This window comes from Brevibacillus nigriterrae, assembly GCF_049846925.1.
In the GTDB taxonomy this organism is placed as follows: Bacteria; Bacillota; Bacilli; order Brevibacillales; family Brevibacillaceae; genus Brevibacillus_H.
On the sequence record NZ_JBNCMT010000005.1, the window covers coordinates 117,873 to 175,543 of the forward strand.

Below are 57,671 nucleotides of genomic sequence, written 5' to 3' on the forward strand. Positions count from 1 at the left end.
ACAGCCTGTGTTACCGCCACCACTACTGGATTGCCCGCTTCATCCTTTGCAGTAAGTGCTGCTTCCAATTCAGCAGTAGTTGCTCCAGCAACAGTAATTCTCACATTCCCTATTTCTGATTCCTCACTTACATTCGTAATGGAAATCACCGGTTCGGGAACGGATTCCCAGCTTACGATCATATCCTCATTTTCGATTGCCTCGAATCCATCGGCTAAAAGAATGTTGTAATTCAAACCAGTGTTTGCATTTTCGATTACAGCAATATAGGTGTCCACAATTGGTTGTGAATTATCATCGAGAGCTTGAGTCACTGTAACAACAGCAGGTTGTGATTGTCCATTTACATCTACATATGTGGCTGAGAGGGCACCTTCCAATGCTTCTGCAGTAGTATCTGTTGCAACTATCTTAAATTCTCCTACTGTCTCTTCTTCGGTAACACTCTCAATTACCACTACTTCTTCCGGCGCTTCCCAGCTAAATTCAATTTCATCTTCTTCAGAAAACGTCAGTGTATAGACAACATCAGCTGCTGCATTCTCGATAGTTACATCATACACTTCAGGCAGAGGTAGACCATCCTCATCGACTGCTTGGGTAATCGAAAACTCTGCTTCCTTCTCCGTTTGATCAGAATCTGTGAACGTGACAGCTAGGCCATCTTGTAAAGCTTCTATGCTTATTCCCTCTGTGTAAATTTTGAGCTTTCCAATTTGCTCACCAATTTTCACATTGTGTATTACTCCAGCTTGCTCAGATGACCAGCTTACTCCCAGATCTACTCCTTGCAATGCTTCAAACCCTTCTGATAAGACCAGCATATACTCGACATCTTGAGTTGGATTCTTTATAGCAACTGAATACCTATTTTCAATCGGTTGCCCACTTTCATCAGTAACCTGACTTACAGTAGCTGGGGCTTTTTGGAGAACATTTTCTGCATCAATATATTCCACAGATAGTGCACCAGCCAAATCTTCTGCAGTAGTCCCTTCTGCCATAACTATGATTACCCCTACTATTTGAGTCGGATAAACATTGGTAATTGGTATTGCTCCTTCTGAGAAATCTTCCCAGCTTACGTTTAGATTTACATCCTTCAGGGCGACTATTTCATCAGCCAATACTAGCGTATACTCGACACCTCGAATGGCTCCCACAATGGTTACATCGTAGCTATTTTCAACTGGCTGTTGGTTTTCATCAACCTTTTGGGTAACAATCACTTCTGCTGTTTTTTCAACACCATCTGTATCCTTGTATTTTGCAGATAAGGCGTTTTGCATCACGTCTAACGTTGTTTCATGAACGTCAATCCATAATTTCCCTGGATCAGGATACTTCATTACACTAGTAACATATCCCGGTGGTACAACTCCTATTTCTACTACTTCTCTTCCTGGAATGATGTTTTCAAAGGAGTTATTATCACGCAGCCATGTTTTTACAACTGCTGGCGTGCCACTTTTTACAGAAATACCATCGCCTTCTACTTCAGTCGGTAAATTACGAGGATCACTAATGGTATTTCCATATATATTACCCTCGTTAATAACAGATTCCTTATCCAAGTAGATGGCATGCATTAAATGTACGAATCTATTTCTTTCTGCTTTTACCTCTGTTGCTCCCTCGGTTACAATCCCTGCGTATCCTCCACTAAATGTCGAATCCTCTACTTTAAAAGAAGTTCCTGTACTGCCTGCTGTATCGACTATACCAATTGAAGTTTTTCCTAGGATGTTGACAAAGCTGCATTCACGAATGATGATAGATGTCCCACCTTCAATCTTTATTCCGTATTTCCAATCAGGATTCTCAAATAAGGAAGGACCTAATGAAACTTTACTGATCAGTACATTATTACCATTTACGTGAAGTCCTGTATTTAATCTGATATTTTTGAACACTACATCATCTGAATAAATCTGATGGTATCCAGAAGATTTTAGTGTATAAGACATTCCATCAATTGTGATTTTTCTATTTATTGTAAGTGGTTCCTGTAGCTCAATATTCTGTGTCAACTCAATAGCCCTGATTTCGAGATTGTTTAATGCATGTAGAAGTTCTTCTTCATTACCTACTTCAACAGCGGAAATCATTAATTGTTCCGGTATTTCTATAAATACATCCTCTTCAGGCCTATTTCCCTGTGGGTCAAAAAGAAGTGCTCGCGGTATGGTCATGCATTGGCCAGGTTCAATTGTGGCACCTGCTCCCAAGACAATTTCCATTTCACGATTACTCTTCCAAGTGACTACTGCCGGTGTTTCAACGGCTCCTAGTTTCCGTGCATTCGCCAACTCAGACGCTACGGCTGATTGTGATTCTTCGGAAACATCTTCTGAAAAAGTTAAGCTAATCTTGTCACCTGGATTCAGTCGATCATTTCCATCGTTATCATAGGCAGCAACCCTACTGACATACGGAGCATCCATATCATTTACTGCATCTTGCAACTCATTGATTTCTTTAATCGATATAGACTCACCGTTATCACTGACATCCATTTCGAACGCATTCCAATATAACTCATCGCCACTACCAACCGGGACTACCATCTCTTTAATTGGATTTAGGTCATTTCCTCTAAACACCTTAATTTTTGCGCCGGAGTTCCTCAGCGTCGTTGCCTCTGGATCCACTGATTGTGAGAAGTTATGGACATAGAACTTGTAAGTCCCATTTACCAGTTTTCGGATGGTTGTCGTCTCTGGACCATATGATCTCGTATCATCCCAATCTAAATCAGCATAAATGACATCCCCGTATCTATATGTTTTGTCACCGTACCAGGTATGAAACTCGCCGAAATGATCTGCCGATGGTCCCACTAGGTGGGAATCGATATCAAGTGGGAGCTCATCCCAACTTAACATGATCTTCACTTCATTGGATGCAGCCCCTCGAATGGCTGTCCCATTTTGATCTTTATTAAAAATATCAGATGGAGCTACTGCCACCATATAGGAAGTGATGTATCCATTTTTCACAAACTCTCCTGTATAGGTGCCTGGGGCAAGGTTTATGGAATAGAAACCATATCTATCTGTCGTAGCCTCTCCGACGATTTCCCCTGACGTTGAGCCAGCTCCTTCTCTAAACTTAACAGTTATTCCTGCGACACCAATTGCCGATACATCGGTAATTCTTCCTGAGAATCCATTCTTCAATATAACTGCAGATTCTACCTTATTCCCCCTTACCTTCTGTGATTCCGCTTTGGGGGTAATTGATACATTCAGTTCTTTGTCAATATTATCGGTTAGAGGGATTGGGTTATAGGTAAAACGGTTGCGACTGGAATCATACTCCAGGTTAGTAAGGGTGAACGGCTCTCCTCCCAAGGTAGCCTCAATATCAAAGTCTGCTATTGTTTCTCCGGTTACAATACGATCAAACTCCACATCAATGCTTGACTGGGTTGCATGTATCTCTGTTAACGTAGCATCTAGATTATTCGAAATATCGTCGTTATAATCTTCGCCATCAATTTCAACACTATCTACCCCATTATCCAAAACGACGTTCTGTGGCATGGTAGACAGTGTTGATCCGTTCGCATTAATCTCTGCCGTATCAATCCGACCAGGGCCAAGAATGGCAGCGGCTGCATTTAATATTAAGGTTGCAATGTCTGTTTCGGCAGCAAGATCAATTCGAATATTCGTTGAACGAGAATTGACTGTATCAAAATCTCCCATTAATTCGACTTTCGCATTCGGATCAATCGCTTGAAGGCTTTCCTTTATTGTAATGTTCTCAAATCCAGTACTACCTTCTGAAAGTCCCTGTTCCTGAATCTTAACGGTAGATTCTAGTTGTACCTCTGTTACCCGGGTTGAACCACTGGCAACAATACGAATGGCTCCATTGTTTTTATTTACAATGACCGTTAAGAGAACCGTGTTATTGAAGTGAATACTGTTGGCGCCGCCACCTTTTACAATGGTATTGCCCCGTACTTCAACACCATCAAGAGTCACGTCCCCTTCACCGATGTCTTCACTTAACAAAAGATTTCCGGTAATTATCGTATTGCGTAATGTAACATTTGGACTACTAATCACTACGTTTCCGGAAATAGTTTGTTTGGAAGAAGAAGACGACGGCCCGTAGGTTCCTGCCTCCAAAAAGTAACTACATCGCTAAAATCAATGACAAGATTGCTTTTTGATGAATTGGTAACCCCTGCAGCATTCCCTGACGTGAAGGCTGCATTCAGGAATTGAATAGCAACATTGGACGCATCATTAGCATTAGCGTGATTATCCGCTTTACCCGTAAAGCCGATTGTCACTTGCGTCGAATTGATTCTCGTAACAACCAGTGTTAACCCAGCAGGAACATTGGTTGCATTATAATGTACACCTGCCACGAACGGACCGGATACAAAATTGTTGCTTCCAGTTAAAGTAACCAACTTCGTTGTTGAAACGGAACCATCATTGTTGGCAGATTCTTTAAAATCACCGTTTGCATAGGTAAGAGAAGGAGCTTCCGGTAAATTCGGAGGTATAATTACAACAGGGTCTGTAAAGTTAATTGTAAAGGAAGGAGTAATAATATCCTTTGTAGCCCCAATGATCATTCCTTTTCCAACAGTAATCGTCACATCTTTTTTACTATCTGCCACAGTATGTTTTACGGCTTTCCCGGTAAAAGAGATTGTCAGTTTCGTATCACTATCTCGCTTTACTTCATAACCTAATCCCTCTGGTAGGCTACTGATCTTAATATCGTTTACAGTAAGATCTGGAGCAAACTTTCCATTTTTCAAGGTAACTACTTGCGCCCCGTTAATGCTGCCGTCATTGGCGGCTGTTTCATTCAGCGAGAGATTTCCAAGTTCCAGCGAAGGTTCAGGAATCGAAATGACAGTAACTTCAAACGTTGCTGTTACTTTATCGATAGTGGCAGAAATAACTGCTTTTCCTTCCTTTTTGGCTGTAACTTTACCAGTGCTATCTACAGTGGCTATTGCCTTGTTTTCCGATTTCCACGTGATTTTTTTGCCAGTTATGTATTTTCCATCTTTATCTTTCGCAATCGCAGCCAGTACAAGCTTGGCATCATCAATAGAGTTTAGGGTCAAGTTCGCATCGTTCGCATTGTTGACGATTTCTACTTTATCAACAACAGCGTCCTTTGCAGCAATATAAAACGCTTTTGCCGTTTTCTTTGAACCCTTGTAGTTGACGGAAATTGCTACTTTTTGCTCTTTTTTCTGTGATGTGATTGGTTTGAAAGTAAACACTGCAGTCTTTTTGGCCTTATCCCACGTAAAAGAGCTAACCTTTAGCGCTTCTTCTTTTTTCTCATCAATTTTTTTGGTAAAACCGAAGTCTTCTAATATAGGATCTTTTTCGGGAGCCTTTGTTAATTTAACAGAAATGGTCCCGTTTGTAGTTGTAATTGTACTTATTCTGGCTTCTTTTGTTTGATTTGACTCTACGTCAGCATTTTCTACTGTAGAAACGTTTTTCGAAGTTGCGAATAATGTCGGATTTTTCGTCTCAGCAAATGCTCCATTAACCAACGAAAGAACTAAACTGGTTGAAAGAATGGCTGATACAATTTTTTTACTCGTATTCCTCTTTCCCATAATCTCCTCCTATTTTCCTATTAAAACCGTAATAATTTTACAAAAAATATGATTACTGCTAATTACTAGTAAATAATACCATGTTGTCGAATAATAATTCAGTACTTATGTCACAAAATATAAAAATTTGTAAAAAGTACATATTCATAGTAAAAAAGACACTCTCCCCCAACCGTTGGGAAGGTGTCACCATTCCATAAATCTATTCAGTATTTCTGCTTAACCCGCCATGGAATAACCCATCTATATGCCTTTATATCTATCTACCTCCTACGAATCTTTTATCATTACAATTTTATTTTAGATAAGTATCAATTCGCTCTTTATAAATCCGTTGGATAATAACCGTGATTTAAGTTAAAGTAGACAATGGGAAGCTCTTTGAATCAGTACATAATGAAAGAAGGTATAAAATGGGCAAAGTTGTTGTCATTGGTGCTGGCCAATGGGGGAAAAATTTGGTGAAATCATTTGATGAGCTTGGAGCTTTAGCAGGTGTTGCAGAAGCCAGTTCAGTCCTTAGGAATTCTCTTGCTGAGCAGTATACCCATATTCCATTCTTTGAGGATTATCGAGAGGCACTTTCGATTGCCGATGCATTTGTTATAGCCACTCCCGCCCACACGCATGCACCCATTGCCAAAGAACTGATATTAGCTGGAAAGGACGTATTCGTTGAGAAGCCGATTACTCTATCAGTAAATGATGCAGAAGAACTAATCATTTTAGCGGAAACTAACAAGTGCATTTTAATGGTAGGTCACTTACTGTTACATCAACCTGCTATACATAAGATTAAAGAAATCATTGAAAGCGGAAAAATTGGCTCCCTCAAGAGCTTGCATCAAGAAAGGTTAAAGTTAGGTAGGGTACGTTCTGTTGAGAATGTCTTCTGGAGTTTTGGTGTTCATGACCTCGCTGTTTTCCTATACTTAGTCGGAGAACCACCTAAACAAATAACTGTAGCAGGACAAGCTATTCTTCAAAATGGAATAGAAGATGACGTTTATGTACATTTAGGATTTGAAAATGACATTACTGCACATTTACATACTTCTTGGTTATGGCCACAAATGAAACGTGGGCTAACTGTTATCGGGACAGAGGGTATGATTGTTTATGATGAGGAAACACAAGCTGTTACTTTACATCAAAAACGTATTTCAGAAAGCCTAGCTAATATTGATGAAGGAACGATTGAAGTATGTAAGGGGTCTGATCGCCCTCTTACTTTAGAATGCAAACACTTTTTAGAATGCATAGAGAGCAGACAAACTCCTTTATCTGATGGAAATAACGGATTAGAAGTTGTAAGGATCTTAGAGCAAGTTACTAAGTTGATGAAGGGTGAGCATTAATGGGTTATTATGTACATGAATCTTCTTTTGTTGATGAAGGAGCTCAGATTGGAACAGGAACAAAGATTTGGCATTTTTCTCATGTCATGAGCAAGTCTATCATTGGAGAAAATTGCAGCCTTGGACAAAATGTATTTATTGCGAACAATGTTCGTATTGGAAATAATGTAAAGATCCAAAACAATGTGTCTGTATATGAGGGAGTTATTTTAGAGGATGATGTCTTCTGTGGACCGAGTTGTGTATTCACTAATGTAAAGACTCCTCGTTCAGCATTCCCGAGAAACACTAGTAACGATTATGCGATTACGACTTTAAAGCGTGGAGCCTCATTAGGTGCTAATTCAACTGTTGTATGTGGTGTTACTATTCACGAATGGGCATTCGTAGCTGCTGGAGCTGTAGTAACGAAGGATATTCCTGCTCATGCCCTTGTTGCAGGTGTACCTGCAAGGAGAATTGGTTGGGTTTGCGAATGTGGAGAAACATTATCCTTTACGAATAATAGCGCAACATGTAAGTGTGGCAAAAACTATCAACAAATTGGTACAGACAGTATTTTGCTGTCAAAATAAAAAAAATTATTAAAAAGAAGGGGCACTAAAAATGAATATTCCTATTCTTGATTTATCACCTGAAATAGATTCATTATGGGATGAATTGATGCCAGCAATTCAAAATGTACTTCGCTCCGGTCAATTTATTATGGGACCTAATGTAAAAACCTTCGAGAAAGAAGTTGCAAACTATCTAGGAGTCAAACATGCGATTGGCCTTAATTCAGGAACCGATGCATTATTCATTGGACTAAAAGCTGTTGGTGTTGAACCAGGTGATGAAGTTATAACAACACCTTTTACTTTTTTTGCTACTGCTGAAGCCATTAGTCATCTTGGCGCTACACCTGTCTTTGTAGACGTTAATGAAAAAACATACAACCTCGACGTGGAGCAAGTAGAAAAGGCAATTACCTCTCGAACGAAAGCAATTATTCCTGTCCATCTATTTGGCCAGTCAGTTGATATGGATGAATTGCTTGCAGTGGCAAACAGACACAATATAAAAATAGTAGAAGATGTTGCCCAAGGTTTTGGTGGAGATTATAAAGGGAAAAAACTTGGAACGTTGGGGGATGTAGGTTGTTTCTCATTCTTCCCTTCTAAAAATCTGGGAGCATATGGTGATGGGGGTCTTCTAGTTACGAATGATGATCACATTGCACAGGTAAGTAGTATGCTACGCTCACATGGATCCAAGAAGAAGTATTATAATGAATTGGTCGGTTACAACTCTCGACTTGATGAAATTCAAGGTGCTATTCTGCGAGTGAAGCTTCCTCATATAGACCAATGGAATGATGGACGGAGGAAAGTAGCTCAGGTTTATAGAGAGCTGTTGAGTAATATTCCAGGTATCGTCCTGCCTTATGAAACTGACGATCGAAAACATGTATATCACCAGTACACCATTCGAGTTTTGGGTGGAAAAAGAGATGAAGTACAACAGAAACTTGCTGAAATGGGTATCAATACAATGATTTATTATCCAGTACCTGTTCATCGTCTCCCAGTCTATGAATCTCAACAAGTATCTATGCCAATCTCTGAAAAATTAGCATCAGAAGTATTGAGTCTGCCAATATGGCCAACTATGGAACGGGAAAAACAAGAAAGTGTAGCAGATTGCCTTAAAGCTACTTTGTTGTAAACAAAACACAAATAAGATCCGTTAAAAAAAGACGCCTGGGATGATCCAGGCGTCTTAATCTTTTACTTCCTCTTGAAGGTATTAATTGCTAATCCGTATAGGATATGAGCTGCATATCGAGCGTAAAAAACCTGATCTTGCGAAAAAGATGCTGGCCATATGTGTAATTGAGATAGAGGGCCATATGTCTTAATTATTTCTTCATGCGTATTTTTAATCCTCACACCATCCCCATACCTTGCATAAACAGCAAGCATCATCCCTGGCCCCCATAATATCCCGGGTCTTACATTATATGATTCCATAGTCCCCGTATATTTTTGGTCCATTGGATAATCAAATATCTTTCCGTCTTTCCAAAACGAATCCAATGATTTTAATGCTTGTTCAGTAGTCCAAGTAATCTTTATTGGGCCTCCAGAATCTCGATATAATTCCATTCCCCAAAGGATATATGCGTGATGAACCAAATCATTTGGTTCATTTTGATTAAATACATTTGGTAATGCAATGTAATTCCAATACGGCAGCCCATTTCTAGATATCATTTTGTCCACAATTGATTTTGCTGCGGAATCCACTCTGGTTTTGATAAAAGATACCTCTTTAGCATCAAAGATATCCCTATGCTCTTTTAGCACACGTGAGAGCATCCCTAAAAACATAGCAGATACATTAGGACAAAAATGCGCATCTTCTACTCTAGGGCTATACCAAAAAAATCCGTGCCCATCAGGAGTTTCACTCCAAGCTTTATTACTCCATTGAATACTAATAGTCTTTAACGATTTCTTTATTTCCGATTGCTCTTCAGCATTCCAGAAGGAAGGAATTGATAACGCATCTAATAAACCCTGCATTACAATTGCCGTTGTAATCGTGTAAGGATGATTTTCTGGATTTACAGAACCATCACCAAACGCGTCCCAAGCCTGCGGGAGCCCCCATCCCAAGAAACCATCTTGATCTAAGTCAATATTTTGGAGTAACCATTTAGTAGATGCCTTAATCCTTACCTTACTATCCTCATTTGGAGATACCATATAATGTAATGATTCAGAGGATAGCAAAAGCCCATAAGTCATAGGTTGTTCTGAAATTCCCGGAAAAGATGGTTCATACCCTTCTCCTTGTTTATTTACTGGAAACTCATTAAGTAGAGTAATGTAATCAGACACATATGAATCATTCGAATTGTAACCACTTTGAACAGAATTTGAATATTGGACCGGGTATCCCACTAAAGTAAAACATATTAACAATTTGCCAATAATACCCAATTAGCATCCTCCTTTCAGTGGTGGTTTATTATTTCAGTTCACGAACAAGCATTCGATTAAATTGCAAAGAGTTAATGAAGTTTTGTTGGCTTTGCTTTCCATTAACAATACCCTTCATCGTGTCGATATTACCCACTGCTTCATAAGCTGCAGCCTGAACAGCTAACGAATCAGAATAAAACTTAGAATTAGCACTAACTCTTTCCAGAAATTTAATTGACTTTTCATATTCTCCTTTAACAAGTAAGGCTTGCGCTACACTAATATATGTATCATCATACAATTCAGTTGGCCGTCGATTTGAAAACCAGAATTGTTTCACAGGTTCAAATACTTTTTCATAGTTCGTATAAATTTGTAAACTCTCTTCGGCTAATTTTTTAGCTTTTTCTCTTTCAACTTCCTTGTTTTGAATGGACTGTTGGATTCTAGCAATTTTCGTTTTAATTAATGCATCGTAAAGATCCACGTTAAACCTATCAAAAGATAATGCTTTCGTTAATAGTTCATCAGTAGTTTTTCCCTCACCTACTTGAAGCAGTATACTTGCTATCTTGTAATAATTTTGTGCATTATGAGGTTCTAATCTGATTACTCTATCGGTGGTTAATTTTAGTTTTTCATATTCTTCTTTCGACTTGGTTTGTTTATAAGAGAGCATATAAACAGAAGCCAAATTAATTAACGAATCAGTTAAATATGGATTATACTTTGTTGCAGTCTCTAATTTCGATCTCGCTTCCGCTATAGCCTTCTCTTGGGTTATCGTATCTAACGTATATTGGCTCATTAAAAACCGGAAGTTATATATGGTAGACAATGAGATACAAAGCAATAAAACAAAATAAATGCTTCGTTGAAACACCTGTTTATTTATAATTGAAACATTACGAAGCATGGAAAATGAATATGGCGTCAGTTGAACTCCCATACCAAATAACCAGAAAATAATAAGCCAAACTGTTCCATATGAGAAATCAAAATCGATTATCGAATGAATAAAGAAAAGCGCCAATGGCGGAATTGTAGCTAAGGATAACAAAGATTTATCTTCATTCTCATTGTTTCTCACATTTTTAGCTATTTGTATAATGAATAACACTAAGACTAAAATTAGGCTAATTGCACCTACAAATCCGATATCCAATAATATACCTAAATAGCCATTATGAACTTCTGTGCTCCAATAAGCCAATTGTTGGTATTGTGTAAAAATCACTTTCCAACCATTTCCCCCATATCCCAATATAGGAGAGTCTTTAAGCATCTCAAAAGCATCTTTGGTGAATGTAAATCTACCCAATACACTATATTCATCAAAATTAGTAGCTGTTAATCTTTGCTGAAAAGATATTGGCAGTAGTCGATATATTAGACCTTGTTTTACCATATCTAAAACAAGCAATAAGAAGGAAGCAATTATACCTACAGGTAAAATCAACTTGTACCTTTTCCTACTAACCATTTTTATTTTGTTTCCGTATTTAGTAAATATCACATGTGTTATAGCTATTAATCCAGTAACAATTAGAGATATTAATAGTAGAGTAACAACTTCCACATATGAAAAATTATTTATTTCTAAAGGAGTGTGTAACTGAGAAAAAACAATGATTCCACCAATTAGTGAATAAATCAAATATAGGGTGTAGGTTATTTGTTGATCCAGGCGTAAGAGAATTAAGCCGATAAACCAAGCAAGCGGAAACATCAAAAGTGTTCCTCGAGAATAGGAAGCAAATAAAATTGTCGAAAAAGCTGTTAACGGCAAGCTATAAAAAATGACTTTTTTTATCGTAAGCTTATTGCTACTCAACATAACAAGTGCAAATAACCAAAATGAACATAGGACTGCTGCGAGAGTATTCGGGTATTGAAAAACACCTGAAAGTCTATTATCCAAGACCACATCTTTATAATCGATTACTCCCCATAAACCTGCAAAAGAAAAACCAGCAATCATTATCCCTAAAACATAAAAAACATAAGGCAAAAATGTCTCCAACCGTTTTTCTTGTCTAATAAATAAGATCAATAAAAAGAAAACGGAAAATGATACCCATCGAAAAGTTGCCTGTAGAGCACTATAAGGAGATTCTGATATAAAAAAAGAGCACAAGTAAAAGAATGGGATAATCAATACAAGTAAGTAAGAGTTCATGTATTGACGAAGCAAATCAGTTTTCTTGTAGAATGAAATTAACAATGTGAGAAAAGCTACAAACAAAAGAGAATTAATTAAATACAAATCTTCGTTAAAAAATAATCCCCGTTTGAACGGGGTTAGTAGAAAAATAAGGGTAACTAGTGAAAAAATAGCCCATTTATACATTGTAGTCCTCCAAGCCAATATTACTATTAATTCTACTTATCTTATTGGTTCGAGTATGTGGCTTTTTGTATGCTGAACGTTGCTCGAAACTTCACCAAAAAGCAGAACCCGTAATTCATCTGTAAGTTCGCTATTCTCTGCTTTTTTCGTAAGAAGATCTAATCGTTTCAACGTAAATGCCAACTCTTCTACTGAGATATTTGAAGGTTTTCCAATAAAAATTCGATCATGCTTCGTTGCAGCCGTACCTTCTTCATCAGTTAGTAACTCTTCATATAATTTTTCACCCGGACGAATTCCTGAGTAAACAATATGTATGTCTTTATCTGGTTCAAATCCAGATAATTTTATTAAATCGCGTGCAAGTTGATCAATTTTAACAGGTTGTCCCATGTCCAGTACAAACACTTCCCCACCACTTGCAATCGCACCCGCTTGAATGACAAGCTGGACTGCTTCAGGAATGGTCATAAAATATCTGACCATTTCAGGATGTGTCACTGTAACAGGTCCACCTAACTCAATTTGTTTTTTAAAATGGGGAATCACGCTACCTCTACTTCCCAGAACGTTACCAAAACGAACGGCTGCAAACTTTGTAGTTGAGCTTCGGTTAAGTCCTAGCACAATTGATTCTGCCATTCTCTTTGTTGCGCCCATGACACTTGTTGGGTTGACTGCTTTGTCTGTAGAAATAAGTACAAATCGTTTGGTATTATACCTCGCAGCCATTTCCGCCACATTTTTTGTACCAAACACATTATTTTTTATTGCTTCTTTTGGATTCTTTTCCATAAGTGGCACATGTTTATGTGCTGCAGCATGAAATACTACTTCTGGGAGGTAAGTTTCAAATATCTCTTCTATTCTCTTGCGATCCTGAATATCGGCAATTAATGTTTCATAATGTAAAGAAGGAACAAGTCGTTTTAATTCATTTTCTATCACGAAGATACTATTTTCACCATGTCCTAAAAGTAAAAGTTTTTTCGGTTTAAACGGTGCAATTTGTCGACAAAGTTCTGAACCGATAGAACCTCCAGCACCAGTGACAAGGATTGTTTTACCAGTGATATATCCTGTAATTTCTTCCATGTCTACTTCAACAGGATCTCTGCCTAGCAAGTCTTCCACATGAACATCTCTTATCGAGTTTATGGTAACCTTGCCTTGGATAACATCACTCACCAGAGGCAATAGTTTAATGTGTGCACTTGTCCTTTTACAAATTTCAATCAGTTTTGCCGTTTGTTCTCGGGATATTGATGGTATAGCAATGATAATGGTTGCTATCTCATATTTTTCTACCACAGCTTCAATATCTTTTCTTGTTCCAACCACTGGCAAACCTGCTATTTCAAGTTTTAACTTGGAAGGATCATCATCTATAAATGCAATTGGATAAATATCTGCGTCCATAGTATGCTTTAATTCACGAGCTACAAGAGCGCCAGCTTTACCGGCACCAACAATTATTGCTCTTCCGTGATGTGGTTTAATCTTAATATAATTGTCTCTCCAAACTCTCCAAATGAACCTAGATCCACCAATACTTAAGATAATGGTCATCCATGTTATCGGAAAAATAGATCGTGGAATAATAACGCTAACACCAAAAACTTTAAGAAAATAATACAAAAACACATCTAGTCCTATTGAAACTGTTACTGCTTTAACAATTGAAATAAGCTCTCCTACACTTGCATACTGCCAAACTCGCAAATATAGTTTAGTCATATAAAACAATATTAGTGTTGTAAACCAAACCAGTCCGACTGTATAAGGAATGCTATGTATATGCTCTACTGGAATGTTCCCATCAAATCGAAGGAAGTAGCTCATTGCTGTAGCAGCAATAATAATTATTGTGTCAAAAACAAAAAATAAGAAAAGTCTATATTTATACGACAATAATCTTACCTCCTTTTCTCAATTTCTAGTGTACCTTATCTGCAGAATCTAAGTCCACATAAATATCCCACCAATTGACAGTAATCGACATGGTTATTTAATAAAAAAAGACGTATAATGAAGTCCGATCTTGCATGATATCATTACACGTCTAGAATTTATTCAGCTTTTATGAGGTTTTCAAGCCTGTAGTATAATAGGGATTTTTCGATGGTGCTTAAATTGCTTCGTAACTCTTCACTTATTGGAATTGATGCTTCTATCCATTGATTAACTACCTGTGTAGTAACATCACCAATGTTTCTGATTTTCTTTTTATTCACTGTATTAAAATCCACTTTTATTGTTGCATTGGTTCTGGTTTGATATTTAAAGTTGATAGTAATTGTTGGATCTGATAATAATTTTCTCAATTTTTCAACTGGAAAAGAAACTTGTATTGGAATAACTTCATTATTCACAAATGCAAGTTGATCAGACTGTAAATCTGAACTAATTATGACTCCCTCAGAATTCTTGAGATAAAAATCTTTGATCTTCAATTGCTCCAAAAGTTCTTTTTCAATCGTTAGGTAGAATTGGATGGAGGCACTATGATAGCTTCCGTATTTTTTCCATTTTTCAAAATAACTCTTGAAAAATGGATCATGAGTAATATTATACAGTGCTGCTAGTTGAATTAGGTGGACATCATGATAATCTCCAGCAAAACGCTTAATGAAATAATTTGAACTAACCGAAAATGTATCCGTTTTTTCTTTCATCGAAGCATTATTTGATAATTTCCCGAGAGGGTACCCCATTGCATTAAAGATGGAGAACCAAATTGGATTATTATTTGAATCAATATAAGTCACTGAGACCTTTAATGTTTCATCTTCTTTTACTTGAAAATTTTTGCTTAAAAACAAGCTTAGCCAAGCACCTTCCCAAGTATTTCCTGCAATGTTATCTAATTTTGCGAGCCTCGTATACTCATTTGAAAACTCTTTTACCTCTCCCCATCCCTGATATGTTTCAGATTTGACAATTGGATCATCTTTATGAGGTATACGGAAAAGTTGTTTCTTCCATGTCTTGCTACCCTCAAGATTAAATTTACCTAAATTAGTAGTCTTTTTGTTATCATAAATCAATTGTATTTGATCATTCGGAGTGGCATCAAAAAATTCTACCTCTAAGAAAAGCTCTTCACTATCTTGCAAATGACCTATATTCTTCTCATCAATTGTAAGATAAAAATACCCAACTCCTTTATGATCTACCAGATAGTTTCTTACTATCTTTGATTCCAACTGATAGGTCGGTCCCCAACTGTATGACCATTTTGGCGGAGCAGCAATTGATGATCTATCGTTCTCTTCATTCATGTTTATTCTTGCCAACTCAGTATTTTGGTTATTCACAATACGAATACTCTGAATCGGTAGTGTTTGTCCTGGTATTTTATTATCTGAATGAATGAAAAAGTTTTTTCTTTCTTCTGTACCAGGTTTCAATGCTGTCAAATCACCATTCATATTTAGCATATTATAACTGATACTCTGCCCAATACTATTCTCGATTTTTATATCCTTCACATATAATTCGGTATTCTGCTTACTCGCCAAAAAATAAAAATAATGTTTATCATTCTTAGTGGATCTCTGGTCATATGCAGACCAGTTGCCAACATCGTAATTTGGCAGATTTGACTTTAAAGAGTTAATTCCTTTTTGCCATAAGGATAGTGCCATTTTGTCTTGTGTAACTCGATAATAATCCCATATGCCAAACAATGCATAAATGTAACCGTTTAAGACATGTGTTGTATTTTCTTGAGGGTATTCCTCAATCCAAAAATCTTGGTTATTATCATAAAACAAATTTTGAGTACCCTGATCCTTAACATAAAAAGCTTTCAAAGCCTTTTCTGCAGTTTCTAAATATTTCTTTTCATTTGTCAGCAAATATGCTCTAACTAAAACTGAAATACCTTGACCTTGAGCCATCCCACTAACCCAAGGAGCCTTTATTAATGTCTCTCCATCCAGGAAATCAAAAGAATAATACCAAACACCTACTCCACTTGGTAGAACTACTATTTCATCAACAAAGTAGTTTGCACTTCTAATTATTCGATCGTAGTCTTCTTGGCGTTTGTTGGTAATATACTTCTCGAAAGCTGTTAACCCAAATATCGCCACCTTCACCGGATGGGAATATACTTTGTCCCTAACTTGATACACCGGTAACCCTGTCTCTGGATAATCTATATTTTGCAAAGTAAAATCCTCGTAATACTTATAACTATTAAGTACTGAATCGCTAAAACCATTATCTTGAATGTTGTTTGAAGCATTAGCTCGTAGCGAAACAGTAGGGAATAGTAAACAGATTATTATAGTGCATGTTATCATCACTCGCCAACTCAAAGATGTTTGCACCCTCTCTCGAATAATTTTATTGCTCATTATTCATTTTTTGATATACTTCGCGATAGACCGAAGCTCCAGGTGTAACGTAATCAGGAGGCCAAGTACGCATTTTTCCAGCTACGTTAAAAAATTGATCAACATTTTCGAAAAAATAATATATGTCAGTAGGCTTATATTTACCCTCTATTAAAGCGTCAGCCACTCTTTTTGTGAATCCTCCCAATTCTTTTGGTTCCGGTCTTGAAGCAGAAATCACAATATCTTTGATTTTTATCGGTTTTCCAGACAATATTTCGTTATAACTAGCTTTGGCAATAAGCCCAATTGTAGGATCCAATAACAACGAAATTCCTGTTGTTTTATCAACAGTAATTAATTGTGCATGGTCACCAACAGCTCCACCGTACCATCCGACAAAGTTAAAAGGAATATTTTTTGAGGTGAAAGGATCAAATTTGGCAAGTTGTAACGCTGCAAGAGCGTAGTTATCACAATCCAGTACTGGTTCTTTGAGTATTTTGTCAAGTTTGGTAGCATCACTAAAACCATATGGAGCAAGTTCATAAGATACTAAAGTAGAAAACACATGAAAAAGTTGTCTATCATCTATTTCTTTGAATTCAGTACCTAATGCTGTTCTTAACTCAGTTTTGGATAATTCGAAAGCTTTTACTATGAAACCAGGTTCCTTTTTTATTTCTGAAATTATATTTTGCGTCAAAGTAGAAAGGGTTATTCTTCTTACTTCTTGATTAACAGACGAGTTGTTTTCAAATACACTTATTTTTATATCTGTAGCAAACAATTCCCGAAAAAATGCTAGTGGGACATAGGGAATCTTCCCAATTTTTTGGGGAGGAGCATTTACAACAATGAATCGATCATTAACTTTAATTCTGTTATTACCAATTTCGGCTGTTATGCTGACATTATCTTTTTTCAATTGAAATATTCCTTTTTCCTCATCCCACATCAATTCGTACCCTAGTTCTTTTGTAAGAGAAGGAAGTGGATAATACTCAACTTCAGCAGTCATACTTCCGCTCAATTCAGTCACTGCTTTTTTCTCTTCAGCTGCTACATTATTTCCTGAAATACTTGCAATAATAATACTTAGACTAAGTGTTATATATAGAATAAAACGATCCATATCATGTTACTCCTCTGCTTGTACCATCCGTCTTATTTTAATATTTTTGCTATAGTCATTAGAATAATATGAATATCCTTTGTAATTGTTGCATTTTCTGCATATTGAAGATTCAGATCAAGTTTGTCAGGCATAACACGGTCAATATAAAATTGTTCTGCATTAGCTGCTTGTGCTAAGATAATACTTTCATCACTATATTTTATGGAAGCAAGATCAGTGATGCCAGGTTTTACTTTCAGCACTTTTTTTTGTTTTTCACTATACTTTTTTACATAATAAGGAACCTCAGGTCTCGGTCCTACCAAACTCATTTCTCCACGCAAAACATTAAATAACTGTGGTAATTCGTCAAGTTTATATTTCCTCAGAAAATAACCACAATTTGTTATCCGTGGATCCCTCCCAACAGTAATTTGTTTCCCTTTTTTTTCTGCATCTACAACCATTGTTCGGAATTTTAAAATGTCAAATAGTACTCCATGTTGCCCGACTCGTTTTTGCCTAAAGAAAATGGGTCCCTTAGAATCTACCTTTATCCAAATAGAGATAAAGAGAATAATTGGACTTATTAAAATTAATCCGAAGAATGATGAAACTATATCAAATATTCTTTTTATTAGCTTATCTCTCCATTTCATGAAATTCACCTTCTGTTTTCATTTAGGATAGATAAAACATTTTCAATTACGTAATTTACTTGATCTTCAGTCATTCCCGGATAGAGGGGTAACGAAATTGCACTTTCAAAAGCCTTCTGTGCCATTGGGTATTCAGTAATATTATAGCCACGATCCCGATAATAAGGGTGCATCGGAACTGGAATAAAATGAACGCTTGTTCCTATCCCTTTTTCCTTTAACAGTTCAATCATTGTGCTTCGATCAATACGTAATTGCGCTTCATTCAATCGAATTACATACAAATGCCATGCATGCCTATGATTATCTGAATCATACGGTAAAAGTAATTCATCAGAATTCTTAAATGCCTCATTGTACATGTACGCATATTTCTCACGAAGACTTTGCATTTCTTCTATTTTTTTAAGTTGCACAAGGCCAAAAGCAGCTTGAATGTCAGTCATATTATATTTGTATCCAGGATAATTCACTTCATAAAACCAAGACCCTTTGCTAGAATAACGATTCCAAGCATTTTTACTCATGCCATGAAGTCCAAGAACGCGGATCTTGTCAGCAATTTCTTCATCACTTGTAGTAACCATGCCCCCTTCTCCCGTTGAGAGATTTTTGGTTGCATAAAAACTAAAACAAGTGACATCACTTATACTGCCAATTGGTCTTCCCTTGTATGTTGTATGAACAGCATGTGCAGCATCTTCAATCACTTTAAGATTATAGATGCGAGCTAATTCAAGGATTTTCTCCATTTCACAAGGATACCCTGCAAAATGAACTGGAATGATAGCCTTAGTATTTGGGGTAATTGCCTGTTCTATTTTTTCAGGATCTAAATTCATAGTAACGGGGTCGATATCAACAAAAACAGGCTTTGCACCACAATGAATAATTGTATTAGCTGTTGCAACAAATGTATAAGGAGAGGTAATTACTTCATCACCTTGGCCAATTCCTAAAGCTAATTGAGCAAGATGCAAACCAGCGGTACATGAGTTAAGTCCAACAGCAAATGGAGCATCTACATATTTTGCAAATTCACTTTCAAACTCTACAGTTTTAGGACCACGACTAAGCCAATTAGACTTAATTGCTGATATTACCTCTGAAATCTCTTGGTCATCGATATACGGAAGAGCATATGGGATATTCATGTTATTCCCCCTAATTGACAATGTAAGCTTACTTAGTTTTTTTAATCCAACATAACACATGGGTCCGGAGAAAAGGCAGAGTATTAAATACGCTGTATAGTGCCGGATGTATTCTTGTGACCTTTCTACTAATGAAAGGTGCTAAAGTTACTCTCCAAAATTCAATTTCCCCTTCAGGGAACAGTTGTTTGATTTCTTTAATTGAAATGCCTTTAACATCAGGATTTTTGGGGTTATTGTAAATGAAATCGTACCATAATATTCCCCCTCCTGGCTTCGTAAGGTTCCACATTCGTTCTGCTAACTGTCTTTTGAATTGATAATCAAGAATAGAAGTAAATACTGTAGATTGATAGACAATATCAAAATATTCATCTGGAAGGTTTAATTGCGATGCGTCTCCAACAAGAATTTGTGTTGATGGTGGTAAGATTTTCCGAGCGTATTCAGCACGCTCCTCTAATAACTCATTTCCAACCAAATTTTCAGGGAGAAAACCTAATTTAAGAAACAACAATAAGTTTGTACCCGATCCGCACCCAATCTCCAGAACTTTTTGACTGTTAGTATCTGCAAAACTATTCTCTCCAAGGATTTTGATAATTTTTTGTTCTTTTTCTTGGACATTCATATAAACAGACGGATTCAACGGATTGTACAGCAAATGTGATTGATTCAATTTTCTACGGGAGTATCTATTGCGAATTTTTTCTAATTCGTCCATATTCGATTCCTCATAAGTTATTAATTTCTTCAATAAATTTTTCTGCAAGTATCTGATAATTATGTTGCTTTAAAACAAACTGTTTCCCATTGATTCCAAGCTGTTTTCTATCACCATCACTCATTTGTAGCAAGGTTTTAATTGCATTGGCAATTTCCTCAGCGTTTTCGGGAGAAACGGATATTCCACATCCACTCTCTCTCACCAAATCATTGCCTGCGTCGATGGCTTGAATGACTGGTTTTGCAGCCATCATATAGTCCATTAATTTATTGGGACTAATCCCAAATCTGAACAAAGGCTCACTTTTAAGTCCTATATACAGCGTGTCCATTTCCGAAAGAAGCCGGGGAACTAGTTTTTTTGGTACCGGTGGTAAAAAGTAAACTTGATTCAATTCTAGTTCTTTAGCCTTTTCTATTAAATTGTTTTTCTCTGGACCTTGTCCAATAAATATATATGCTACTGGTAGATTTTTAATACATTCTGCAGCCTCAACCAATGAATGCAAAGCATTAGCTAAACCATGAGCGCCAGCATATCCTACAATAAATTTTCCTTGCTCTTTTAGTTTAGCTATTAATTCATGGTGTTCCGTTCCCAAAATATCTTCACTATTATTCCATTCATCAATATCCACACCATTTGGAATATAGACGAATTTTTCCGGTTTCATCCCATGTTCGATCATGTGATTCTTTGCCATTGGAAGTAGGGAAACCACTTTATCCGCATGCTTGTAAGCAAAATTTTCAGCGAGTTGCAGTGTAAAAATAAATGGGTGCCAAGGTGACATGCCACCCAGTTCGATTGGAGAAAGTGGCCACAAATCATGTACTTCAAAGATTAGTTTTGCACCTGTTTTTTTAGAAAAGAAATAGGCTGGATAAATGTCTAATGGATACGTTGATGAGGCAATTACAACTTCAGGATTATTTCCATTAAAAATGGATTTCATATTCTTAAATAAACTTATCACAAATGAAAACATGTTTATTGCTCGTTTTACTCCATTTCCCTCATAAGGTGGCGTTTTTAGCCAAATATAACGTATCCCTTCAATCCATTCTTCAGTTACCGGTCCTATAACATCAGGCTTTACACTTCTTACGTGTGATTCAGAAGAAGCTACAATGGTTACTGTATGTCCATTTTTAACCCAATCACGTGCAAAGTAATATGGCCGGTACTCCATCCCATGTCTGGCTGAACCTGCGTAATGATTAATTAGTAAGATATTCATGAAACACCTCATTACTCTCACAACAATAATAATTCTTTATTCCATAAACCAGGTTTTTAAGTGTTCGACAATATGTAGGGCAGCGTTCCCATCACCATATATTCCATCGTTGCTTTCAATTTGTCTTTCTTGTTTTATTAGTAATTGTAGATTTTGATTTACTGGATCGACTAATTGGTTCCACCCACACTCCACTGTTTCAACCCATTCTGTTTCATTTCTAAGCGTAAAACATGGTACTTTGGCAAAATACGCTTCTTTTTGAACTCCACCAGAATCGGTAATGATTGTTCTAGCATTCTTCTCCAATAACAACATTTCCAGATAGGAAACGGGATCAATTAGCTTAATATGGGGGCAATTCATTACATCATCCAGTAATCCGTTTACAGCTAACGATTTTTTTGTACGTGGATGCAATGGCCAAATCAGTACTTCACCTAACTCTTTAAAAGCTTTCACTAAAGCAGCAAGTCTTGTTGGATCATCGGTATTTTCAGCTCTGTGAACAGTTACCAGATGATACTGTTTACTTTCAATGCCGTACTGTCCTAATTGATATTTCTGTTCCGCTCTTTCCCAATAGTACTGTACTGCATCGTACATAACGTCTCCAACTACAAATACATTAGCTTCAATACCTTCTCGTTTTAAGTTGTCTTGGGCAATTTTAGTAGGCGCATACAATATTGTAGAGACATGGTCTGTCATGACACGATTAATTTCTTCAGGCATTTTTTTATTATAGCTTCTAAGTCCTGCTTCAATATGAATAAGGGGAATTTGCAATTTACTAGCTACAATTGCTCCCGATAAGGTAGAGTTGGTATCACCGTATACTAAAATCGCATCCGGTGCTTCTTTTAATACAATCTCTTCTAATCGAATGATCATTGATCCAGTCTGATATCCATGGGACCCTGAACCAATTCCTAATGTATAATCTGGTTTAGGAATTTCCAACTCATCAAAAAAAACACCAGCCATATTGTAATCATAGTGCTGCCCGGTATCTACTAATACTTCATTAAATTCATTCCGTAACTTCCTAGAAACAGCTGCAACCTTAACAAGCTGTGGACGTGTCCCTATTACAGTAAGAATCTTCTTTTTCAAAGAAAGGTCACCTCATTTTAGTATCATCCTATATATTTTTCATATCTTCTTAACCATATTTCCAATGCTAGTGGATTAAAGATATCTCTAAACCAAACGGTTCCTTTCTCGGCTGACTCAGTGCAATATAGTTCATATTTCTTAATCATTTTTTCTCTGTTAACTAGCTTATGTTTAAATATCAGACTATCTTCTGAGAAGCAGTCCAACACCTTTTCCTTTAGTTCATTTCGTAGCCATTCACTTTGTGGATTTACAAAACCTTGCTTATCTTTTCTCCAGATAATCTCCTTTGGCATATAAGGCTCCATTGCCTTTCGGAAAATATATTTGGTCCACCCATCATGCAGTTTTTGCTCAACAGGCACATTAATGAGTAGCTCTATCAAGCGATAATCAAGAAATGGAACACGAACTTCTCTTGACCATGCCATAGACATTCGATCCTCATAATGTGTGAGAACAGGTACTGAGAATCGGTTCAAGTCCAGAATTTGTCTTTCTCTGACTCCCCCATTTTGAGGAAGTCCAACTGAGATGGGAGAAAATTGTGAAAGTGCTTCTCCTCTTATATCAATCTCAGTTGAGTTGAACCTTGTCGGTAAATATCGCTTAGCCTCAGAGAAAGAAAACTGATTAAGGATCGTTCCCTGTTTCCAGAATGAATATAGTGCTTTTGTTCCTTTTACTATTGAACCATTTCTAAACATGCTTTGGACGTAAAAACCTAGGTATTTTTTATAACCACATAACAGCTCGTCTGCACCCTGCCCGCTTAATATTACGGTAATCCCTAATTCCTTAGCCTTTTTCATCAGCAAATAGTGTGCCACATTGGCAAAACTACCAACTGGTTCATCATTAAACCAGCAAACCTGATCCAAATAATCTAACGCTTGGTCCGGTGTAAAATCTAAAACTACCTTATGAACTGATCGATTAAGATAAGAAGCCATTGTATCAATAAATGGGGTTTCATCAAACTGACTGTTATTACTTACTGCAGAGAGCAGATTTAATTCTGCGTCTTTACCAAGAATGTGGTTCATTGCAGTAGCAATAGCAGATGAGTCCACACCACCTGAAAGAAGCACACCTACAGGTACATCACTTCTTAATCGTAGACGAACTGCATCAAAAAACAAGACTCGTATTTGTTCGATTAGCTCATCTTCTGTTCTGGGTGCGATAAATGAAGAGGGAACGGTCCAAAAGTTTTTAATTGCTAAATTTATACCCTGTTCGCCAAGGTCAATACTACAATAATGCCCTGCTGGAATTTTCTTAATATCATGGAAAAACGTTTCATTAGAAGCCTCTAAAAGTGACTGAATCAAGTATTCGCCTACTAGTTGATGGTTCAACCTACTTTTTTGGGGCTTCATACCCAAAATTGTCTTCATTTCCGAAGCGAAGTATAGATTATCTTCCTGTTGGCAAATATACAATGGCTTTACTCCAGCGCGATCTCGAGCTAGTACAAGACGATTTTTTTGTAAGTCTAACCAGGCAAATGCCCACATCCCATTAAACTTTGCTAGAGCTTGTTCAATTCCCCATTGATGAAGAGCTGCCAAGATCACTTCCGTATCTGAATCACCATAAAACGAGTGACCAAGTGCTTCAAGTTCATGACGTATCTCTTTATAGTTGTAGATTTCTCCATTATAAATAATACTGCTGCCATCCTTATATCTCATAGGCTGGTTCCCTGCTTCACTCAGGTCAAGAATAGATAGTCTTTGGTGACCTAATCCAATCCTCCAACAGTTTTTTTCATGAACTTCCCAGGCTCTTGAATCGGGTCCGCGATGTTGCTGGATTTGCTCAGCTCTCTTCATATATTCATCTATCTGGTAATCGTATTTCTTATGGGAAAGAACACCCGAAATTCCGCACATTTTATTACACCAACTCCTTATACAATTGAACCAAATTCTTTTGTTCTGTTTCCCAATTATATCGATTCTCTATCGCTCTTCTACCCTTTAATCCCATTTCTTTCGATTTCTCAGGATGCTCCATAATCCAGTTTATCGCATCGGCAATTTCCCTTGGATTCAACGGGTCAACACATATTCCGCACTGATTTCCTTCAATTATTTCTCGCCATAATGGAAAATTTGAAGCGATAACTGGTAGACCTGCTGACATATATTCAAACATCTTGTTGGGCTGAGCGTTAATATGATTCTCTTCCGGATGAAATATTACGAGACCAGCTCGAGACTTATTAAACAAATCGGATACTTCGTTACGGTGTAACTGGCCAAGCTCTTTCACTTGAGACCACCCATCCAAATGAATCGCTTTTTGATAATCAGCCTCTGATGAGAATAAGCCTCCAATGGCCAATTGAGCATTTGTCTGCCCAATTGCCCTCACCATTTCATGAACGCCTCTTATTTCGTTAATCCCACCTACATAGCAAACAATATTTTCTTTTTCTGCCCAATTGACAGTTGGCAGATTAAACTCCTCCAAAAACGGATAATTGTTTATATTAACTGACTTTGCGCCAATTCTGAGAAACCGCTCCTGAATATAGGGGGTTGCGGTTACTATTGTGTCAAAGCGGCGTGCTGCAAAGTCTTCCAACACTTCAAATGTATTTGCAATGATCGAGCGGACATACTTAGGTATCCAGGTTTTACTTAATATATCGCGCGGAACATCCTCATGGGCATCATATATTACCTTTTTCCCTTTTGACTTTAATAGAAGGCCAACAGGAATCAGTTCAGGATCGTGGAAATGGTACACGTCTGAATTTAATTCTAGTGCTACTTCATATACTTTCTTTACAACTTTCGTCATTCGTTCCAATCTTCCATTTGCTTTTGAAATTGAGATGATATTCACACCCGAATGAAGACCATTATGCTGCTGATCTGCCACTACATAGTTAACCTCAAAGCCAGCATTAGCTAAAGACTTGCATTCTTTTAAGAAAATACGAATATCGAAAGTTGTATGTACAGAAGATAGATGTGTTACCTTTACATTTCTCATCTATAAATCACCTTTTTTAGGAACGAAGTAAACTACCAGTAGAGTCAAAGCGATACCATGTGTGATTAAGCAAGTTAACAAAGATGCGTTTGATAGTGAAAAAGCAGGGACAGCCAGTAAAAGACTAGTTATATAAAAATCTCTCTCTTGAGAAAGGCTATCATATAACCAAAGAATAATGGCCAGTATGATTGTAAATAGCAATATACCAATAAACCCAAAATTGGCGAATGCATCCGCCCATATGTTTGCATTTGCAGAGGTTGCTGGGTTACCAAAATACACTTTACCAATTAAATTTGATGGTTCCAAATTGTATTGATATGAAATGAACCGTTTAAAAATACTGTAACCTAGGTACGCTTTGTCATTCTCTGAAAAATACTCTATATAATAACCAGTTAATAAACCCGGCATCATAATCAATCTTTGAATAAATAACAACGCTTGTACGCTAATTAGTGAAAAAAATCCACTTACTAGAACAAATGAAGTTATCCCTCCAACCATTAAATAACCGGCATACTTTCCTCTATTTATCAATACAATTATGAAGGCTACAATTAATACAGTCGAAAATAATATACTTTTAAACCCTGTTATTGAGTAAATTAACAATTGAGCAAATACACCAATCAAAAACGGAGTAATTTTTTTCTCAAATAAACCACTAATGATTAAAAGTGGATTAATGACGTTGCCCTGCCAGATGATAACATACGCAATGAGTCCACCACCTGAAGCAGCTAAAGCCTCTTTATATGCCGAACGAATTGTGTACACTTGTTCTAATGAAACGATATTGAGTTTTAAACCAAAAATGGAAATTATATATCCCATAAATATTGCTGCTACAGTATATATGAGAGTCCAATATTGTTTTTTACCTATCAGTATTCGAGGTACTTTTAAAACTGGTAATTGGTAGATAAGAGATAACAATAAAATTGAAAGAAATAATATTAATTGTATAAACAGGAAGTTAATCATTTCTGTTTCAGCAATATAATAAGGTATGATTGCCGAAGGAACGTAGACGATCACAAAAAGAAACCAATAGACTATTTGAGAAGGCCTTGTCAATCGTATCGGCATCCACAGCCCGGGGATTACTACAAGTATAAAAGAAATTAAAATCCATCCTATACTTGGATGATTATTTACAAAGCCAAGATATGCGTAAGTTGGTGAGATAATTAGTATGTATGTCAATTGAAGTGTCACGTAATAAAATGAAATAGCGAGCATCAAGAGTAGTTTCATTCTCATTACAGCGGTATTCATAGCTCGCTCCTTTCAATAGTTGATTTTCTGTGTAAATATTATGGATTCGCTGTTTCTACCGATATACCAGCAATTCTAAATAGCATGATGATATTAACCAAATAAATAACAAAACCACTGCAAGCCATTAGCGAAAATGCATATATATATTCCTGAAAAAGAAATAAACCCAAAACAAGGGATAACACCTGTGACACCATAAATACTGCATTAAATTTCACTTCATAATCCATTCTCCGCTTTACCATAAGTAATGTACTTTGACATGAGAAAATGAACCGTACGATAAAGAAAGGGATCATTATTTTTACAATTACCCCTGCCTCCAGCCAACTTTCTCCAAAAACCAATACAAACAAATCCTCTGCAAAAATAAATAGGATTGTCAAAGGTATACTTATTATAACAGTCAGTATTTTTGTCGTCTTCTTTACTAATTCCAGCAGTTTTTTTTCCTTTTCTGCGATAAGTGCTTTTTCATAAAATACTTGAGAAACAGATGTTCCGATTATAGACATTGGCGAACTTAGCACCCGTACCGTAAGTGAATACCAGCCAAGAATAGCGGATCCATAGAACAAACTAATCAATAATAATGGCAATTGGCTGGCAGTTGTATTAAACATTATTCCAATCGAGCTTTTTTTGGGGAAATCAATATAACGAAGTGCATTATACTTTATTTTTTCTCTCGTAATTTTTACTAACTTTTTGCGATCTTCACTCCACAATCTTATGATGATAGAGAGAATTGCTACAAACTGGCCCAGAACCGTACCGAAAATTAATCCACCCGGTTTAATATTCATGTATCCTAAGCCAACGTTCGAAATTGCAGTCGTTGCAGTTTGATTTACCTTATTTTTGGCTAACATGGAATAATTCTTTTTACGATTTAACCAATAAGTAATCGTCTGATATGTTCCAGTAAGAAACACTGAAATTGGAACAAAATATAGCCAACTTGAAATGGTTTCACCGATCAATAAAGATAACAAATCAAAGAATACCCAAATCAGCAAAACTAAAACTAAACTATAAAGACCAGCTATTATGATTGACAAACCAACCAAGTTTACGGCATCGTCTTCCTCTTCTGGAAGCATAATAGCTAGTTCATATCGTGCCGTTGAGATTACGACAAGTAATGAAGTTATCGAAGAATATAACGCAAATACCCCAAAGTCATCTGGGGTATAAATTCTTGTAAGCAGCGGGGATATTCCAATGGGGATAGCCTGGGCTATGGTAGTCCCGGTCATAAGTGTGAGGACATTTCGGACGAAATGCCCTTTTGCTAACCTGTTTTTTAATAACGCCAACACTTGTTGCATCCCTCATTTGTTTTGGAATATCCCTACTCATGCATTTATAGCAAGTGATAAATTCCTTTGCAGGTTTTACCCTTCATTGCATTTCTAGTATCAAAGAGCACCTTTGCCTTTTGCCCAATTAAGTTATAATCAAAGCTGGAATGATCAGTTGTAATTACTACCAGATCTGCATTTTCAAGTTGTTCTTCTGAAAAATCAACGGATTCATACTGGCGATCTCTATATTTAAACGAATTAACCATCGGGTCACTATACACTACCACTGCACCTTTTCGTTCAAGCAGCTCAATGATTTGCAATACAGGAGACTCACGATAATCATCAATATCTTTCTTGTAGGCTACCCCCAGTAAATAGATTTCAGATCCCTTAATTGGTTTGCCTTCCTCATTCAATATATTTGCAATTCGCTCAACAACAAATTCTGGCATACTGTTGTTAATTTCTCCGGCAACCTCAATTAGTCTTGTATGATAGTTATACTCACGTGCTTTCCATGTTAAATACCATGGATCAATAGGGATACAATGCCCCCCCAATCCGGGACCAGGATAAAATGCCATAAATCCATACGGCTTTGTCTTAGCAGCGTCAATAACTTCCCACACATTTATTCCCATGCGGTTACATAAAAGTGCCATTTCATTTGCCAAAGCAATATTAATATTACGGAAGGTATTTTCGAGGATCTTTTCCATTTCCGCAACAGCCGGACTAGAAACGCGATGAATACTTCCTTCGAGTACTTCTTCATAAAGTGTAGCAGCTACTTCTGCACAATCATGAGTTACTCCTCCAACAACTTTAGGAGTGTTTTTTGTATTGTAATACTTATTGCCTGGATCAACACGTTCAGGCGAATATGCAAGGAAAAAGTCCACTCCACACTTTAACCCCGATTGTTCTAATATGGGCTTTACAACTTCCTCAGTAGTACCTGGATAAGTTGTACTTTCTAATACAACTAATATCCCTGGTCGAATATGTCTTGCTATTTCTTCCGAAGATGCTTCTACATAACTGATGTCTGGCTGCTGATAAAGATCTAGAGGGGTAGGAACACATATTGCCACAACATCAACATCGTTTAAGTAGCTATAATCAGTCGTTGCCTGAATCCTGCCATTTCCAATTAATTCCTTCAGTTCAGAATCAACTACATCGCCAATGTAATTAATTCCTTGGTTTACCATATCTACACGATTTTGTTGAACATCAAAACCAATGACTTCAAATCCAGCCTTCGCCTTTTCTACAGCTAAAGGTAAACCAACATAGCCAAGTCCAATTACACCGAGTCTGGCAGTTCTGTTTTTAATTTTATCTATTAATAGATTCGAACGATTCAAAGTTGATTTCATCATTATTCTCCCCTAAATATGTCAGGTATGGGCAATTATAATCCTAGTTTATTTAGCAATGTATTTTAAGAAATAACGTTTTATAAATAGATAAGCCAGCAGGAGTATCAGCGTTAAAAAGTATGACACAACCGTGTTTAATCCGATATGTTTCGACAAAGCTCTCTCTGGAACACTTGGTTTGTCAATGATATAAGCATCTTCCAAAGATTGTAATTGCAATTGAACATCCTTTATCGTTGTAGCTAAAGCTCGGACCATATTTTCATCTTTCACGAGATAATCAAGAATTCGTACTCGCATCATTTCTCTTTCTACACTATTAATAGCCGTGTTTGATTCAATCTGCTTTAATGTTTCCTTGTTTCGATTAATATTTGCTAACGTTTGATCATACTGAGTTTGATACGTAACCAATAGTTGCTGAATTAACGTTTGCTTCTCTTTAAAAGATGAATTTGCCTTTTCAAGATATACTGACAATAAAGATTCTGTTATTTGATGTGCAATTGAAGGATCTTTATACTTAACTGACAATTCCATTATTGTATCGCTTTTTAATGTTACAGCTTTCTGAAACTCTTCAATATTAGCGAAATCTAATGAGTATTTTGCCATTAATGGTTGTAAAGTATCTTCACTTATTAACATCTCTTTTACAATGGTTGGGTTATTTAATTGTTGAATATCAGATTTTACTAAACTGAATTTTGTTTTTGAAACGTAGGTATTCGGCAAAAGATATGTAATTAACAGCGTTACCAATGCTAGAACAATTGGGACAACAATAAGTACTTTCCGGTTTTCTTTTGAAAGCATGTATCTAATAAGCTCGTCTAGCTTTATATAATCGAATGTATCTCTATTTTCTGCTCTCATTTTATCCTCTCTCTTCCATTAACAAATCATAAACAATTGTAACATAGAATATAAATTGATTATTTGACTTTTTATTGTAAACTCTTGTCTTATCTACTAGTCTAACACCAGAACTACACCAATGTTTGCAAAAAAAAAACCGGTCTACCCGGCAAAATAAATCAAAAAAATTTTACAAAGTACATTAGTATTTTACAATGTCTATTTAGATATTCCTTGATAAATCTGCCTTATCTCTTCTTTAACATTTAAACCATCAGGTGCTGTCTCTAAATATATTTTAAGATATTTTGCTGCTTCTGCCTTTTTATTCAATTGAAGATAACTTAAGCCAACGAATCGACTAGCATCAAAGTATACTACATCACTAGCCATACCTTCGAGTGTTGTTATACAATCTTGATATTTTTGTTGAATATAAAGAACCATACCCTTTTTCATAATAAGTTCTTGATATTCAGCGTGTTTTGATAAACCTTCATTAATTACTTCTTCTGCCTTACTTATATTTTGCTGAACTAATAGTATTGCGGCTGCATTGTTATATGCTTCTTTTAAACTGCTGTCTTTTTTAGAAGCTGTCAAGTAATATTCCAGTGCCTTATCTAAGTTTTCCTGCTTCCTATAAATATTTCCTATGTAGTAGTGATAAGCACCATTTTCCGGCTCTTTTACTAAGGCATCTTCTAATAGCTTTTGAGCATCACCAAGATTTCCCTGATTAATTAAAGTCGTAGCATTGTTAACAACTTCACTTGTTTCGTTCACTTTAACATCTGTTTGGACAGAAGTAGTATCCGGATTTTTTTCTCCCGAACATCCTATTGTAAATAATAATATAGTAGCAGCAATTAAAATACCTACATAATTATTAAACATATTCTTCCCCCAAGTCTTTCAACAAAAAATTCAGCATATGAAAACATTACTATTCTAACATACTTCTTGATTAATGAGGCAAATAAAAGCAATTTTTTATTTTTAATTTCCGTTTAGGTGTTGAGTTTTTGATGGATAATAATATACCACTTCAAAATAAAAATAGACCTTTGACTGTAAAAGTCAAAGGTCTATTTAAATCATTCGCTAGAATAAATTAGCTAACTCTACAATCTTATCTGTTAGAGAAAGATTCCAATTTATTACCATTAGCATCTGTAATACCAGCAGTGTTGCTGTAGTTAACTTTTGTTACTCCAGCTGCAAAACCAGTACCAGTGATTGTTACAACTCTAGCACCACTGTAAACTGCGCGAGTTACAGTTGTAGCACCAGTCAAGGAGAATCCGTTCAAGGAAGTTGCACCAGATGCAAATGTGTTTGGATCAAGATCTTCACTGAATGTTACAGTGATTTGTGTTGCATTGTCCACAACCACACCAGCTACGGATGGAGCTACTTTGTCAGCAACTACAGTTCCGTCAGCAGCAGGAGAAACAACTGTGTTCGCAATTCCAGTACCGAACTCAGCTTTGATTCCTGTAGCGTTGTTGAAGTGAACTTCAATGTCATTTCCAGCACTCAACGCATCTGGGCTAAGGTTAGCGCTCAAACGAAGTGTTACTACAGAGTTGCCAGTAATAGCATCTTTACCAACAGACTCAACAGTTACACCAGCAAGAGGTGCCAAAAGATCAGCTGCTGTACCATCAACTACGTAGATACCTTGAGCAGATGCAGAAGATAGAACTTCGTTGAAAGTCAATTTGATTTGGTTAGCAGAAGTCAATTGTGCAGAAGCTAATGTTGGAGCTGCTTCAGCTACAAGATCCATACCAGTATAAGTTTTTGTGAAGCCAGTCAAAACGTTACCAGTTGTATCTTTAACTGGACCGATAACAACTGTGTCAGTGTTATCAATAGTATCAGTAGTTGAAAGTGTGATGATCGCAGATTTTTTGTCTTCAGATACTGTGATTGTATCAGAAGCTCCAAGAGCACGTAATCCTAGACCATTTGTATTAACTTGGTAGTTTGCTTTGTTAGTGATTGAACCGTCTCCGGAAGTAGCCATTTCTTCGTCAAATGTAACTTTAATCTTCTTAGTGTTATCGCTGAAGATTGCAGTTGCATTAGCTGTTGGGCGAATTGTATCACCTACTGCTACTGCCAATGAAGCAGTATCAAGAACGTTTCCAGTTACGGAACGGTCTTTGATATTTTTCACTTGGAGAGTATAGTTGCCACTCAATGGGGCAGCAAATGTCAAATCTACTGTTTTGTTATCAGCACCCAAGATTGCAGTTGCTGGGTTAACAGTTACTGCACCTTTAGTAAGTGCGTAGTTAGCTTGTGCATTTGCAGTAGCGGTTGTAACAGCTTCACTGTATACCACTTTCAATGTAGTGTTATTTACTACAGTCAAGGAAGAAACAACCGGTTTAGCTGTATCTTGAGTTACAGCCATAGTTAATTGAACAGGAGCAAGAGCATTGTTAGAAGAATCTACGATTTTCGCTCCCAAATCACTTGTGTAACCAATGTAAAGTGGTACATTTCCAGCTGGGAATGGCTTATCAGAGAAATCTAATGTCCATTCAGTGTTATCAGCGTTTGGAGTCGCAAATAAAGGATCGTTACCAAGGTGTTGGTAAGTAGAGCTGTTATAAGAGTGACGGAAGTATACGTTAGCTCCATTAACACCAGTTACTGGCTCGCTGAATTTCAAAGTTACAGAAGTCTCAGTTGCAGTTTTAACAGCTACTGTTGGTACAGTTGCGTCAGTTGCTGCATTGAAAGTAGCGTCAGCTTTTAACACTTCATAACCAGCGTAGTCAGAAAGGTCAGAAGCTACAGTTGGGTTAACTGTTACAGTGTGGGAACCTACAGAGAAAGGAACACCAACTGTTACATCAACATATCCGCCAACAGTGTTAGCAACTGCGTTTGTTACTACGTAGTTACCATTATCAACTGAGAAGTTGTCTGCTACTAACAAGCCGTTAGCGTCTTTAACTGGTTCGCTCAAGAATACACGAACTACAGAAGGACCAACTTGTTGTGCTTTAACTACAGTTGGAACTGTAGCGTCTGTGAATGTTACTGACTTCGTAGTATCAGCAACTTCAGTACCTTTTGCATCTTTAACATCTTTAACAGTTACATCAAGTTTCGCTGATTGAGTTGCAGCAGCATTGAAAGTCAAGCGAACTGTTTTTTGGTCTTCTAACAATGTAGCATCTTGAACAGTAAGACCACCTGTAATTGTGTAGTTGTTTGTATCTGCAGCTGTAGTTGCATCCAAAGCGTTGTTGAATTTAACATCAGCTTGGATAAGGTTGATCGCATCTACGCTTTCAACAGTCAATGCAGCAGGTGCTTCAATTTTGAAGTCGCCTTCAGTTGCTTCGGACTCATCCTCACCGCTGATAGCTACTACTTCGTATTTCCAATCGCCTTCAGCCAAATCACCAGATGTGAATGTGAATGCGCCTTCTTCATCCAAATCAACTTGACCTTCAGAAGCTGTGTGCTCATAAGTTTTGCCATCTTTGTCGATGAGAGTTACACGAACATCATCAGCGTTTTCAACAGTACCAGAGATAGTTACTACTTTACCTTCAACTTCTTCTGCTACGTCGCCAACTACTGGCCCATCAACTTCACCAGTTCCTGGAGTTACAGTTTCATCAGTGTCTTCGCCGTCTTCGCCAACTACTGTGAACTCATCAGATACATCTTCACCGAAGAAGTCAGCAACGTTGTCGTCATTGATTTCTTCAAGAGCTGCTTCCCAGTCATCATTTTCGATGATGCCTTGCAATGTGATCGCAGTACCTTCTTCAGTAACGTATACCAATTCAGATGGCTCTACGTTTTCAAGTTGAGCAGCGAAAGCATCGATGAAAGCATCATTGATGAAGTTTTCCATTTTGTAATATTTGTCAACATCTCCGCCAAGGTATACACCAGCAGATGGTGCAGCAAAAGCGGAAGTAGCCATGCTAGAAACAACAGCTGCGGATAAAACTGAAAGAACTACTTTCTTATTTTTCACGTACTACCCCTCCAACTAAATGATAGGAATCTTTGTCTGCAGAGATTATCTCTACATTGTGGAAAGAGAGTCTTTATTCACACAGTTGTAATTAAAGAAAATCTCTTGTTATTCTTAAAACTTACATCAAAACGGGATTGATGGGTACCTTTTTTATGTAGGCAATCAGAGGACAAACGCCCTCTGATTACCACTATATCGAGATCCCAGATCAATCTTACTAGCTAGAAGCGAGGAGTGCTACTTATTTTACTGTAACTTCTTCAGTAACTGTATCTTCACCAGCAGTTGCAGTTACTTCGAAAGTTTCTTGACCAGGTTTACCAGTAAATACAGCTTTGAAAGTATCGCCGTCCATAGTTACTGTGAGGTTATCTACATCTTCACCATCAACTGTGATTTCAGCTTCTTCGTTGCTTACTGTACCAGTGATTGTGTAACGGGAAAGTGCAGCGAATACTACTTTTTCTTCTGCAGCCAAGCCGGAAAGCTCAAGATCGTCTGGGTTTTCCCCGCCACCTTGGCCCCATTTATCGTTTTGGCTCAAGAAGTTAGTCATGTCGTAGTTCCAATCTTCTACAGTGTCTTCATCAGTGATGTAAACAACGTAGTCGATTGCTTTACCGTCATCATCAGTGTCGATAAGAACTACATAGTCACCTTCAGATACGCCGGAGTTAGTTCCGAGGTCTGGTTGGTTGAAGTATACAGTGCTGCTTGTAGTAAAGTAGTGAAGCTCACCTTTACCATCTTTAGTTTTCATTGTGATGTCACGACCATCAACATCGTCTACAAGAGCTGTAGTGATGCTATCGATATCATCGGAGTTGTTAAGAGCTTTGTTGATTTCAACTTCTTCAGTTGTATCTTCTTTAGAGTTAACAACACGAACTGTGTCTTTTACGATGATTTCGTTGTCGGAGTTCACTTCGTAACGGATTGTATCGAAACGACCGAACTTAGTTCCTACAGTACCATCGAGTTTGAAGTTCTTCACAGAACCATCTTTGGTTACTACGTTCACATAGTCATCTCCACCACGAGTAGAGAATGTGTCAACCACACCGAACTCACCTTGAGAAGCGATAGACTTGTCACCGCTGATTACATACATGTAATCAACTTCACCGTTTTTGGTGTGAACAAGTACTTCATAATCGTCTTCTGCGATGTCTTTGAATTTCGCAACATCAAGATCTTTGTACTCGTTACGGTTTCCAGCTTTCTCAACTGCACCAGTCATATCGAATACAACTGCATCTTCAGCTACATCATAGGAATCGCCGTCGATTTCGATAACGTTATCGTCTTCATCAGCTGCTTTATCCCAGTTAGCAGCAGAGATTTTCACGAGGTCAGAAGAATCAACGAGTTCAACTTCTTTAACATCGCCATCTGCATCAAGTTCGTACTCAACTACTACTGGCTTACCTTTAGCAACTTTGAATGCTGCAATGATTGCATCATGGTTGTCTTCAAGGTCTTTACCTTGGAATTCACCAGCGAAATCTTCAGCATCTTTCACTTCAAGAGTAGCTTTGGAATCTTTTTCGTTGAATACAGATACGCTGTATTGATCTTTACCTTCATCATAGAAGATGTCTTTAGCAAGAACAGCAGTTACACGGCGTTCTTTGATTGTAGAAGTTGTTTCGATGTGGCGAACGCGTCCAGTTGTATCAAGGTAGATCTTAACATTGAGGCCATCGAGGTCTTCGAATTTATCTGTTTCTTCATTGCCCCATTTTTCGATTGTTTTGTTCTTGTCATCGGAGAAAGTAGTTGCACGAAGACGGTAGTTTTTGTCACCGATCTTCAAGAAGTAGTTACCTACACCATTGTTTTTACGGTAGATAACGTCATCTACTTTACCTTCTACTACTGTAGCATTAGCAACGATGATTTTGTGATCTTTGTCGCCATCTGCATAGTACATGGAGAATACGTCCATCTCTTTCAAGTCAGCCAATTTAGCTGGCAAACCGTTACGGAATACGATGAAGTCTTTGCCTTCTTCGTCACCTTTAAGATCTACATCATCACCATGAAGAACTTCGATTTTTTGTTTGTCAAGGTTGATAGACTTGATAACTTCAGAACCGTATTTCAGGTCTGCAGCTTTACCATTGTCAGCAGAACGGTCGTCAACTACTGACATGTAAGCGATATCGCCGTCATCGTTAAGAACGATTTTTACTTTGTAAGCGTCGATAGACTCATCAGAGATACCGATAGCTTTGAAAGCTTTATCCCATTGATCTGCATAACGCTTGTAGTTGTAAGTGATTTTGAAGTCTTTAGCAAAACCATAAGTTTTTTCGTTACCAAGCTTCACTTCGAAGTTGGAAAGAGTGTTCATTCCATCCAATTCTTTGTCAAGTTTGATTACTTTGTTGTTGTAGTAGAAAGTATCGAGTGTATCGTTGATAACTTCTTCATCTTCGGAATTTTCCATCCAAACTACAACATCTTCACGATCGTCTTTAACCCACACTTGTACGTGTTGGCCACCGAATTCGTTAGCGTTGATACCGTCAGCAACTTTGTAAGTGCCTTTGATACCTTTAGTTTCTTTACCGCCAAGGAAAGTAACTTCGTTAGCTTTCAAAGTTCCAAGACCAGTTACTGGTACGTTAGAAACGAAAGGAAGCTCGTTGTCGCTGTCGTCGTTCAACCAATCCATGTCTACTACTTCAACGTTCAAGTATTCAGTCAAGAGGTTTTCGCCATCAGCTTTGTGGTATCCAACGTCACCGCTACCATACTCATCTTGTTTCATCAAATCGATGTTCAAGGAGTTGTCGAGCATCATGAAGATGTCGCCACGAGTAGCTGGTTTGTTAGGATCGATTTTAACACCTTTGGAAATTCCAAGCTCAGCAGCTTTTGCGATGTAGTTGTTAGGCCATACACCTTTAACTGTTACATCATAACCAAGTGCACGAACGATCATAGCTACTGCTTCAGCATATGTTACGTTGTTGTTAGCACCGAAAGTGTTGTTAGGGTAACCTTTGATCAATTCTTGACCAGCAGCTACGTTAACCCAACCAGAGAACCAGTCAGCAGATTTAACATCTGCAAAACGTTGTTCGTTTTGAGCGAGTGCTACGCCAGAAGCGAGACCACGAGCACGTACTACCAATGTAGCGAATTGTGCGCGAGTTACGTTTTTATCTACCGCGTAGTCACCATTACCCATACCTTCTACCAAACCAAGAGCAGCAAGGCGTTTTACTACTTTATCAAGAGCTGGATCGATTTGTGGAGCTGTTGTTGTTGCTGCTTCTTCTGCACCTACTACCATAGGAGCTACTGTCAATGCAAGTGCACTTGCTAATACGCTGTTAACAACCTTTTTCATAATCTTAGGTTCTCCTCCTCTAGTATAACTTAATTGATCTTGGGGAAAATTATTTTTAGATGTATCTTTCTTTTTAAAGCCCGAATCCTGCAAGCGCGTTTCACCTCCCTTCGCAGGCTCACGGTTCTACATGTTCTGAGCAATTTCTCTACGATTTTTGTAAATGTGTAAAATGCACAATCACTAGTGTACCATAGTTAGTAGACTTCGTGAATGACTTTTTACACCATTCCCCGTATTTGTTGTGACATTCTATTAAACGCTTCAATCCGTCAAAAGTTGCGGTGCCTCGAAAAAAAACTTAAAAAACTTTTTCGTGAGCCGCAACCGCTTTTGTGTAGCGGTTTGTTGCGTCTCATAATTCGTATTATAGGGCGTTGTCACAAATAAGTCATTCGCAACCTTTTTCCAATTCCGATGCTTTATGCCTAGTCGCATTTTGTCGAAATTGCTAGTTGCTAGATTCTCGTGATGTGCGCTCACAATTTGTATTATAGGTTGCCGTCACAGATTAGTCATTCGCAACCTTTTACCAGTTGAGCCATTATTAGTTGCCCAGCGCTGTGTCAAAATTAATGGCTGCCAAGTTGTAGTTGTGCAAAGCTTGCTGGTACTGTTTTTCCTGACCAGAGAGCTCTTCTTCGGCCGTAATTACTTCCAAAGCAGTTGCCAAGCCATTCTCAAAGCGAAGGTTAGTCAATCGATAGTTTTCGGTTGCTGCATCATTTGCTTTTTTGTAAGCATCAATTGCCGTTTTTGCTGCTTGCAGGTTGAAGTATGCTTCTGCTACTTCGATCTCAACGGAACGTTTCTGGTCTTCTAAATTGATTTTTGCTTTCTCTACACTATTGAGAGTCATCTCACCTTGATATGTTATGACGGAAGAATACTTTTTAATCATCTCAATATTCAATTCTGCCACTTTTATTTCTTCTTCACTTTGAAAAATTTCCGGACGTTGTTTCACAGCCAATTGGCGAGCTTCATCTAATGTAAGAACATTTGCTTTTACTTGAAGGTCATCATCTGCAAGAGTCCACTTGCTATCGATGTCCACACCCAGGAACTCATTCAGTTTCATTCGATAGACTTCTACATCAGATTGTGATACTGCAAGTGCTGCTTGTGCACGAGCCAGGCCTGCCTCTGCTTGCAATACGTCAGTTTTGGCTCTTGTGCCTACATCAAATGCTGCTTTAGCCACTTTCAATTGTGTTTCAGCACGTTTGTAGCTTTGTTTCTTCAGTGTTAACTCAGATTCTGCATGGAGCAGATCGTAATATGCTTTTTGCGCACCCAGTTTGATTTTGGATTCGGTAGATTTGAGAAACAGCTTATTCACTTTCTTAGCCGATTCCGCTTTGGCGGTATTGACGTACTTCGCGTTTGCTGTTTCGAGGTTATCGATAAAGTCAGAAGGGATGTCTTTTACCTTTGAGCTAACCAAACGTGAATTAAGGTCAGCAGAGCTCACGTCAATTTTGAGCGAGCGAAGTTGGCTATTGGTCTGAAGAGCCTGCTCAACTGCTTTTGCAATCGTTAGCTCTTGTGCTGGAGCTGTAGCTGGCGCAGTAGCTGCTGGTGTAACTGGAGTTGCAGGGGTTGTAGCTGGTGTTTGCGCCATTACCGCTGTAGAAGAAGCTACTATTGATGTAGCAAGAGTCAGCGCAAGTAATGTTTTGCGAGAATACGGAAAATTCATACTGTTCACTCCTTTAAAATAAGAATCTTGTTAAAAAGTAGCGTTATTGCCACTAATCACTATAACATAGCTGACGAAAAGCTTCCAATGCGGTCCTTTTCTATACATCTGTACAGACCGCCGAAAACATACCTACAAGAGTATTACGTTCATTAGACGTGTTGAATTTCAGTTCGGTTGCATCTTGTCATAAAAGTGGCTATGCTTCTATTTGAGGTGATGATCGGATGCTTGCACAATACAAAACAGTTGCTGGTTACGGGGAAGACGAAATTATTATTGAACGCTCCCGCTTTATCGGATATTGCACAAGGGCAACAACAGAAGAAGAAGCTGTTTCTTTCATTAATACTATAAAGAAGAAACACTGGGATGCTACTCATAATTGTTCTGCTTTCGTCATCGGGGAGAATGATCAAATCCAACGATCTTCTGATGACGGTGAACCAAGTGGAACGGCAGGGAAGCCGATCCTCGAATGCATCAAAAAGAACGGGGTCAAAGATACGGTTATCGTCGTTACCCGCTATTTCGGTGGTATCAAGCTGGGCGCTGGCGGCTTGGTTCGAGCGTATACACAGGGAACCGTCGTTGGGTTGAAAGCTGCCGGGATCGTCGCTCATGTCTTGCATCAAGACATTACCGTAGCGGTGGATTACCATTGGTGGGGCAAAGTCGAAAATGAATTGCGACTTGGGCAACACCGTGTAGCCGATACGGTTTATACGGATAAGGTTGCTGTTACGGTCCAGATTCCTAACGGGGAAGAGGATGCTTTCGTGGAGAGATTCACGGATCTGACGAACGGACAGGCGGAGATCGTCCTTGGAGAGAAAAAGTATGTCGAGCTGCCAATTAATGCAGTTGGGGATGACGAATAGGAGAAGTAATTGAATACAGTCATGGAAAAGGAAGAAGCCTTCCCGGCGAGTGTGGTACTCGGGGAAGGCTTCTTTGTGTTTAATTCGTCTTTATTTAGCGAACTGCCTGAATTGCTGGTAGTGTTTTGAGATCTTTCATGATGTTTGCCATGATGATCGAAGCATCACCACGAAGCAGATATGCGCTTGGCTCAAAGATGTATCCCTTTTTCGGATCTTTCTCATCGATTGGCGAACCATTTACATATTTTTTCTTGGCGATAGCGAGAACTGCTGCCCGGCTGTAAGAAGAGATCAGGTTGTAATCCTTGAACAGCTTTTGCAGATCCTTGGTTACTTTCGCAGGGTCCGTATCTTGCTTGAACTGGAGAGCACGAGAAAGAATGACGGATGCATCTTCACGGGTGATTGGCTTATCCGGCTCGAACACTCGAGGTGTTGTTCCACGGAGAATACCCATGTTGGCTGCTGTTTCGATGTAGCGGTAGTCGTATAAGCTATCTGCTGTATACGCCAGTGGTACGTCGTCAAAGTTTAAATGATCTGGATCAAAGTTTAACGGTACTTGAAGTGCTCGAACAATCATTGCTGCAAACTCACCACGAGTAATGTTTGAATCTACACCGAACTCATTATCCCTTTTCGGTTTCAAGATTCCTTTTACATAAATGGCTTCTGTATGGTTTCGTGCATATGAATGCTGAGAAATATCGTTAAACGAGTTAGACATCTTGGCTACCATATAGTAACCAAATCGATCAAAGTTAGCAGTTACTTGTCTCTTTTGCGGATCTACAACTCCCCCGACATTGGTCCAAGTCTTCTCATCCGGATCAAAACGGAATACTGTAATCCACATTGAAGCATCTGCTACGACGCTCTTATCGTAGTTCAATTTTATTTTTCCACGTTGAGTTGGTACAACCATCAAATCATCTTGGCGTTTGTTGAAGTTTGGCAAGTCAGAAGATGGTAGTTGATGAGGTAAAAAGCCTTCTTTCACGTCATCGTAGTTTTCCGTATCGTCATCATCAGCCAGTCCACCGTCAACCCAGTACATCGGACTGATTAAAATAAAGTGCTGACGGTCAAAGGATGCCTGTAGCAATTGCTTGCCTAAGCTTACGTCTGTTCGGAAGCTGGAAGGCACTTTCTGATAATCATAACGGTCGACTACCCCATCATCTGGGTTTGCTATACCAAATAACAGAGAATGGTCTGCGTATACCTGAGTCTTATATTTATTTGGACTCTTCGGATCCATGCGGCGCAAATACGTATCTTTCGGGAAGGTCACCTGAACTGCCCCGCTGAATACGGAGTGTGAAGCTTTCATTGGCTCCATCCATTGAGCTCCCGGAATATTGTCTTGCGCATACATGATGTCAAACTGACCAGTAGTTTTCTCTGTGCCTTTAGTAATTGTGAATTTGATCGTGTTCTTTTTGTTTGGCTTGAGATTCATAATAACGGCTTTGAATACGTCTTTATACTCTTTGTCACCATCATTATCTTCGTCAAAGTCAATTTGCTTTGCCTGCACTTTATCAACTAATACAGAATCAGCGCCCTTGGCTTCGATTACTACTTCTAGGTAGTTACGATTGATTGATCCAGCTAGTTCTTGCTTCGTTGGACGAAGGATCGTGTAAGGCATGACTTTGGAAGAAATCTCAAGGTTTTTCGCTGCATACGGACCAGAGAAACCTGCGTTGTAAACTCGAATGGAATATACAAGCTCTGTGCCATCTTTCGGCATTTCCTGATTCGAAATTACAAATTCGAAATTCTGTGTACTTCTTACATACTTCACAGCTAGTCCAGATGGTGTAATATTTGAGCCGCTGTTATACGTGTTACCTGCGTCATCGGCAAATCGTTTGGTTAAGTCCCATGTCCAGACTAAACCGTCGTTTCGTTTAATTTCTAAAATATAATTCGATGCTAACGGTGTAGTACCAGAAAGCAGAGTAGATAACTTGCTTTCAATGACGGAACGATTCGTTCCTAAGTCCAGGAAGTCGAAAGAACCATAAACATTCAACTTTTTCTCTTCTGTTGAGTAAATTCCGTCAGCTCCCGGGAAGCGTTTGGCATCCTTTTTAGGGAGATTAAACTCGACTGGATATGGATAGATATCCTTGTCCTTAGCCGGCAGCTCAGGAATGTTGGTGGAACTGATTCGGATCACCAGTTCTTTTTTGTAGATATCTTTATCCTGAGAGTTTGGACCATTTGATTTGTAGAGGAAAACGATTTTATTCTCCCCTGCTTTCAGTTGATCATAAATGGTTTCAAAGGATGTTTTGGATTCATCTACAATAAAACGATTTGGTTTGGTTACACTTTCTTGTTGCAGGGCAACTTCAAAGTTATTCACATACAGATACAGTTTTTGATTCACGTCACCCATGGTAAATACAGCAGGATCTTTCAAATCAACGTTGCGAAGATCCCCTCGTAATTTACCCAATGCCCTCACAACAATGTCGTTAATTAAAACAGTCTTAGCTTCCGTAGTATCACGATTGATCACTTGTCCATCGTACATCGTGTCAAAGTTTACATACGCACCAGATACATAATTGATGGTACGTTCAATTGTGTAGGATCCCGTCGTGCTTCCATTTTTATAGGTAAACGTGAATTTCAAGGTCTGTGTACCGCTAAATGGAAGCTCCTTGAGCATGAGCACAATTCGTTTGACATCGTCTTTACGGTTGTCACCTGTAACGTCTTTTGATGAATTGTAAACATCATATGCTGCTTTTGCATCACCATGAGCCGAACCGGTCGCATAAGATTGCAGATACTTAATAACATTGGAAGAGCTAGGTGAACTAGAGTTATAACTCGTTAAATCAACAGTTTCACCACTTGGGCTGGTTGATGTAATTTGAATATCAAAGTTGTTTGGTGGATCAGTAGCCAAAGGTGTAGGAGTTGCCCCCTGGTTTTTGGAAACATCTGTATACAGATCTCCTTGACCAGAATTAAGGTCATCTTTTGATGGATCAATTACCTGATATTCAATCGCAAAAGGTGTGTTGTAAATGGTTGTATTATCAGTTAGCTTTGAAAACTTAGATGAAGAAGAAGATGCTCCCATATTTAGCAGATCAGCTTGTGTAATCGTACTTCCTACCTGGGGCTTAGCCAGGAAGTTAATATCGAACAATGATGGTCTGTTCGGCAACTCCAAGCTATAGCTCAGCTCTCCTTCTTGCGTCCCTTGATAATCCGCTGGTGACAGGGTGGTATTAATTGCACTTACTTCAACAAGATACTTGGTGTTAAAGTCTCTTGCAATGGATGGAAGGAAACCACCTGGTGTAACCGTATCAGGGTTATAAGATTCAAACTGGAATACATAATATGGTTCTGATTCTTTATAGCTCTCGCCTTTGATCACTCTCAATTTGACATGATCCAATGTGACAAGGACATTACGTGTAGTTGCATCTCGGAAAAGAAGCTTTGCTTCGTAATTAGGTACAACACCATTATCATCAATAGCCTCAAAATTTGCGTCTAACACTGAACCAATAAGGTTATTAACGTCTGGTTTTGGAGAACGAGAGTCCCCGTCGAAAGTATTCCCTACCAGTACCATCGCATATCGGGTATCTGTGCCCCCCAATGCTCCAGTAACCGGCAAGTTATTTACTGGCATCGTTGCGCCACTGGTTGTCATTGGGTATAAACCGTTCAATGAAATATAGCCATAGTCTTCAAAGAATGGATCACCCTTGGTTTCAATTCTTACCTTCATCATTGGATTATTCCCTGGGTTGCCAGGCCAGCTCAAACTGGTTTGTAATCCAAGTTGAGAGAGAGTCGCTCGATAACCATTTGCACTGGTTGAACCATATTTACCCTCTACAACGATGTTACTAGTTACACTGCTTGGAGATCTTCTTAAATCGCCTTTTGGATCTTGGAAGTAAACCTCAACTGTTTCCTCTTCATCTACTTTATAAGTGCCAAGACTGTTGGCTACAATCGTAGACTTGATAATAGATGGCTGTGTACTGTCAAATGAACCAGCAACGAAGTAGCCCAGATTGCCTGGCATAAAGCTCACATTTCCTGTTGGTGTGCTAAGGCTGCCTGGTGCGCCTAGACCGAGTTGCCCTTTGACAGTTACAGGTTTTCCTCCGCTATTTACGATTGGGGAGAAGGTAGAGGCTGCAAGAAGCTTTCTCACAGTCATACCATCTTTAATTAATGCATTCGGTGGTGCAATTAAATTTACCATCGATGTTGTAGTAGTTACCTCTTCTGTTGCAATTGCATAAAAGGTGCTTGCACCATCCGATATCTGAATCAGTTCATTTCGTTTTACTTTATTTGTTGAGGTGAAATTTGCTGATTCAATTTTTAATCTGATTTTCCCATCCATTCCGACGCGTTGATCAGTATCAACAACAACCGGTACAGCTGCAGGAGTGTAGATAAAATGATCAGGTGCGGCTATAGCCAGCTTTTTAACCACTGTATCATTGGAAAGTACTTTTCCAGAAAGGCCGATCACCGGAAGCATCGACACTGATGTATTCGTTGTCGAATCACCCAATTGGCTATTCGTTACTCCATCAGCGGAGGCATATGGTAATCCAGAAATAACATACTCACCACCAATTTCCAGCAAATGACCAGAAGAGATGGTATCTGCATTAAAACGCACAACATTACCTTCACTTCCAACGTTTAGGGAAAGTCTAGCATTCGCTTGTGTAACCGTACCGTTGAAAGTGGAATTAATTTTCTGAACGCCAATTGTGCGTCCCGTATCATCGCCTAACGATTCTGCACCAGCTTTAGGAGTGTAGGAAATCTTAAATAAATCATCTCCTAAAGTAAAGGTTGTACCCAATGGAGCATACACCTTCAATGAACTTCCTGTAGGTGAAGGAGTCTGAGCAATAATCGCATAGGTAGAACCGAATTTTACGAGATCACCTGCAGCCAGACCAAGTGTTGACGCGATTGGCGTACCATCTTGGCGTCGCATGACAACTGTATAAGAGTTATCTGCATTTATTGACGTTGGAGCAACGGAGATCTCAACTTGACTTGTTGGAACACCCGCAGCATCTAATACACCAGTTGCTGTTTCGTTTGCCCATAATTTTGCATCTACGATACGGGCATTCTCTGCAACTGTAGTATCAGGCATACCCACAACATGAATTTGTTCACGTTTCATTGATGGGTTTAGTATGGTTGCTTCTCCATATAATGCCCATCGTTTATTGGAATTTGCATTCGTAACTGCATCAAAACTACTCGCATCAATACCAGAACCAACTAATAGAACATCACCTCTGGCTAATGGTGATTCATCACTGCGAATTACCAGTTCATCGTAACCTGTAGGATTTTCATCAAGAGTCAAAGCAGCACCAATACCTGGTGATCCATCTTGAGCTGCAAGATTCTGTTTGAACAACACAAACGGTTTGTTTACTGTTGTGCTGCTTGGTGTTAATGATGTGTTTGACCAAGCACTACGGAATTTTTGAACATCGGCAGAGCCAAGGGTAATTGTAAATACTTTACTTGTCGCATCCCATTCACCATAGGACTGGTTACTGTTCGAAGGATCCTTTGTATCCAATGCAGGAATCTCTATCACTTTACCAGTCACTGAGCCAGGGTTTTCATTTTTTACATAATAGAAACGCATCATCTTGTTGATATCTTCAGCAGTATAATTACTACCATTGTTATCAACAGCTTTATTGAACTCAATTACAATTTGCTCTTTTTCATCTACATCATTTGTGATTGTTCCAGATGCAACGAAATCCTTCGCCTTCATATAAATGGCGTTCACACGAAGGGGAACCTGGTCTGCACTGTAATTGTTTGGCACGATTACGCGACCTTGTAGTTTTACTTTGTCACGGTTGTCAACTGTAGCCATTCCAATAGGGCCCTTGAAAACATTAAATGGAGAATAATTACGCATTGACTGTGATTTTGTCTCACCGGGATCAACCGTATTATTATCAATCACACCGTCACCGTTGTTATCATACATCAATGTCAATTCTTCATTGTAGAAGGTAATATCTCCGTTGTAATAAACCAAATCACGATAGGTTTCTGAATATTGGTCATCATTTTGCAAGATAAATTGCAAACGATTTTTCCCTTGAACCAAGTTCAATCCAGAAGTGATAAAACTGGAATCCGTCGAAGAAACAGAAACTGTAATCCCTGATCTGTTTCCAGTAGTAACATCAATAACGTTAACTGTTACTTGATTAACGTTTGGCGCTGTACCTTTGATAAAGATTGTTCCTCTAGCAATATGGCTAACATAGTCAGGTGTTACAATCGTATCCGACTTGTCCCTGATTCTAAGCTCTTTGCCACTTGTTCCACCAAAAATCGTTAAATTACTCAATGTAGGAGCATCTATATAACTTACATAGATTGTTTGGGTTATTGTTGCTCCACCACTGTTACCAGTGAATGTGATACGGTTTAAACCGGCAAACAGTCTTAAACCCACAATCGTCATCTTGGAACCATTGACCAAAATACCAGCTCTTGTACTAGAAGTCGACTGATCGACACGTGGCGGATTTACATTCGCGTCAACAATTTGCTCAACTGTATAGTTGATACTAGCACCGTCAACATTGTTGAGCGTTGCATCCATATCAACCTTGGAGCTGTTATGCTCATAAGGATTGGTTAGTGTTGAGTTGTTCAATTGTTGGTTGTCGAAATCAATATAGTTCTCGGCGTACGCTATCCCCATAGGAAACGAAGTGACGAGAGTGCCAACCACCATTACGAAGGCTAGCATCACCATTAACGCTTTTCTAACCATGTTTCCCCTCCTAAAATATTTTCTGTGTCAATTTGACAAATTACACGTTCTCTTTTTCTGTTATCGGCAAAACATTGCATCGGTGTTAGTACAAGCTCGACTTGAACTGACAATTTTTTCGGGGAAAACACAGCATTTCCCAACAAAAAAAGCCACTTTCAGATTCGAAGTGGCTTTCTTACGTCTGGTTGGTTGGGCGCTTCAACAGTCTCCTAGTTGCTTCTACGTGCTGTGTTGTACTTCACCTTGATGCGGCGGTAGGTATTAATGACGGGACGATGCTTTCTCCCGATTAAACCAATGACCTCACTAACCATATGAATGACGAAGAGTAGAACACTTAGAATAACGATGGACAGGATTACAGTTTCATTCGCCTTCGTCAGGAGAATAGCAGTCAGCCCAAAGAAAATGCTAATGCTGTAGATTACCAGGACTGCTGTGCGGTGAGACAAACCAATTTTCAACAAGCAGTGGTGAAGATGCCCCTTATCTGGTGCAGAAATTGGCGTTTTGTTGATAATACGGCGAATAATCGCAAAAAATGTATCCCACAGCGGCACACCAAGAACGACAATTGGAATAATAAACGAAACGAACAGTGCTTCTTTAAAGCCCATGACAGATAATGCTGCCAAATTGAACCCGAGGAATAACGCACCTGTGTCGCCCATGAAAATGCGTGCAGGGTGAAAGTTGAAATATAAGAATCCAAGCGTTGCACCCAATAGTACAAAGCAGTACATGGCTACCGTGTAATCTTGCTTAATCAATGCCATAACCGCCATCGTAGCTGTTGCAATAGCAGATACACCAGCAGACAAGCCATCCAGCCCATCAATCAGGTTGACAGCATTGGTCACCCCGACGATCCAGAACATGGTGATCGGAATCGCCAGTAAGGCAAGCCATCCATGTGAAAAGTCAAGACTTCCACCAAACGGCAGATTAACAACTCCAATTTTTAAGCCAAACGGGATTGCTACAAGTGCTGTCCCGATCAATTGACCAATCAATTTCCACTTTGGCGAAAGTTGTAGTTTATCGTCTAACATCCCGACAATTAATACAATGGTTCCACCAAAGAAAATACCAAGCATTTCTGTTTTATTGAGATATGGAACAAACAAGAAAAACGACACCACATAGCCGATATAAATGGCCAATCCACCCATGCGTGGCATGATTCTCGTATGTACCTTACGATGATCCGGGGAATCTACTGCGCCTATTTTTTCGGCCAATCGCTTCACAAACGGTGTTGCTATGAACGCGATGACCATCGCAGTTAAGAGTCCAAGGATAAATTTAACCACCATTCCGGTTCCCCTCTCTCTATTCCCTCCCGAGCTTTCGCTGGCAGGCAGTGACCCTACAAACGTTTTTGTCTAAAGACTGCAAGAATAAACCGAGGTATAGCTAACTGTCTTTTCCATCGAGATGGTTGCTTTAGCAAGCGATACAACCACTCTAGATGCAGGCGTTGCCAGATTTCAGGCGCCCGCTTCACTGTCCCAGCCAGGACATCAAAACTTCCACCTACACCCATGGCAAGCTTCACACCGAGGCGATCCCAATAATTCGAGATCAGGAAATCCGACTTCGGCGCTCCCATTGCCACGAACAGGATATCTGCCTTGCTTGCAGCTATTTGGTCAAAAATCTCTATCTCTTCTTCTGCACGGAAATACCCGTCAATTGCACCCACGATCTGTGCTTCAGGGTATCTTGCGGCTAACTCTTTGGCTGCACGTTGGTTCACTTCAGGTGCTGCACCTAGTAGAAAAACCTTCCACTTCCGTGTGTTTGCTTTTTCCATCAGCGCTTCCAATAATTCAATTCCAGTGACACGTTCCGTAATCGGGTAATTTAAAATTTTAGCGGCGTATACGATTCCAATACCATCCGGGACGATATAGGCTTGTTCCACTATGGCTCGAAATCGTTGATCCTCGTTAGCAACCATGACAATTTCGGGATTAGCTGTCACTACATGGGTGCGCTCTCCATCCTGTATTCTGGTTGCCAAGTCTGTTACCGTCTCAGTAAAGCCGTTTGTAGTAAACGGAACACCGAGAATTCGTACGACATTCATCGTTTTCGTATGCCTCCACCCTCGTTACCGTCTCAGACGTGAAAAAGTACAAAATTGTTTCACCGTAAGCAATTCTACTCCAAAAGAAAAACACATTCAAGACAAATTCCTCTTGTTCTGGCAAATCCCTAACATTTGGAAGAAATCAGAATGTGTTTATTCGCACTTATTGAATAGCGAAAAGCATATCTCCTTCAGCAACAACCTTGCCTGCCACACGAGCTACAGCATGTCCTTTGCCAATAGAACCACGAAGTCTTGTCAGTTCTACCTCCAGCTCCAGTTGATCGCCTGGTTTCACCTGTTCCTTGAAACGGAAATCGTCGATCCCAGCGAACAAAGCGAGCTTTCCTTTGTTCTCTTCCACACTGAGAACAGCTACTCCACCTACTTGTGCAAGTGCTTCTACAATGAGTACGCCAGGCATTACCGGATACTGTGGAAAATGACCCTGAAAAAACGGTTCGTTCATGGTAACATTTTTAATCCCTACTGCACGTTTTCCAACCTGCAAGTCAGTGATACGGTCAACTAGCAAAAACGGATAGCGATGTGGAAGAATTTCCATGATTTGATTAATATCCAGCGTAGTAGTGGTTGCGTCCATTTGACTAACTCCCTTTCAATTGTCTTATCCTTAATATGGCGTGCATGAACAAGTCAACTTCAACTTACCCTATAGATAATTCCTATTCCTATCACTCACAAAAGAGCGGGAACGGGATTAAGATATAGGAGCACTTCTGTTTGAGAAGTGCTCTTCCCTATTCATTATCTGGACTTTTACACTTCTTTTTGATCGAGAACCCTGTTTAGCAGGCGAACTTTGACCAGATAAATGGCACTCGTCACGAACGAAAAGGCGATTACCACCCAAAGTGCTGTTTCTCCATTTGGATACTGGAACATGATCAGCGTGAAGACGATGTAAAACAAGACTGTCGTCAATTTGCCGAATGCATTTGCTGGAACCGTTTTCTTGCCACGAAAGTGAAAAAATGCAGATGTTACAATCATACCCACATCACGAACAAAAAAGAATAAGAGCGCCCATAAACTGATGCGTTCAGTGATAAAAAATGAAGTGATCACGGTGAGCATCATTAATTTGTCTGCCAAGGGATCCATCATTTTTCCGAATTCTGTTACCAACTTGTATTTTCGTGCGATATATCCATCGACGATGTCAGTGATTCCAGCGAGTATCAAAATGAAGAAAGAAATCTCTACATGATAAGGGAATGGTGAAAAGAATATATACAGGTAGATCGGGATTAACATGATGCGAAAGACAGTTAGCGAATTCGGTATATTCACCATTTATCCCTCCATCTAATTCTGCCGAAAAAGACTGCTTTTTGTATTATACTCTCTAGTTTCCAAAAGCATCAACAAGATTTAACTAAAGTTGGAAAAAGAAAAGAGCCCCTTTGGAACCAAAAGAGCTCAGGAATGTTCATTTCATTATTTGCCGGTGAATATCAGATCATACATGTGCTTGTAGGTTTGGACGCTAAAAATCTCAGAAACAGGCTGCTTCCCTAGCACACTGTATCCAATCGCCAACCCTACAGTAAGTGATGCGAACAGAAGAAAAGGAATCAACAATAGCTTGGCTACCGTGATCATCCAAGGCTTGCCGCCGCCCTTAAAAGAATGCTGTTCTTCTTCCTCCTGAGAAGAGAAACTACGCCCTTCTACCTGGTCCATGAGAGTCTCCTCCGTCTATCCGTAATTAACTACTGCGAATGGAATTGGCAATTCCCATCATCTGATCAGCAATCCCAACAGCCCGTGAGTTAAGCTGGAATGCCCGTTGAATCACAACCAACTGGGACATTTCATCCTGCAAACTCACGTTGGACATTTCCAAGGCTCCCTGGCGAATCGTAGGGGGAGTCTTGTTAAAGTTGTATTCAGGACGATTCGGGTCATTTAATACGCTGAACACATTCCCTGGGTTGGTTTCTCCTTCTGGAAGCTCTAAGAGAAATTCATTATTCCCTGCTTGAACAAACTTGTCAGCGTTTGGCACTTCCCATAGTGGAATGCGCAACCCGCTGTCACGATCTCCATCAAGTGAAATACTTCCATCCGGCTCGATCTTGAACTTCTGGTCTTTTGGAATCTCGATCGCAATCCCACGGTCATCTACCAGTACATCTCCTGAAGCAGTGACTAAATTATAAAAAGCCTCTGGGTCCGCTTCCGAATTCGTTAGACGGAAAGCACCATCTCTTGTCAATCGGTACTCTTCTTTCTGGAGAATTCCATTGTTATCCAGAATACGATGACTCACCATAAAAAAGCCATCTCCTTCGATCATCAGATCAGAAGGGATTTCAGTAATTTTAGCTGACCCTTGAGCCATATCAAGTTTTGTGTGGCCAAGCTTTACACCACTACCGATCCGCAACCCTTCGGCAGTTGTACGGCGCTGTGCATCCGTATATGGTTGTTCTTTCATTCGATCAGACAACAACTCAGAAAACGTAACACTTTTGCGCTTGTACCCATACGTATCGATGTTAGCCATGTTGTTGGAGGTATTGTCAATCGCTTGCTGCATGGTTCGTAGTGCTGACCTGGAAATATTCAGTGATTGTATCAATTAGTCCCTCTCCTTCTAGCCACCGACACGGCCAATTTCATTTACAGCTTTACCAAGAGTTTGGTCAATCGTTGAGATGACACGCTGGTTTGCTTCATAGGCACGAACTACGCTCATCATGTCTGTCATGGTTTTGGATGGATCAATATTGGCTCTCTCTACCCAGCCCTGACGAACGGCAAAGAATCCATTGTACTCTGGGTTGTCATCCACATTCGGCGGTACGTCTTGTCCGCCATAACGATACAGGTTGTTCCCTTCCCGGACGAGCTCGTACGGATTAGCAATTACTTTGAGTCCTACTCGAGCAGGCTCGCCATTCAAATATGCCAATTGAATAAGTGGTTCACCCTCTGTATCCGGGTCTGGAACGAAGATGGCACCGGTCTCTGTTATCTTCACCTTGTTGCCAAAGTTAACAGTTGATCCGTCACCACGAAAGTCTACATTATTTACTGAAATTGCAATTCCTCTGTCATCCAGCACGTTATAACCGTCTGAGGTAACCAGAAACCCTTCTGGATTCACCATAAAGCTACCGTTGCGTGTATATCGTATATCCGCTTGGTCGACTGGATTCACTGTGTCCTCCGCTTTGGCAACAGCAAAAAAGAGGCGTGGCTTTACTTCTTTACCATTTACAATGAGCGGATTATTCGGATCAACCGGTAAATTATCTGTTAACGCCAAGTCATATGGCTGTTTTGTCTCTTCAATATCACCCTGTGAAAAAATAGCTAGCGCTTCCGGCATGTACGCCCCTGTATGTAAACGACCGATTGGCACAGGTTGTCCCGGCATGGAAGGCCATCCCTGTATATCCGGGCCTTCCTTATCACGAATTCGTGAAAGAAGCTGCTCAGGAAACGAACGAATAACTCCCTCGTCCTCTTTATAACCTGGAGTATTCACATTGGCTAGATTGTTAGCTAATGTTTCCTGACGGCGCTGCATGGCAAGCATGCCTGAAGCCGCAGTATACAAGCCTCTAATCATTTAATTCGTCCCCCTTGCTCAACTTTTTCTTTCAATCGGGTCGTGTCTTCTGACAAACCTATACTATATTATCGGGCAAAGAACCTATTTTTTTTATAGCTAGGTACTTTATCAAGATATTCCAGCATCATTCCGGTACCTTTTGCAACACACATCATCGGATCTTCCGCTACGAGCACAGGAACTTTCAACTCTTCTGCCAGCAAATGATCGAAGCCGTGCAAGAGTGCTCCCCCACCTGTAATGAAGACCCCTTTATCAATAATATCGGCAGAAAGTTCTGGCGGTGTGCGTTCCAATACATTTTTGGAGGCTTGTACAATTGCACTCGCAGACTCAGCCAGGGCTTCCTGGACTTCTGCGGAACGGATGGTAATGGTTTGTGGCAACCCCGTTACCATATCACGCCCGCGAATATCCATCTCATCCTGGCGTTGGCCGAAAACAGTACCGATATTCACTTTAATATCCTCAGCGGTGCGCTCTCCAATTAACAATTTGTATTTGTTTTTTATGTAACGCATAATGGCAAGATCAAATTTATCGCCTGCAATTTTAATGGAAGAAGACGTAACGATATCCCCCATGGAGAGAACAGCTACGTCAGTTGTCCCACCGCCAATATCCACTACCATATTGCCTGATGGTTGGAATATATCAAGTCCCGCACCAACAGCAGCAACTTTCGGTTCTTCTTCAATGTATACTTCACGAGCTCCGCCGCTGCGCTCAGCCGCTTCACGGATCGCTTTTTGCTCAACAGATGTAATATTCGTAGGGCAGCAAATCAAGATGCGCGGACGGGCAAACAAGCTTTTTCCGCCAATTTTGATCAGGAAGTGTTTTAACATTGCTTCTGTAATTTCGAAATCTGCGATAACCCCATCACGCAGGGGACGAATGGCCACAATATTCCCTGGTGTCCGCCCAACCATGCGATGGGCCTCATGTCCAACTGCCAACACCTTTTTGCTGTGATTATCTATTGCTACTACCGACGGTTCGTCGAGAACAATACCTTTCCCTTTCACATAAATCAACACATTGGCCGTACCCAAGTCGATACCGATATCTTTACTAAACATAAGGGCCTCCCTGTACCATTAACATTGCTACATCTAATAATAGGTTTTTATTCGAGCGAGGACAAGGAATTCCTTCATGAATCGACAGGATTTTCGTGGAAAACGTCTCAACGTTTTTCATAAAAACTGGATGAGGCCGTTCTTATGCATAAATCGGTCATGACAGTCCTATACACTTTCTTCCTGTTCAATTCTGACTTTTTTGTTCTTGCGTTTGTATTTGATTTTCGTCGCTTCTCCTCCCCGTAAATGTCGAATGGCTTTGTGATATTCGAGAATCTCCTTTACCTGGTTTGCCAGCTCCGGATTAATCTCGGGCAATCGCTCGGTTAGATCCTTGTGCACCGTACTTTTGGAAACACCGAACTCTTTGGCGATCATGCGAACCGTATTTCTGGTTTCAACAATGTATCTACCTATCTTTATGGTTCGCTCTTTGATGTAATCGTGCACACCCCTCGCCTCCCTTATCGGAATTGTCTGTTACAATATATGGGTAGGGAAGGACACATATTCTACGTTTCCAAGCCTGACAAGCAGTGAACTTCACAACTTTTTTTGGAAGGCGTGTACAACTAGCTTTAGAATCAGGAATTGCCTCGAGAAAAACCTGAAATATTCCTTAAAAAATAAATAAAAGCACCTGCCAAGAGTGACAGGTGCTTTTCGAACTTTATCGAGTTTGCGTCTCTTCTGTATTGAGATATTGCATTGGATTAACCGGTTCATTGTCTACACGTACCTCGAAGTGCAAGTGTGCTCCTGCATCCTTCTCAAATACGTTGCGTCCGGCTGTTCCGATTTTTTGGTCTTTGGTGACCTCGTCGCCAACTTTCACTGCAACTTTTTCCAGGCTTTGATATACCGTGACCATTTTGTCTGCATGTTCAATCTCAACAAGGTTACCAACAAGCGGATCATTCTCCACTTTCACGACTTTACCAGGCAATGCAGCAGTTACATCGAAAACTTTGCCATCTGTCGATTTGATGTCGATACCGGTATGCGGAATGAAAGACTCATCGTATTTGACGAGGGCAGCAGCCTGATTTTCCTTGCTTTCCTGATCGTCAAAGAAGCTCATTCCCAATTCATACTTTACACCTTGAGCAATTGGCCAGTTGAGCGGTTCCGCTGTATTACTCACTGGAACTGCCTCTTCGTTCGTCTCCGTTACCGCTGGTTGCTCAGTTGCCGTTTTGTCGGTTTGGGAGATTCCGTTGAGAAGCTGAGCCTTGTCAATCATTTGGTTCGTAGCATTTCCTTGGTACCACATCACAATAGCTAGAATGATTGCTGCCGAGCCGATGTAGATTGCGGGAAAAGCCCACTTCTTGCTTACGAAGGTTTTCCATGCAGATTGTTTCTTGAAAGGAATTGGTTGATTTGGATTTTTTTGATCTTCCATTTAATTATCACCTCATCCCTCAGTATCGCCAGAATTGTGACGTATAAACCTGAGAAACTAGGGAAAATTAAAAAAATTGCAGTTTTCTTATCCTCTGAGCATTTTTTGATAGTTTTGCAGAGTTACCCCTTGATAGAAATACTTTACGATCTGTTCTGCATTCTTTCCGCTTTTCGCCATTCCATTGGCTCCCCATTGGCTCATTCCTACTCCGTGACCGTAGCCTCTCATCGTGATCCATATCGTATTTCCCTGACGCTGCATTGTGAAGGAAGTAGAGTTAAGACCCAATCGCTCCCTTATTTCACGCCCCGAGAATTCTTTCGCACCAATGCGAATTTTGCCAATCCGATTTCCTGTTGTTCGCTCCACAATAGTGAACCAACGACCATTTGAACTAACGGTCTGATCCAGTTGAATCCCTAGTTTTTGTTCAAATTCATCTAGCTGAATCGACTTCTGTTCCTCGAAACGGGGTGATTCTCTATCCCAAGGGCTTGCTACACTTTTCAGGTAGGGAATGGACTTTTCCCAGTATTCTTCCGCATTCTCAGTAAAGCCGTTGCTTGTGGAAAAAAAAGTGGCATCAATGGGTTCTCCATTGTAGGTTAATACCATGCCAGAGGTTTCTTTTACTGCTTGAACAATTCGCTGTTTCTTCCATTCATACAAAGTACCCCACCGCTTTTTCCGTTCTGCATCATCGAGATACGCCTGATGCTTCACTGTATCCTCTACTTGTGCTCCTTTGGGTGCATCTCCAAACGAACCTTCTCTCAATCTCCGCACAATGTACGTTCGAGCAGCCAACGCTTGTGCCTTTAACGCCTCCATCTCAAACTCTGCTGGCATCTCCGCTGATACTACGCCTTCGATATATGTTTCTAATGGTATGGACTCGATTTTTTTGGTAGCTGTCCGGTACACCTTTACCATCACTTGCTGTGAGGCAGGCGTAACCGTAGAATCGGGAAGACGAGTGACAGGTGGTGTGGCAACAGGAGAATAGTAATACACGAGGGAGGCTGGGACAATCACAAGAAGAAGGGGAAGTACGACCAGTAGAAAAACGATGTGGCGCTTCATAAAAAATCATCCTCCTAAACGTACTGGACAAACTGACCATTACAGTCTATGTCGAGGTTTAGGAGGATAGAACGTGACAAGAGATTACGAGAGTACCTTGAGTTTCGATACCATACGGTCAATTCTTTCCATTGCTTTATCTAGTTGTTCTAGTGAAGTTGCATACGAGCAACGAATATGTCCATGCCCACTCTCACCAAATACTTCTCCAGGGACAACAGCCACTTTTTCTTCCAGTAGCAATCGCTCAGCAAACTCATTGGACAACAGACCCGTTGATTGAATCGAAGGGAACGCATAAAAAGCACCCTCTGGTTCGTGGCAGGATAATCCGATTTGACGGAAAGAATCAACGACAAAATTGCGGCGTTGCTTGTAGCTCTCTACCATGCGGTCTACATCATCCTGACCAAAACGAAGTGCCTCCAGTGCCGCCATTTGGGCCATTACCGGAGCGCAAAGCATCGTGTACTGATGAATTTTGAGCATGCCACTCAATAGATCAGGCGGTGCACACACATAACCAAGTCTCCAACCAGTCATTGCATACGCTTTGGAAAATCCAGAGATCATAATAGTTCTGTCTTTCATACCTGGAATCGATGCAATGCTTTGATGAAGGCTGCCATAGGTCAATTCAGCATAAATTTCGTCAGAGAGAACCATCAGATCATATTTATTGATGATCGGAATCAATTGCTGCCACTCATCGTGATTCATCGTACTTCCGGTCGGGTTATTCGGATAACAGAAAATAATCGCCTTGGTTTTGCTTGTAATATTCGCTTCCAGTTCTTCTGCCGTGAGTTTGAAATTGTTTTCAACAGAAGTCCGAATAAAAACAGGGACGCCTCCTGCCAGACGAACAATCGGCTCATAGGAAACGTAGCAAGGCTCTACAATCAGTACTTCATCTCCAGGATCGAGCACAGCTCGAAGCCCGATATCAATCGCTTCACTGGCCCCAACCGTAACCAAGACTTCCGTTTCCGGATGGTATGAAAGAGAAAAACGATTCTCCAAATAGCGGCAAATCTCTCGGCGCAGCTCAATCATTCCCGCATTGGATGTATAGGCGGTATATC

At 39.3% G+C, this 57,671-nt stretch carries 39 protein-coding genes (1 of these 39 only partly in view); 4 read left to right on the forward strand and 35 right to left on the reverse strand.

Annotated elements, in window-relative coordinates; all coding sequences use genetic code 11:
• Both ACPW7N_RS05545 and ACPW7N_RS05550 read right to left on the reverse strand, forming a co-directional pair.
• The coding region (locus ACPW7N_RS05545; RefSeq protein WP_425650033.1) for a pectate lyase-like adhesive domain-containing protein at window positions 1-4,076 on the reverse strand (4,076 nt) is incomplete at its 3' end.
• The gene (locus ACPW7N_RS05550) at window positions 4,076-5,611 is read right to left on the reverse strand and encodes an Ig-like domain-containing protein (protein WP_425650034.1); all 1,536 of its coding nucleotides are present in this window, start codon (window positions 5,609-5,611) and stop codon (window positions 4,076-4,078) included. The genes ACPW7N_RS05550 and ACPW7N_RS05545, both read right to left, overlap by 1 nt.
• A gap of 413 nt (window positions 5,612-6,024) precedes the next feature.
• Between ACPW7N_RS05550 and ACPW7N_RS05555 the strand changes: the two genes are divergently transcribed.
• From ACPW7N_RS05555 to ACPW7N_RS05565, 3 genes are read left to right on the forward strand one after another with little or no spacing between them, the layout of a single operon-like run.
• On the forward strand, window positions 6,025-6,969 hold the full coding sequence (locus ACPW7N_RS05555) for a Gfo/Idh/MocA family protein (protein ID WP_425650035.1): 945 nt from the start codon (window positions 6,025-6,027) through the stop codon (window positions 6,967-6,969).
• Window positions 6,969-7,544 (forward strand): acyltransferase, encoded by a 576-nt coding sequence (locus ACPW7N_RS05560; RefSeq protein ID WP_425650036.1) that lies wholly within the window; start codon window positions 6,969-6,971, stop codon window positions 7,542-7,544. The genes ACPW7N_RS05555 and ACPW7N_RS05560 overlap by 1 nt, the downstream gene beginning before the upstream one ends.
• A 31-nt stretch (window positions 7,545-7,575) precedes the next feature.
• Window positions 7,576-8,676 (forward strand): DegT/DnrJ/EryC1/StrS family aminotransferase, encoded by a 1,101-nt coding sequence (locus ACPW7N_RS05565; RefSeq protein ID WP_425650037.1) that lies wholly within the window; start codon window positions 7,576-7,578, stop codon window positions 8,674-8,676.
• 62 nt (window positions 8,677-8,738) lie between these two features.
• Here ACPW7N_RS05565 and ACPW7N_RS05570 read toward each other — a convergent pair whose 3' ends face one another.
• The 20 genes from ACPW7N_RS05570 to ACPW7N_RS05665 form a co-directional block, all read right to left on the reverse strand.
• The gene (locus tag ACPW7N_RS05570; protein ID WP_425650038.1) at window positions 8,739-9,956 is read right to left on the reverse strand and encodes a hypothetical protein; all 1,218 of its coding nucleotides are present in this window, start codon (window positions 9,954-9,956) and stop codon (window positions 8,739-8,741) included.
• A gap of 28 nt (window positions 9,957-9,984) precedes the next feature.
• Complete coding sequence (locus tag ACPW7N_RS05575; protein WP_425650039.1) at window positions 9,985-12,288, reverse strand: O-antigen ligase family protein; 2,304 nt, start codon at window positions 12,286-12,288, stop codon at window positions 9,985-9,987.
• A gap of 36 nt (window positions 12,289-12,324) precedes the next feature.
• A complete protein-coding gene (locus tag ACPW7N_RS05580) occupies window positions 12,325-14,199 on the reverse strand; it encodes a polysaccharide biosynthesis protein (RefSeq protein WP_425650041.1) in 1,875 nt (624 codons plus the stop codon).
• Between the two features lie 158 nt (window positions 14,200-14,357).
• The gene (locus ACPW7N_RS05585; protein ID WP_425650042.1) at window positions 14,358-16,463 is read right to left on the reverse strand and encodes a D-glucuronyl C5-epimerase family protein; all 2,106 of its coding nucleotides are present in this window, start codon (window positions 16,461-16,463) and stop codon (window positions 14,358-14,360) included.
• 178 nt (window positions 16,464-16,641) lie between these two features.
• Window positions 16,642-17,766 carry a stalk domain-containing protein gene (locus tag ACPW7N_RS05590; RefSeq protein ID WP_425650043.1) on the reverse strand — a complete coding sequence of 375 codons (1,125 nt, stop codon included), beginning with the start codon at window positions 17,764-17,766 and terminating at the stop codon, window positions 16,642-16,644.
• A 32-nt stretch (window positions 17,767-17,798) separates the two neighbouring features.
• Window positions 17,799-18,407, reverse strand: a complete 609-nt coding sequence (locus tag ACPW7N_RS05595; RefSeq protein WP_425650044.1) for a sugar transferase — start codon at window positions 18,405-18,407, stop codon at window positions 17,799-17,801.
• A gap of 5 nt (window positions 18,408-18,412) precedes the next feature.
• Window positions 18,413-19,561: a DegT/DnrJ/EryC1/StrS family aminotransferase gene (locus ACPW7N_RS05600; RefSeq protein ID WP_425650045.1), complete on the reverse strand. Its 1,149-nt coding sequence runs from the start codon at window positions 19,559-19,561 to the stop codon at window positions 18,413-18,415.
• 28 nt (window positions 19,562-19,589) lie between these two features.
• Complete coding sequence (locus ACPW7N_RS05605; protein ID WP_425650046.1) at window positions 19,590-20,285, reverse strand: class I SAM-dependent methyltransferase; 696 nt, start codon at window positions 20,283-20,285, stop codon at window positions 19,590-19,592.
• Window positions 20,286-20,295: 10 nt separating this feature from the next.
• Window positions 20,296-21,528 carry a glycosyltransferase family 4 protein gene (locus tag ACPW7N_RS05610; protein ID WP_425650047.1) on the reverse strand — a complete coding sequence of 411 codons (1,233 nt, stop codon included), beginning with the start codon at window positions 21,526-21,528 and terminating at the stop codon, window positions 20,296-20,298.
• A gap of 36 nt (window positions 21,529-21,564) precedes the next feature.
• A complete protein-coding gene (gene wecB, locus ACPW7N_RS05615; protein WP_425650048.1) occupies window positions 21,565-22,644 on the reverse strand; it encodes a non-hydrolyzing UDP-N-acetylglucosamine 2-epimerase in 1,080 nt (359 codons plus the stop codon).
• Window positions 22,645-22,667: 23 nt separating this feature from the next.
• Window positions 22,668-24,545 (reverse strand): asparagine synthase (glutamine-hydrolyzing), encoded by a 1,878-nt coding sequence (gene asnB, locus ACPW7N_RS05620; protein WP_425650049.1) that lies wholly within the window; start codon window positions 24,543-24,545, stop codon window positions 22,668-22,670.
• 4 nt (window positions 24,546-24,549) lie between these two features.
• Window positions 24,550-25,656, reverse strand: a complete 1,107-nt coding sequence (locus ACPW7N_RS05625) for a glycosyltransferase family 4 protein (protein WP_425650050.1) — start codon at window positions 25,654-25,656, stop codon at window positions 24,550-24,552.
• Complete coding sequence (locus tag ACPW7N_RS05630; RefSeq protein WP_425650051.1) at window positions 25,657-26,940, reverse strand: hypothetical protein; 1,284 nt, start codon at window positions 26,938-26,940, stop codon at window positions 25,657-25,659.
• Window positions 26,941-26,978: 38 nt separating this feature from the next.
• Window positions 26,979-28,265, reverse strand: coding sequence for an oligosaccharide flippase family protein (locus tag ACPW7N_RS05635; protein WP_425650052.1), 1,287 nt, complete (start codon window positions 28,263-28,265; stop codon window positions 26,979-26,981).
• Between the two features lie 44 nt (window positions 28,266-28,309).
• Window positions 28,310-29,638, reverse strand: a complete 1,329-nt coding sequence (locus tag ACPW7N_RS05640) for a nucleotide sugar dehydrogenase (protein WP_425650053.1) — start codon at window positions 29,636-29,638, stop codon at window positions 28,310-28,312.
• A 45-nt stretch (window positions 29,639-29,683) separates the two neighbouring features.
• On the reverse strand, window positions 29,684-30,514 hold the full coding sequence (locus ACPW7N_RS05645; RefSeq protein ID WP_425650054.1) for a GumC domain-containing protein: 831 nt from the start codon (window positions 30,512-30,514) through the stop codon (window positions 29,684-29,686).
• Between the two features lie 201 nt (window positions 30,515-30,715).
• Entirely contained in the window at window positions 30,716-31,393 is a 678-nt protein-coding gene (locus ACPW7N_RS05650) for a tetratricopeptide repeat protein (protein WP_425650055.1), read from the reverse strand.
• A gap of 235 nt (window positions 31,394-31,628) precedes the next feature.
• Window positions 31,629-34,511 carry a hypothetical protein gene (locus ACPW7N_RS05655; protein ID WP_425650056.1) on the reverse strand — a complete coding sequence of 961 codons (2,883 nt, stop codon included), beginning with the start codon at window positions 34,509-34,511 and terminating at the stop codon, window positions 31,629-31,631.
• Window positions 34,512-34,755: 244 nt separating this feature from the next.
• A complete protein-coding gene (locus tag ACPW7N_RS05660; RefSeq protein ID WP_425650057.1) occupies window positions 34,756-37,968 on the reverse strand; it encodes an S-layer homology domain-containing protein in 3,213 nt (1,070 codons plus the stop codon).
• A gap of 454 nt (window positions 37,969-38,422) precedes the next feature.
• Window positions 38,423-39,577 carry a TolC family protein gene (locus ACPW7N_RS05665; protein ID WP_425650058.1) on the reverse strand — a complete coding sequence of 385 codons (1,155 nt, stop codon included), beginning with the start codon at window positions 39,575-39,577 and terminating at the stop codon, window positions 38,423-38,425.
• A gap of 227 nt (window positions 39,578-39,804) precedes the next feature.
• On the opposite strand from ACPW7N_RS05665, the gene ACPW7N_RS05670 reads away from it, so the two are divergent.
• Window positions 39,805-40,458 (forward strand): YigZ family protein, encoded by a 654-nt coding sequence (locus ACPW7N_RS05670; protein WP_425650059.1) that lies wholly within the window; start codon window positions 39,805-39,807, stop codon window positions 40,456-40,458.
• Window positions 40,459-40,552: 94 nt separating this feature from the next.
• On the opposite strand, the gene ACPW7N_RS05675 is transcribed toward ACPW7N_RS05670, so the two are convergent.
• From ACPW7N_RS05675 to ACPW7N_RS05735, 13 genes are all read right to left on the reverse strand, one after another.
• Window positions 40,553-47,305 carry an S-layer homology domain-containing protein gene (locus ACPW7N_RS05675; RefSeq protein WP_425650060.1) on the reverse strand — a complete coding sequence of 2,251 codons (6,753 nt, stop codon included), beginning with the start codon at window positions 47,303-47,305 and terminating at the stop codon, window positions 40,553-40,555.
• 212 nt (window positions 47,306-47,517) lie between these two features.
• Entirely contained in the window at window positions 47,518-48,624 is a 1,107-nt protein-coding gene (locus ACPW7N_RS05680; protein ID WP_425650061.1) for a glycosyltransferase family 4 protein, read from the reverse strand.
• A 53-nt stretch (window positions 48,625-48,677) separates the two neighbouring features.
• Window positions 48,678-49,400: a WecB/TagA/CpsF family glycosyltransferase gene (locus ACPW7N_RS05685; protein WP_425650062.1), complete on the reverse strand. Its 723-nt coding sequence runs from the start codon at window positions 49,398-49,400 to the stop codon at window positions 48,678-48,680.
• Between the two features lie 166 nt (window positions 49,401-49,566).
• Window positions 49,567-50,007, reverse strand: a complete 441-nt coding sequence (gene fabZ, locus ACPW7N_RS05690; RefSeq protein ID WP_425650063.1) for a 3-hydroxyacyl-ACP dehydratase FabZ — start codon at window positions 50,005-50,007, stop codon at window positions 49,567-49,569.
• A gap of 176 nt (window positions 50,008-50,183) precedes the next feature.
• Window positions 50,184-50,717: a CDP-diacylglycerol--glycerol-3-phosphate 3-phosphatidyltransferase gene (gene pgsA, locus ACPW7N_RS05695; protein WP_425650064.1), complete on the reverse strand. Its 534-nt coding sequence runs from the start codon at window positions 50,715-50,717 to the stop codon at window positions 50,184-50,186.
• A gap of 147 nt (window positions 50,718-50,864) precedes the next feature.
• Entirely contained in the window at window positions 50,865-51,110 is a 246-nt protein-coding gene (locus ACPW7N_RS05700; protein ID WP_425650065.1) for a DNA-directed RNA polymerase subunit beta, read from the reverse strand.
• Between the two features lie 25 nt (window positions 51,111-51,135).
• Entirely contained in the window at window positions 51,136-52,011 is an 876-nt protein-coding gene (locus ACPW7N_RS05705; protein ID WP_425650066.1) for a flagellar hook-basal body protein, read from the reverse strand.
• A 15-nt stretch (window positions 52,012-52,026) separates the two neighbouring features.
• Window positions 52,027-53,007, reverse strand: a complete 981-nt coding sequence (locus ACPW7N_RS05710; RefSeq protein ID WP_425650067.1) for a flagellar hook-basal body protein — start codon at window positions 53,005-53,007, stop codon at window positions 52,027-52,029.
• 68 nt (window positions 53,008-53,075) lie between these two features.
• The gene (mreB, locus tag ACPW7N_RS05715) at window positions 53,076-54,092 is read right to left on the reverse strand and encodes a rod shape-determining protein (RefSeq protein ID WP_425650068.1); all 1,017 of its coding nucleotides are present in this window, start codon (window positions 54,090-54,092) and stop codon (window positions 53,076-53,078) included.
• 168 nt (window positions 54,093-54,260) lie between these two features.
• Window positions 54,261-54,545: a sporulation transcriptional regulator SpoIIID gene (spoIIID, locus tag ACPW7N_RS05720; RefSeq protein WP_165212387.1), complete on the reverse strand. Its 285-nt coding sequence runs from the start codon at window positions 54,543-54,545 to the stop codon at window positions 54,261-54,263.
• A gap of 220 nt (window positions 54,546-54,765) precedes the next feature.
• Window positions 54,766-55,500 (reverse strand): peptidoglycan DD-metalloendopeptidase family protein, encoded by a 735-nt coding sequence (locus ACPW7N_RS05725; RefSeq protein ID WP_425650069.1) that lies wholly within the window; start codon window positions 55,498-55,500, stop codon window positions 54,766-54,768.
• Between the two features lie 87 nt (window positions 55,501-55,587).
• Window positions 55,588-56,586: a stage II sporulation protein D gene (spoIID, locus tag ACPW7N_RS05730; protein ID WP_425650070.1), complete on the reverse strand. Its 999-nt coding sequence runs from the start codon at window positions 56,584-56,586 to the stop codon at window positions 55,588-55,590.
• Window positions 56,587-56,670: 84 nt separating this feature from the next.
• Window positions 56,671-57,671, reverse strand: the 3' portion of a protein-coding gene (locus ACPW7N_RS05735) for an aminotransferase (RefSeq protein WP_425650071.1). Its footprint extends 187 nt past the window's final position; the window shows 1,001 of its 1,188 coding nt (coding positions 188-1,188); its start codon lies beyond the right edge, outside the window; its stop codon occupies window positions 56,671-56,673.

What these genes read in the sequence shown, in the direction of transcription:
- ACPW7N_RS05665 (WP_425650058.1), bottom strand. Translation starts at nt 39,577, where the DNA reads ATGAATTTTCCGTATTCTCGCAAAACATTACTTGCGCTGACTCTTGCT.
- ACPW7N_RS05575 (WP_425650039.1), bottom strand. Translation starts at nt 12,288, where the DNA reads ATGTATAAATGGGCTATTTTTTCACTAGTTACCCTTATTTTTCTACTA.
- ACPW7N_RS05700 (WP_425650065.1), bottom strand. Translation starts at nt 51,110, where the DNA reads ATGGACCAGGTAGAAGGGCGTAGTTTCTCTTCTCAGGAGGAAGAAGAA.
- ACPW7N_RS05630 (WP_425650051.1), bottom strand. Translation starts at nt 26,940, where the DNA reads ATGAATACCGCTGTAATGAGAATGAAACTACTCTTGATGCTCGCTATT.
- ACPW7N_RS05675 (WP_425650060.1), bottom strand. Translation starts at nt 47,305, where the DNA reads ATGGTTAGAAAAGCGTTAATGGTGATGCTAGCCTTCGTAATGGTGGTT.
- spoIID (WP_425650070.1), bottom strand. Translation starts at nt 56,586, where the DNA reads ATGAAGCGCCACATCGTTTTTCTACTGGTCGTACTTCCCCTTCTTCTT.
- ACPW7N_RS05725 (WP_425650069.1), bottom strand. Translation starts at nt 55,500, where the DNA reads ATGGAAGATCAAAAAAATCCAAATCAACCAATTCCTTTCAAGAAACAA.
- mreB (WP_425650068.1), bottom strand. Translation starts at nt 54,092, where the DNA reads ATGTTTAGTAAAGATATCGGTATCGACTTGGGTACGGCCAATGTGTTG.
- ACPW7N_RS05555 (WP_425650035.1), top strand. Translation starts at nt 6,025, where the DNA reads ATGGGCAAAGTTGTTGTCATTGGTGCTGGCCAATGGGGGAAAAATTTG.
- ACPW7N_RS05560 (WP_425650036.1), top strand. Translation starts at nt 6,969, where the DNA reads ATGGGTTATTATGTACATGAATCTTCTTTTGTTGATGAAGGAGCTCAG.
- ACPW7N_RS05710 (WP_425650067.1), bottom strand. Translation starts at nt 53,007, where the DNA reads ATGATTAGAGGCTTGTATACTGCGGCTTCAGGCATGCTTGCCATGCAG.
- ACPW7N_RS05680 (WP_425650061.1), bottom strand. Translation starts at nt 48,624, where the DNA reads ATGGTGGTTAAATTTATCCTTGGACTCTTAACTGCGATGGTCATCGCG.
- ACPW7N_RS05595 (WP_425650044.1), bottom strand. Translation starts at nt 18,407, where the DNA reads ATGAAATGGAGAGATAAGCTAATAAAAAGAATATTTGATATAGTTTCA.
- ACPW7N_RS05625 (WP_425650050.1), bottom strand. Translation starts at nt 25,656, where the DNA reads ATGAGAAATGTAAAGGTAACACATCTATCTTCTGTACATACAACTTTC.
- ACPW7N_RS05670 (WP_425650059.1), top strand. Translation starts at nt 39,805, where the DNA reads ATGCTTGCACAATACAAAACAGTTGCTGGTTACGGGGAAGACGAAATT.
- ACPW7N_RS05600 (WP_425650045.1), bottom strand. Translation starts at nt 19,561, where the DNA reads ATGAATATCCCATATGCTCTTCCGTATATCGATGACCAAGAGATTTCA.
- ACPW7N_RS05590 (WP_425650043.1), bottom strand. Translation starts at nt 17,766, where the DNA reads ATGGATCGTTTTATTCTATATATAACACTTAGTCTAAGTATTATTATT.
- ACPW7N_RS05650 (WP_425650055.1), bottom strand. Translation starts at nt 31,393, where the DNA reads ATGTTTAATAATTATGTAGGTATTTTAATTGCTGCTACTATATTATTA.
- asnB (WP_425650049.1), bottom strand. Translation starts at nt 24,545, where the DNA reads ATGTGCGGAATTTCGGGTGTTCTTTCCCATAAGAAATACGATTACCAG.
- ACPW7N_RS05610 (WP_425650047.1), bottom strand. Translation starts at nt 21,528, where the DNA reads ATGAATATCTTACTAATTAATCATTACGCAGGTTCAGCCAGACATGGG.
- ACPW7N_RS05605 (WP_425650046.1), bottom strand. Translation starts at nt 20,285, where the DNA reads ATGGACGAATTAGAAAAAATTCGCAATAGATACTCCCGTAGAAAATTG.
- ACPW7N_RS05685 (WP_425650062.1), bottom strand. Translation starts at nt 49,400, where the DNA reads ATGAATGTCGTACGAATTCTCGGTGTTCCGTTTACTACAAACGGCTTT.
- fabZ (WP_425650063.1), bottom strand. Translation starts at nt 50,007, where the DNA reads ATGGACGCAACCACTACTACGCTGGATATTAATCAAATCATGGAAATT.
- ACPW7N_RS05645 (WP_425650054.1), bottom strand. Translation starts at nt 30,514, where the DNA reads ATGAGAGCAGAAAATAGAGATACATTCGATTATATAAAGCTAGACGAG.
- ACPW7N_RS05640 (WP_425650053.1), bottom strand. Translation starts at nt 29,638, where the DNA reads ATGATGAAATCAACTTTGAATCGTTCGAATCTATTAATAGATAAAATT.
- ACPW7N_RS05565 (WP_425650037.1), top strand. Translation starts at nt 7,576, where the DNA reads ATGAATATTCCTATTCTTGATTTATCACCTGAAATAGATTCATTATGG.
- ACPW7N_RS05550 (WP_425650034.1), bottom strand. Translation starts at nt 5,611, where the DNA reads ATGGGAAAGAGGAATACGAGTAAAAAAATTGTATCAGCCATTCTTTCA.